The 57,671-nt window shown below is 58.3% G+C and carries 50 protein-coding genes (1 of these 50 running past the window's edge); 28 read left to right on the forward strand and 22 right to left on the reverse strand.

The genetic code is table 11. The annotated features are described in order from the left end of the window. Window positions 1-302: 302 nt before the first annotated feature. From J3361_RS22445 to J3361_RS22455, 3 genes are read left to right on the forward strand one after another with little or no spacing between them, the layout of a single operon-like run. Window positions 303-533 carry an AlpA family phage regulatory protein gene (locus tag J3361_RS22445; RefSeq protein WP_169896450.1) on the forward strand — a complete coding sequence of 77 codons (231 nt, stop codon included), beginning with the start codon at window positions 303-305 and terminating at the stop codon, window positions 531-533. Between the two features lie 3 nt (window positions 534-536). Then, a complete protein-coding gene (locus J3361_RS22450) occupies window positions 537-1,415 on the forward strand; it encodes a helicase RepA family protein (RefSeq protein WP_207966368.1) in 879 nt (292 codons plus the stop codon). After that, on the forward strand, window positions 1,402-2,241 hold the full coding sequence (locus J3361_RS22455) for an ABC transporter ATPase (protein ID WP_243458982.1): 840 nt from the start codon (window positions 1,402-1,404) through the stop codon (window positions 2,239-2,241). The genes J3361_RS22450 and J3361_RS22455 overlap by 14 nt, the downstream gene beginning before the upstream one ends. 438 nt (window positions 2,242-2,679) lie before the next feature. Here the strand turns inward: J3361_RS22455 and J3361_RS22460 are convergent, their stop codons facing one another. The 6 genes from J3361_RS22460 to J3361_RS22485 form a co-directional block, all read right to left on the reverse strand. Beyond that, on the reverse strand, window positions 2,680-3,000 hold the full coding sequence (locus tag J3361_RS22460) for a hypothetical protein (protein ID WP_207966369.1): 321 nt from the start codon (window positions 2,998-3,000) through the stop codon (window positions 2,680-2,682). Window positions 3,001-3,002: 2 nt separating this feature from the next. Beyond that, a complete protein-coding gene (gene trbL / locus J3361_RS22465; protein ID WP_207966370.1) occupies window positions 3,003-4,607 on the reverse strand; it encodes a P-type conjugative transfer protein TrbL in 1,605 nt (534 codons plus the stop codon). Window positions 4,608-4,609: 2 nt separating this feature from the next. Continuing rightward, on the reverse strand, window positions 4,610-4,795 hold the full coding sequence (locus J3361_RS22470) for a hypothetical protein (protein WP_207966371.1): 186 nt from the start codon (window positions 4,793-4,795) through the stop codon (window positions 4,610-4,612). Between the two features lie 2 nt (window positions 4,796-4,797). Beyond that, the gene (gene trbJ / locus J3361_RS22475; protein ID WP_207966372.1) at window positions 4,798-5,592 is read right to left on the reverse strand and encodes a P-type conjugative transfer protein TrbJ; all 795 of its coding nucleotides are present in this window, start codon (window positions 5,590-5,592) and stop codon (window positions 4,798-4,800) included. A gap of 268 nt (window positions 5,593-5,860) precedes the next feature. Continuing rightward, on the reverse strand, window positions 5,861-6,085 hold the full coding sequence (locus tag J3361_RS29580) for a hypothetical protein (RefSeq protein WP_068967681.1): 225 nt from the start codon (window positions 6,083-6,085) through the stop codon (window positions 5,861-5,863). Window positions 6,086-6,087: 2 nt separating this feature from the next. Next, window positions 6,088-6,297, reverse strand: a complete 210-nt coding sequence (locus J3361_RS22485; RefSeq protein ID WP_124401818.1) for a TraC family protein — start codon at window positions 6,295-6,297, stop codon at window positions 6,088-6,090. Window positions 6,298-6,789: 492 nt separating this feature from the next. On the opposite strand from J3361_RS22485, the gene J3361_RS22490 reads away from it, so the two are divergent. After that, the gene (locus tag J3361_RS22490) at window positions 6,790-7,161 is read left to right on the forward strand and encodes a CopG family transcriptional regulator (protein ID WP_207966373.1); all 372 of its coding nucleotides are present in this window, start codon (window positions 6,790-6,792) and stop codon (window positions 7,159-7,161) included. Between the two features lie 471 nt (window positions 7,162-7,632). Beyond that, entirely contained in the window at window positions 7,633-9,918 is a 2,286-nt protein-coding gene (locus J3361_RS22495; protein ID WP_207966374.1) for a restriction endonuclease, read from the forward strand. Window positions 9,919-10,194: 276 nt separating this feature from the next. Here the strand turns inward: J3361_RS22495 and J3361_RS22500 are convergent, their stop codons facing one another. From J3361_RS22500 to J3361_RS22520, 5 genes are all read right to left on the reverse strand, one after another. After that, window positions 10,195-11,604: a hypothetical protein gene (locus tag J3361_RS22500; protein WP_207966375.1), complete on the reverse strand. Its 1,410-nt coding sequence runs from the start codon at window positions 11,602-11,604 to the stop codon at window positions 10,195-10,197. Next, the gene (locus J3361_RS22505) at window positions 11,601-12,485 is read right to left on the reverse strand and encodes a HAMP domain-containing sensor histidine kinase (RefSeq protein WP_207966376.1); all 885 of its coding nucleotides are present in this window, start codon (window positions 12,483-12,485) and stop codon (window positions 11,601-11,603) included. Before J3361_RS22505 ends, J3361_RS22500 begins: the two co-directional genes overlap by 4 nt. Next, window positions 12,485-14,323: a hypothetical protein gene (locus J3361_RS22510; protein WP_207966377.1), complete on the reverse strand. Its 1,839-nt coding sequence runs from the start codon at window positions 14,321-14,323 to the stop codon at window positions 12,485-12,487. The genes J3361_RS22505 and J3361_RS22510 overlap by 1 nt, the downstream gene beginning before the upstream one ends. Window positions 14,324-15,289: 966 nt before the next feature. Next, a complete protein-coding gene (locus J3361_RS22515; protein WP_207966378.1) occupies window positions 15,290-17,593 on the reverse strand; it encodes an autotransporter domain-containing protein in 2,304 nt (767 codons plus the stop codon). 319 nt (window positions 17,594-17,912) lie between these two features. After that, entirely contained in the window at window positions 17,913-18,701 is a 789-nt protein-coding gene (locus J3361_RS22520; protein WP_207966408.1) for an alpha/beta hydrolase, read from the reverse strand. A 692-nt stretch (window positions 18,702-19,393) separates the two neighbouring features. Between J3361_RS22520 and J3361_RS22525 the strand changes: the two genes are divergently transcribed. From J3361_RS22525 to J3361_RS22530, 3 genes are read left to right on the forward strand one after another with little or no spacing between them, the layout of a single operon-like run. Continuing rightward, on the forward strand, window positions 19,394-20,254 hold the full coding sequence (locus J3361_RS22525) for a Fic family protein (protein WP_243458983.1): 861 nt from the start codon (window positions 19,394-19,396) through the stop codon (window positions 20,252-20,254). Between the two features lie 36 nt (window positions 20,255-20,290). Further along, a complete protein-coding gene (locus tag J3361_RS29585; RefSeq protein WP_243458984.1) occupies window positions 20,291-20,566 on the forward strand; it encodes a hypothetical protein in 276 nt (91 codons plus the stop codon). A gap of 4 nt (window positions 20,567-20,570) precedes the next feature. Then, on the forward strand, window positions 20,571-21,095 hold the full coding sequence (locus J3361_RS22530; protein ID WP_207966379.1) for a DNA-binding protein: 525 nt from the start codon (window positions 20,571-20,573) through the stop codon (window positions 21,093-21,095). Window positions 21,096-21,211: 116 nt separating this feature from the next. On the opposite strand, the gene treR is transcribed toward J3361_RS22530, so the two are convergent. Continuing rightward, a complete protein-coding gene (treR, locus tag J3361_RS22535) occupies window positions 21,212-21,916 on the reverse strand; it encodes a trehalose operon repressor (RefSeq protein WP_186705424.1) in 705 nt (234 codons plus the stop codon). A gap of 244 nt (window positions 21,917-22,160) precedes the next feature. On the opposite strand from treR, the gene treP reads away from it, so the two are divergent. The 7 genes from treP to tadA all read left to right on the forward strand — a co-directional run bounded on the left by treP (window position 22,161) and on the right by tadA (window position 31,778). After that, on the forward strand, window positions 22,161-23,603 hold the full coding sequence (gene treP / locus J3361_RS22540) for a PTS system trehalose-specific EIIBC component (protein ID WP_207966380.1): 1,443 nt from the start codon (window positions 22,161-22,163) through the stop codon (window positions 23,601-23,603). Window positions 23,604-23,675: 72 nt separating this feature from the next. Continuing rightward, the gene (gene treC / locus J3361_RS22545) at window positions 23,676-25,322 is read left to right on the forward strand and encodes an alpha,alpha-phosphotrehalase (RefSeq protein WP_207966381.1); all 1,647 of its coding nucleotides are present in this window, start codon (window positions 23,676-23,678) and stop codon (window positions 25,320-25,322) included. A gap of 142 nt (window positions 25,323-25,464) precedes the next feature. Further along, entirely contained in the window at window positions 25,465-26,688 is a 1,224-nt protein-coding gene (locus J3361_RS22550) for a carbohydrate porin (RefSeq protein ID WP_207966382.1), read from the forward strand. Between the two features lie 75 nt (window positions 26,689-26,763). Continuing rightward, on the forward strand, window positions 26,764-29,295 hold the full coding sequence (ptsP, locus tag J3361_RS22555; protein ID WP_207966383.1) for a phosphoenolpyruvate--protein phosphotransferase: 2,532 nt from the start codon (window positions 26,764-26,766) through the stop codon (window positions 29,293-29,295). A gap of 2 nt (window positions 29,296-29,297) precedes the next feature. Continuing rightward, window positions 29,298-29,588: a PTS transporter subunit EIIB gene (locus J3361_RS22560; protein WP_207966384.1), complete on the forward strand. Its 291-nt coding sequence runs from the start codon at window positions 29,298-29,300 to the stop codon at window positions 29,586-29,588. 316 nt (window positions 29,589-29,904) lie between these two features. Further along, window positions 29,905-31,281, forward strand: a complete 1,377-nt coding sequence (locus tag J3361_RS22565; RefSeq protein WP_207966385.1) for a multicopper oxidase family protein — start codon at window positions 29,905-29,907, stop codon at window positions 31,279-31,281. Continuing rightward, window positions 31,281-31,778: a tRNA adenosine(34) deaminase TadA gene (tadA, locus tag J3361_RS22570; RefSeq protein ID WP_207966386.1), complete on the forward strand. Its 498-nt coding sequence runs from the start codon at window positions 31,281-31,283 to the stop codon at window positions 31,776-31,778. Before J3361_RS22565 ends, tadA begins: the two co-directional genes overlap by 1 nt. Window positions 31,779-31,970: 192 nt before the next feature. Here tadA and cmoB read toward each other — a convergent pair whose 3' ends face one another. From cmoB to ccsA, 9 genes are all read right to left on the reverse strand, one after another. Then, a complete protein-coding gene (gene cmoB / locus J3361_RS22575) occupies window positions 31,971-32,927 on the reverse strand; it encodes a tRNA 5-methoxyuridine(34)/uridine 5-oxyacetic acid(34) synthase CmoB (protein WP_186705432.1) in 957 nt (318 codons plus the stop codon). Beyond that, window positions 32,924-33,667 carry a carboxy-S-adenosyl-L-methionine synthase CmoA gene (gene cmoA / locus J3361_RS22580; RefSeq protein ID WP_207966387.1) on the reverse strand — a complete coding sequence of 248 codons (744 nt, stop codon included), beginning with the start codon at window positions 33,665-33,667 and terminating at the stop codon, window positions 32,924-32,926. Before cmoA ends, cmoB begins: the two co-directional genes overlap by 4 nt. A 230-nt stretch (window positions 33,668-33,897) precedes the next feature. Further along, window positions 33,898-34,533, reverse strand: coding sequence for a lysoplasmalogenase (locus tag J3361_RS22585; RefSeq protein WP_207966388.1), 636 nt, complete (start codon window positions 34,531-34,533; stop codon window positions 33,898-33,900). Between the two features lie 2 nt (window positions 34,534-34,535). Continuing rightward, window positions 34,536-34,928: a protease inhibitor I42 family protein gene (locus J3361_RS22590; RefSeq protein WP_186705434.1), complete on the reverse strand. Its 393-nt coding sequence runs from the start codon at window positions 34,926-34,928 to the stop codon at window positions 34,536-34,538. A 214-nt stretch (window positions 34,929-35,142) separates the two neighbouring features. Beyond that, window positions 35,143-37,557 (reverse strand): endopeptidase La, encoded by a 2,415-nt coding sequence (gene lon, locus J3361_RS22595; RefSeq protein WP_243458985.1) that lies wholly within the window; start codon window positions 37,555-37,557, stop codon window positions 35,143-35,145. A gap of 259 nt (window positions 37,558-37,816) precedes the next feature. Beyond that, a complete protein-coding gene (locus J3361_RS22600; protein ID WP_207966389.1) occupies window positions 37,817-38,782 on the reverse strand; it encodes an RHS repeat-associated core domain-containing protein in 966 nt (321 codons plus the stop codon). A gap of 251 nt (window positions 38,783-39,033) precedes the next feature. After that, window positions 39,034-40,347 (reverse strand): MFS transporter, encoded by a 1,314-nt coding sequence (locus tag J3361_RS22605; RefSeq protein WP_207966390.1) that lies wholly within the window; start codon window positions 40,345-40,347, stop codon window positions 39,034-39,036. A 423-nt stretch (window positions 40,348-40,770) separates the two neighbouring features. Further along, the gene (locus tag J3361_RS22610) at window positions 40,771-42,012 is read right to left on the reverse strand and encodes a transporter associated domain-containing protein (protein ID WP_207966391.1); all 1,242 of its coding nucleotides are present in this window, start codon (window positions 42,010-42,012) and stop codon (window positions 40,771-40,773) included. 12 nt (window positions 42,013-42,024) lie between these two features. Further along, window positions 42,025-42,837, reverse strand: a complete 813-nt coding sequence (gene ccsA, locus J3361_RS22615) for a cytochrome c biogenesis protein CcsA (protein WP_207966392.1) — start codon at window positions 42,835-42,837, stop codon at window positions 42,025-42,027. A gap of 196 nt (window positions 42,838-43,033) precedes the next feature. Here ccsA and ffh point away from each other — a divergent pair, with 196 nt between their 5' ends. The 11 genes from ffh (at window position 43,034) to J3361_RS22670 (ending at window position 53,561) form a co-directional block, all read left to right on the forward strand. Continuing rightward, entirely contained in the window at window positions 43,034-44,410 is a 1,377-nt protein-coding gene (ffh, locus tag J3361_RS22620) for a signal recognition particle protein (RefSeq protein WP_003198085.1), read from the forward strand. Between the two features lie 251 nt (window positions 44,411-44,661). Further along, complete coding sequence (gene rpsP / locus J3361_RS22625; protein ID WP_003198088.1) at window positions 44,662-44,913, forward strand: 30S ribosomal protein S16; 252 nt, start codon at window positions 44,662-44,664, stop codon at window positions 44,911-44,913. A gap of 5 nt (window positions 44,914-44,918) precedes the next feature. Then, window positions 44,919-45,455, forward strand: a complete 537-nt coding sequence (rimM, locus tag J3361_RS22630; RefSeq protein WP_207966393.1) for a ribosome maturation factor RimM — start codon at window positions 44,919-44,921, stop codon at window positions 45,453-45,455. After that, window positions 45,437-46,210, forward strand: coding sequence for a tRNA (guanosine(37)-N1)-methyltransferase TrmD (gene trmD / locus J3361_RS22635; RefSeq protein ID WP_170845966.1), 774 nt, complete (start codon window positions 45,437-45,439; stop codon window positions 46,208-46,210). Before rimM ends, trmD begins: the two co-directional genes overlap by 19 nt. 45 nt (window positions 46,211-46,255) lie before the next feature. Further along, a complete protein-coding gene (gene rplS / locus J3361_RS22640) occupies window positions 46,256-46,606 on the forward strand; it encodes a 50S ribosomal protein L19 (RefSeq protein ID WP_003175895.1) in 351 nt (116 codons plus the stop codon). A 132-nt stretch (window positions 46,607-46,738) separates the two neighbouring features. Then, window positions 46,739-47,635: a site-specific tyrosine recombinase XerD gene (xerD, locus tag J3361_RS22645; protein ID WP_207966394.1), complete on the forward strand. Its 897-nt coding sequence runs from the start codon at window positions 46,739-46,741 to the stop codon at window positions 47,633-47,635. A 285-nt stretch (window positions 47,636-47,920) separates the two neighbouring features. Then, window positions 47,921-48,652: a DsbC family protein gene (locus tag J3361_RS22650; protein WP_186705439.1), complete on the forward strand. Its 732-nt coding sequence runs from the start codon at window positions 47,921-47,923 to the stop codon at window positions 48,650-48,652. A gap of 132 nt (window positions 48,653-48,784) precedes the next feature. Further along, window positions 48,785-50,089: a homoserine dehydrogenase gene (locus J3361_RS22655; protein ID WP_207966395.1), complete on the forward strand. Its 1,305-nt coding sequence runs from the start codon at window positions 48,785-48,787 to the stop codon at window positions 50,087-50,089. 103 nt (window positions 50,090-50,192) lie between these two features. Beyond that, entirely contained in the window at window positions 50,193-51,602 is a 1,410-nt protein-coding gene (gene thrC / locus J3361_RS22660; RefSeq protein WP_207966396.1) for a threonine synthase, read from the forward strand. Window positions 51,603-51,722: 120 nt separating this feature from the next. Further along, window positions 51,723-53,111 carry a transporter substrate-binding domain-containing protein gene (locus J3361_RS22665; protein WP_207966397.1) on the forward strand — a complete coding sequence of 463 codons (1,389 nt, stop codon included), beginning with the start codon at window positions 51,723-51,725 and terminating at the stop codon, window positions 53,109-53,111. Window positions 53,112-53,273: 162 nt separating this feature from the next. After that, window positions 53,274-53,561, forward strand: coding sequence for a DUF3509 domain-containing protein (locus J3361_RS22670; RefSeq protein WP_207966398.1), 288 nt, complete (start codon window positions 53,274-53,276; stop codon window positions 53,559-53,561). 471 nt (window positions 53,562-54,032) lie between these two features. Here the strand turns inward: J3361_RS22670 and J3361_RS22675 are convergent, their stop codons facing one another. Beyond that, window positions 54,033-55,232, reverse strand: a complete 1,200-nt coding sequence (locus tag J3361_RS22675) for a CaiB/BaiF CoA-transferase family protein (RefSeq protein ID WP_207966399.1) — start codon at window positions 55,230-55,232, stop codon at window positions 54,033-54,035. Between the two features lie 146 nt (window positions 55,233-55,378). Between J3361_RS22675 and J3361_RS22680 the strand changes: the two genes are divergently transcribed. Both J3361_RS22680 and recJ read left to right on the forward strand, forming a co-directional pair. Continuing rightward, entirely contained in the window at window positions 55,379-55,921 is a 543-nt protein-coding gene (locus J3361_RS22680) for a YaeQ family protein (RefSeq protein WP_122568769.1), read from the forward strand. Between the two features lie 160 nt (window positions 55,922-56,081). Next, window positions 56,082-57,671 carry the 5' portion of a single-stranded-DNA-specific exonuclease RecJ gene (gene recJ / locus J3361_RS22685; protein ID WP_207966400.1) on the forward strand. The gene runs 120 nt beyond the window's last position, so 1,590 of the gene's 1,710 nt are visible here — the first part of the coding sequence; its start codon is at window positions 56,082-56,084; its stop codon lies beyond the right edge, outside the window.

A 57,671-nucleotide genomic window follows, 5' to 3' on the forward strand; every position in this document is an offset into this window, starting at 1 on the left:
AGTAAGAACGGCGTTGTGGCTGCATGAAAGACCCGCTTAAAAGGCTAGAAATGGTGTCCACTTAAATCAGGTGGACACCATCGCCTTTGGCGTCGGGGTCAGGAAGGTGTGTTGGCCGGACGCATACAATAAAACTGCCGATAAAACAAGACATTGCGTGGCTGCGTCTGTCCCGAAACTAGACGTTAGTCGGACAGTTAACTTATTGATTTTGATGGGAAAATTCAGGAAATTTGCTGGAAAATACAGGAAATGTGGGGCAATAATCGAACCTCGAGTGATGACGGAATGGGGTATTCGGTGTGGAAAAAGAATCGAGAAAAGAGAGCAAAATACTGATCAGCAAGAAACAGTTGCTGGCAATGATTCCGCTATGCGAGCGCACGATCTACAACTTTGAAAAGCAGGGAAAATTCCCTCGCCGGATTGCGCTCAGTAGCCGCAAGGTCGTGTGGGATCTGTGCGAGGTCGAAGAATGGATTGATGCATGCAAGGGCAGTGGCCCGGCTCCCCGACCAGGAATGGGGGCCTGAATTGTGGCGATTGACTTGCGGGCTGCGTTCGAGAACGAGCCTCCCATTCTAGACTTCATTTGGCCGGGTTTTCTTGCTGGAACAGTAGGAGCGTTGGTAGCCCCAGGAGCCACAGGCAAGAGCTTTTGGGCATTGGAAGCTGCAATGGCCATCGCATGCAGCGTTGCGGGCGGGGATCTTGTAGGGCTTGCCCCAGCATGTGCTGGCCGCGTCGTCTACTTTGCAGGAGAAGACCCAGAAGCCGCACTGGTGCGCCGGATTCATGCCATCGGTCGGCACCTGAATCAGCAGGCACGTGAATCCATCGCAATAAACCTTACCCTCGAGCCAATAATGGGTAAGCGGCTGAACGTAATGGATGATCGGCATCTTGCCCGGATCACCGATTTTTGCGCCGGTGCCCGGTTGATCGTACTGGACACACTCAGCAGGATTCACGACCGTGACGAGAATAGCAACGGTGACATGGCGCGGCTTGTCGCTACGCTTGAGCACGTTGCTGCCAACACGGGAGCATCGGTGTTGTACCTTCATCATGTCAGCAAGGGTAGCGCCCGCGATGGGCAAACCGATCAGCAGCAGGCAGCGCGTGGTGCATCAGCTCTTATCGATAACGCCCGTTGGTGCGGCTTCGTGGCCAAGATGACCGAGGACGAAGCAAATCGACTAAGTGACCGCACCTATGAGCGACAGGCTATTGGCAATGACAGGCGCAGTTTTTTTGTCCGTTTTGGTGTTAGCAAACAGAACTACGATGCCACCCCGCTCGATCAGTGGTACCAGCGTCAGGAAGGCGGCGTTCTTGTGCCGGTTGAACTGGCGGAAGTGAGGAAAGGGAGCCCTCTGCAAGTCGCAAACGGAGGTGACGATGAGCGGTGGTAACTCCGTGGTCCCCACCAGTACTATCGCACAGGCCAGAGTGATGCTTTATCAGCCTAGCCAGCGCCCGCGGCTGCGCGAAGGTGATTGGGCAGAGACATCATTTGGGCGCTGCCGCGTGGCAGGTCGGTTAGGGCAGAGACACGCGGATGTATTGGAAGCGGTCCTGTACTGCGCAGAACGTCGACGGCCTGTCTCCGATGGTGGCGTAGAACTTCTGGTAGATCCTGCGCGAGTGAGAAAGACACTTTCCGATAGCCGCTACAGCTTCTCACAGCTCGAAAAGCTGCTAGCCGAACTTCGGGCTGCAACGATCACAATTGAAACGCCGCAATTTGATTTTCCCATCATCGGCGGGTTGATTGACCACGTTATCCCTTCACCTATGACACGTCCCGATCCTCTGTCAGGAGGAGAGCGCAACCTATGGCGGGTGCGGCTCGGAATTGCACTGATGATGCTCCTTGAACATGATCTGAGCCTTTACTACGACCCGGCCCCCATAGCCCGGCTCCAGCACGGCATCAGCCAAGCAGTAGCTCGGCACGTTTTGAGCCACAAAGTAGTGCCAGTAGGCGGTTGGTATATGGACACCGTTATTGGGGCGGTTGCTGGACAAGTCTCAAGTCAAAACATGCGCAATGCGCGGAAGAGGATCAAGGATGATGCTGAAGACCTACGGCGGATTGGGCTTATGCTTGACGGTGATCGCATTAAGAAGGCGGTGCTCTCAACCCCTGGAGCGTTTCACACCCGCCCGATGGCGTGCCACACACGCCCGGAAACGTTTCACACACGCCCGGTGCGTGCCACACCCGCCCGGAACTAGCAGGATATTCAGGATATTCAGTCCCTGCGCGGCGCGGCCCGCGCTTTAGGCGCGGTCCGGCCTCGCCGGTCGGCCTACGGCCGCTGGACACCAAAAAGGAAGAACTAGGAGCCTCCAGACCCTTTTTGGCTTGCCAGAAGGCCGCAGAAGCCGTCAAAAATGCTTTTTAAGGGCGCGGTGATTTCTGTGGGTGCACATAGCCAAAAAATCGTTCAGAGCGCAGCGCATCGCCTTACAGGGGCACGGACGGAGTTGAGACAAGTGCGTGCGTATTACTAATAGCGAAGCCCGTTTGGTTGTCCGGCATAGTCGGGATTAGCCCTGTAATGAAATATCGCGAGTAGCCCGCAAAGCCTGTACGTCAACGTGACCAGGAGAGGCTGCGTTTGGAAAGCAAAACCCCGCACAGAGGCGGGGTTTTGCGGGTCAGATCAGCAATCACCGCTTGCCGGGCGTCTCTTGCTTCTGTGCCTCCTGTACAGCCTGGATGGCCATCAACGCCTGCTGATTCAGGGCTGCGTTATTCTTGCTGCCCAGCAAAGGTAGACGATTCATAGCCTGTGCCCCGACAAACATGCGATAGGAAGCCGACAAGGCGAGCGGGCTTACTCGAAGCTGCAAGGCCGTGTACTGGCGATCTAGCCTATCGAGTTGCGGCCCGTAGCCCTTGCTACGTAGCCATCGGCCGAGCGCCCACATGCCGATGGCAAACGTCGATGCGAATACTACGAATCCAGCGAACATCAGTATGTCCATCATGGTTATTTCTCCGAGGTGTCGTTGTTTGAGACCGTGCCGGGCACATTGAGCGAGGCTAGGCGACTTGTAGCGGGGCTTGCGTCCGAGGCTGGACGGATGACGTTAGATTCCGTTTGTGCAGCTTCCGCGGTTGTTTCCGCGCCATTGGCTGGAACGGTCGAGTTGGCACCGTCGGGAACAGGTGGCGGAGATCCTGCACCAAGAGACAGCGAGTGCGAATTCTCCATGCCCGGCACCGCCATCGAGGCCATCACGCCGAGCATCTTTGCGCCACCACTGGTCGATTGTGAAAGCGCGTTACCGGCGCTGACAGATCCCCCTTTTGGTGTCGCCTGCGGGTCTTTGTCGTCGTTGCCCTGCGCAGCCTTTCCAGCCTGTCTGGCGGCCTGCTGCACGCCGCTGCTGGGCTGCGGAGGTGAAGTCGATTGTGTCGAATTAGCAGTGCTGCCGCCTACACGCGAACCGGTCGAACCCGCACCCTTAGCGGCGGCCCCACCGCCGGTACTGGTGCCAACGCCTGCAGATGACGCCATGCCACCGGCAGAGGTCGCCGCCCCACCGGCGGAGGTAGCACCGGCGGCCATGCTGGAGTTGAGCGAACCAGCAAGGCCGCCAGCCATACCGGCCGCGCCTGCACTTGTCCCGCCCGCGCCAATCGCTGCCGCCGCAGGAGCTGCGGCACCTGCTGTTGCGATGGTTGCGATGGCCGCCGCTGCACCAGCCGCACCAGCCGCCGCCATACCACCGATTGCCGATCCGCCCCCCATAGACGTGCCACTAATCATCCCGCCGATCAATTCGGGAATAGTTTTAGTCAGATAAGCGCATACCAGAGCCAAGCCCGCCAATGTCATCAAAGACGCTTCGTCGTTCGTATACGCCGCTAACCACGACTTCGCTGACGTGACGATAATGCCTACGATCAACGTTAGGACGAACAGCTTAGCGCCAACTGCAATAACGAAGCGGAGCGGAGCAATAGCAAAATCGCGTGTCCACTGCGAACCACCAAAACCATAGAACAGCACCGAGGCGTTGATGATGACATACGACTCTACTAGCGTCACAAACATGAATGCCGCGATGAATGCGAAACACAATAAAACTAAACAGCCAACAATCGCGATGAGGATCGCTTTACCCGGAGAGAATACAGAGATTCCCTCTACGATAGAGCGTGAGAAATCGACAGCCACTGCGAACATATCACCCGGCTGAAGTGCTCGGCCCAAACCGCTGGCCGTGCCCGCCGCCTCCCGGAAGCTATTAACTACTGCTGTCGCCCAAGGAACGGAATGCTCAATAATGGCGTAGAAAAAGCCGACTGCCATGAAAAAGCGGATTAACTCACCGACAATCTCGCCTAAGTCAGCTTGTTTCATGACTAGAGGCATGAACGTCCACACCAGCTGAATTATTGCAAGGGAACCCAGTAATGTTAGTGCATAGCCCTGGAGCCGTGGTGACCATTCACTTGCGGCGTCATACAGCATCCGCAAAAGGCCATTCATTTCATTGCCCTGAGTTATGTCTCCTGCTGCCGCAGCAGTGCCGACCGAAAACAATAGCGCCGCACCGATGAATGCGAGAAGTGCTGAACGTTGCATAGTTAGAAATCCTCAGATGGACCCCAGTCGTTCTTCCGGGCTTCGAATTTTTTATCGGCATCTGTCGGCGTATGCCGTTCAGCAGTCACGCATTCAGCACTGACGGACACAACGACACCGGACACAAAAGCACCACTAAGAGCAGAAACGATGCACAACACAGCAATAAAAATCTTAGAAATAAACATGGTTAGAAATCCTCCGACGCTCCCCAGTTATTTTTCCTAGCCTCGAATTGTTGTTCCGCAGCTTCGCTAGCGGCCTTCCGATCTCCTTGCTGGGCCATGTAGTTGCCCTGCATATTGATTTGGGTGGCCATCAGATCGCGCAGTTTTTGCAGTTGCTGCACGTTCTGGGAAGCAATTTCGTTGCCCGCCTGAATAGCTTGCATGCGGCCTACGGCTGACTGCGAACGGAACACCATGCGATTAAGCTGAGTGTCTTCAGACTCGAACGTGCTGGTATTGAGATTTGCCGCCTCAAGTGCTGTCTTTACGTTGTCGCTGCCTTGTTTAGACCACTTCTGATAACGATTCCGTGCCGGGAATTGTGCCGAGTTTGCTGCTTGATTCAGGTAGGACTCGAAACCAGGAAAAGCCGTGTTGAACTGCGAATCCATATTCTGGATTTGGCGGCCCAAGACCTGCGAGCGGTTGTAGATGTTGACCACGCTTTTCAAGTCAGCCGCGATGCTGCCGAACATCGAATCGGGCAACCCCGTGCCCTGCGTGACCATGTTTTGGTACTGCTGAATTTGCGTTTGCAGTTGCTCGGCGGTGTTCAGCGCCGTGTTGACCTGCTCGGCGTACTCGAACATCTGTTGATAGAACGTCGAGCAGTTAGAGCAGTAGATGGCGTAAGCCGGGGCAGGTGTCATATAGAGAACTACACCAAGGCTTGTGGTTGCCATTGCCACAGCTAGCGCCGCGCCTCGGCCGAATATCCGAGCGACATAAACTGACGTTTTTTGCGATTCTATTTCCATACCGAATACCTAATTTTGTAGTAGCTTGAGTTTTGATTATTCTCCGATATGTCGTTGTTTTGAATATGCGGATAATAGTCTATCCGCATAGATTGCAATAAGTTGCGTCCGGAAACTGTCCGTTAATCAACCCTTTTAATGATGGCAACTCTCTGGCTTTTCTAGGTTTTTTCTTTTGTAAGGAAGAAGAGTTGGCTGTCCGGTTTGATGCGTTTTGCGGACGAAAAAAGCCCACTGAAGTGAGCTTTTTATAAGTTGGTGCGCGGCGTCAGTGGGCTGCGTAATAAGGATTATGAGTGCGATAGAGGCAACGCTCAGTTTCAGGGATGTGCAGCGTCTCAAGGTGCCACTCTTCGAGTGAAGAAGCTAGCTCGGCCGCGATGCGCTGGGCCTCCGCAATGCGCTTACTAGATTGCCCACTGGCTCGGCCGAGGCAGGCTTGCAGTTCATTGAGTTGAGTGGCCAAAGCGCTGATGCGGTGAGCTGTCTTCATAATCAATTCCTCTTGCTTATCCTTTCCACGATTCTGTCGAATTCTTCCCGGATGTGATCGTCCGCGAGATCAAGATTAACTAATCCTGATTTTATTGCAATTCTTGCAATTCTTTCTGCTGCCTCATTGTCTAGTTTTGCAAGCCTTGCCTTAGCCATCTCTAGTTCAGAACAGGCGTCAGCTCGACGCTCAGAAAGGGTTTTTCTAGCCATTTTTCATGCTCCTTTTGGTGCCATTTCGACCTTGATCTATTGTGGGTAGCGGAGATTCTAGCGACCGCTGGAGTTGTTAGCCATATCAGGATCGGCGTCGCTACGAGCTAAGCGTGGCCGCGGTAAGTTGGCCGGCGCTCATACTTTTTCCGCTCTGTTTGATTCATTCATTTAAATTTAGTCGATTAAGTTAACTCAAAGCAATTTTAGGCAATTCCTTACCTGAATTAATGCAGCTCTAGGCAACTTAGAGAGAATTAACGCAACTCAAGGAAATTTAAGGCAACTGACTTTGCCGAAACGACTATTAGCAATAAATTTCTTTTAATTGCACCCAGGCAGACGGCAAGATGTGTGTTGTACGGGTGCGGGCAAGCCCACACCCTCCCAACACTTACCCTTATTCGCCTTCGGCTCAACGTATCTTGCTCTGCGAGGCGTGCAGCCGCTGCCGCGTCTAAGAGCAAAAACACAGCGACGGCAGGAGCACCCATGACAGGTGGCACCGAAGAAAAAACAACGGCTCGCCGACGCGGCAAGCCAATCGAGGTTTGGGTCACTGACGAGGAAAAGGCGGTGATCACGAATAGGGCCAAAGAAGCTGGCATGTCCCGATCAGGCTACCTTCGCGCCATAGGCATGAACACGCCCATTCGGTCGGTCGTTGACCTGACCGCCGTGGGTGACTTGGCCAAGGTGAGTGGCGACCTCGGGCGGGTTGCTGGTCTGTTAAAACTCTGGCTTGCAGAGAAGCGTGGAGAAGGCGCGAACGCAATTGATGTGGAAAGTGTGATGATGGAGTTTCGGAGGTTGCAGGTGGCTGTAGGAGTGAAGATGGGAGCGATTGTCAAAGCTCACAGGTAATTCCTAGTTCTGAACAGCTATTGGATTGTGCAATCCACAAAGACTGATAGGCGTTTGGCTGCCCCTCGGAATATTTTGAGAACGATGCCGTCGCTCAATTACTCAACGTATGCTATTGGTTGGCTTGAGCGCGCAGGTCACTATGCGTTAGGGGGAGGACCAGATGAAAGATCGACCGCACAGTGAAGCAATGTCCGAGCAGCTCCGTGCTGACCCAGCATACGCGGCTGAACTACTTGCCGACGTGCTCCGCGAAGGCAGCCCAGCAGAACTGGCTATTTTGTTACACCAGCTATCCCTTGCGTTTGGAGCGCGCGAGTAGTACCAGAACGCCTAATTTCGGCGAATCGTTGCATCCAGTTTTCCCCAGATCTGATTCTGTGCTTGAGGATCTGCTCGCTTAGCCGCCGCACTGCGTGTGTGCTGACAGCAGTTGATAGGAGCGAAATTTTTAATGGACGATACTGCCGCATGAACTATGACTTTAGAAATCTCTCATCGGCGGACTTTGAGGACCTGGTCCGGGATCTCATCGGAAAAGAAGAGGAACTTCGCTTCGAGGCATTCAGTGCAGGGCCAGATGGCGGCATTGACGGTCGGCACGCGCAGGCCAGTGGTAACGTCATCCTCCAGGCGAAGCATTACGAAGGTTCGCCGTTCAGCCAACTGATGGGCGCGATGAAACGTGAGCGCTTGTCCATCGATAAGCTGGCTCCCACCCGATATATTCTTGCGACCTCCTGTAAGTTCACTCCGCTTGGCAAGGGCAAGCTCGCCTCGCTCATAGGGACAAGCCTGAAGTCTGAAGCGGATATTTTTGGTCCAGGGGACATCAACGGCCTTCTCCGGAAGTATCCAGACATCCTCAAGTCGCACATCAAACTGTGGCTCTCGGGAGCGGGTGTTTTGGAGCGGGTCGTACATGCGGCGGCCCACACCTTTGCAGCGTTCACGAAGGAAGACATCGAACAAAAGGTTCGCGTCTATGCATCAAACCCCAGTTTCGACGAATCACTAGCTTCACTAGAGAAACATCGGCTTCTCATCATCTCTGGTCCACCGGGCGTTGGCAAAACGACCCTGGCCGAGATGCTTTGCTACACCTTCCTGAGCGAGCAGTGGGAGCTCGTTCCCATCCGCAGTCTGGAGGACGGCTTCGCTGCCATTACCGACAGCAAAAAGCAGGTATTCCTCTTCGACGACTTCTTAGGAAAAGTCTCTCTTGACCGACAAGCTCTAGCGCACAAGGATTCTGATCTAGCGCGGTTTATGAGCCGCGTACGACGCTCACCGAACGCCCGTTTTATACTGACGACGAGGGGTTACATATTTGAGGAAGCCCGGAGAGTCTCCGAACATCTTGGTGACCAGCGCCTCGATGTGACGAAGTACGTGCTTGATGTTGGCATCTATACCCGCCGGATCAAGGCGCGGATTCTCTACAATCATCTTCTAGTACTAGAGACACCGCAGTCCCATATCCTGGCGCTATTGGAAAGCAATAAGCTCGCGGAAATTGTTGATCACAAGAACTATAACCCACGTGTCATTGAGGCCATGACCGATGCATTTCGCATCGGTGATATTGAACCCGCAAACTATTCCGCAGCTTTTATCGGCGCCCTGAACAATCCTAGCCAGATTTGGGATACCGCTTTCCGGATGCACATTGATCATCGATGCAGGCACCTCCTGATGGCGATGTTTTTCCTCGCGGAATACGGGGTTTACCTCGCCACTCTTCGCTCCTCTTTCGAGACCCTGCATACCGCGATAAGCACTGCCTACGGTCTGGCACATGGACCTAAGGATTTCGAAGAAGCCCTTCGCATTCTGGAAGGTAGCTTTGTCAGCATAGTCAACATCAGCGGCCCAATCGTCTCTTTTCTCAACCCTTCACTTAAGGACTATCTCTCAACATACTTGCTGGACACTGACCTTCTTATTCGCCTTGTTCCCACTGCGGCTTCCATCGACTGGTTGTCGCGCCTGTGGGACTTCGTGCATCCGGACGGGCTCAGCGAAGTCGATCAAACGAAGATCGCCAGAGCCTGCGTTGGCATGCTGGGGATGATCGAAACGCGTCCACACTGGCGTCCGCGAGCTGGGGACGTCCGCTCGCTCGAATACAATGATGCCGCAAACTCCAAGCGGCTCCGAATGCTGATGGATTGGTGGCAGCTCACGAACGATCAGCTATTTGCCGAAAGCATCATGGTGATTGTCCGCAATCCACAGCAAGGCTTCGGTGCATGGTCAGATGGGGAGGCTCTGATCGACTTATTTTGCCGGCTAAGTGACAGGGGCTATGGTCGCCAGTTCATTTACGAGGCGGAGTTCCTTGAGCTCCTAGAAAAGGCGCTCACGGATACTATACGCTGGAGCTCATGTGACATGCTCTCCACACTTATCGATGCGGTGGACGCAACGGAGGGGCTGCCCGCCAACATTACCAGTGCCTTGCGGGCGGCAGTGCTCGAAGATTTCGATGAGAATACTAGCCGCATTCGCGAGGATGATAGCGAGTCCTCTCTGTCGGATCGGATTGATGCCCTGAAAAAGTTCGCGCCGCGTTTCGGTGTGTCGAACGCTGTTTTGAATAGCGCCGTTTCAGCCATCGAGGATCGCATATACGAGATTGAAGACCGTAGCAGTCGCGCCTCCTCTCCAAGTTTTCCGTCGTCTAAGAAGAGTGGTGAGGAGAGCTTTGACGACAAAGCTCTTCGAGACCTTTTCACCTCTCTCCTTGAACGCTAGGCTGACCCACATTTAGTGCGTTGCCTTTCGTTTAGGGAAACAAGCCTGCTATATGGAGACGTGCCTCGACACCATATTAGGATTTTGATATTGAATCGTGAGTGATCAATCGATGATATCTTTCTGAATATGGAAGGCTTTTTATCAGTAGGCAATGTATTAAAGATGTTGATCTGGCTTTTAGGTAAAACTGATATTTATTTGAAGCTTTCCGACGCTAGAGTGATTAGAGTCCCTAGTGCGTCGGAAGTTTTTGCCACATTCCTGTATCGCATATTATGCGGTATCGAATAATTTTTTTACCCCAGATAATAGCGCGTTCACTCTCGTAATATTACAGTTTTCGTATTTTAGCTGCCTGACTAAATAACCGTACGCGACGGCCGCCCGTTCGCGTTTACCCACGGATACCGTTTCTGCCCATTTACGGCACTCACTGAAAAACTCGGGAGCTGGGCATTGATCGTCTATAAACTCTGGCTGCCCCCAAGATAGTGCTGTGCTTTCACTTGGCCATTCGATATTTTTATACGGACCTTCAGGATGAAAAAATACGCTGAGTTCAAAGGTAATCGCATCAGTACTAAGCGCCCCCTCTCCAACATCGCCGTAGTCAATCAATACCGGAATTGAGCCTGGAGATACGAGAATATTTAGGCCATGTAGGTCGCCATGTACACACCCCCACATCACATAGATGGGATTGGTCTCAAATTTTTCCGTCCAGTCATTGGCGATGAGATGCGATACAGCCTTAAAAGCATCGTCATCGATAAAGGCTCTTCGAATATCCTTGACTGTAGTTCTACGTTGAGTGGCAGATACTGTCCAAGGATGAACGCAATCTTTCAATCTTTCAATTAGAGCAAGTGAATCATTTTCTATAAACGAAAAACCGTTTAATTCGGATGCTGATGCTAAGCTATAAAATACGCCGGAAGTCTTCTTAGCGCCATGGGCTAATACTGCCACCTTACGCGGAGTAGCATTCGGTTCTAATCTTGATATGAATCTATCGTGTCGCTCAACTTCATCCTGGATTTCAGAGGGTGGGCCAATTTTTGCAATTGAGTTGTGAATCCTGCTCCCACTTCCATCATTAACCTCAAGTTTATAAACGGATGCGACAGACAATCCGCTGTTTATTCTCGCAACCTTGCAGAATACTCCACCGACAGATGCAGTGAAGATCCTTATCAGTCTGTTTGTCGGAGTGGATATCTCACACGACAGGTCTAGCTCCACCTCGCAAACACTATCAAATGCATCTATATATGGTTTGATTTTATCATCCAACATATCGAGTCGATGCTTGGGCTGAAATCCTATAAGCGGTAGGAGTTTACCTTGGCCCCATATGTCTACCTGGTGGCTTAGAGCCATCATGTCGGAAAGGAACTGTTCAGCGGATGACCCCGTAAGCATAAATACTGGCGTGCCCGGCGCATTCGCGATAGCAATGTCTAGTAGATTTCGCCCATGCTGGGGATCACTATCCATCCCGCCCGGTACCGTAGGTATTTTCAAGTCCAGAAATATCAGATCAAAAAAATCAGACTCAATTGCGCTGGTTGCTTCTTGGAAGCTTCCCGCTATCGTATATGAAGGCTCTCGGCATATTGCGGTTACTCGAGACTGTATTTCCCCAACAAATTCCACGTCATCTTCTACAATTAATATTTTCATGCGTTCAAGCTCCATCTCAATTCAAAAACAGCTCCATCTGATCCAGAGTTACGGAGCTCGACAGTACCATGTAGCGTTTCAATTGCCTGATTCGCTATACCCAGTCCGAAGCCTAAATGCCCAGGCTTGCTTGTTTCGCCCAGAGTGAATGAGTGTGTGACATTGCTTGGTAGGCCGGGGCCGTTATCAATGACACTAATCCAGTTATCAATATCTGTCTGCCCCCAGCTCACCACTACAGAAGCTTTTCTCTCTGCACTGGCAATAGATAGAGATGCTTCAATTGCGTTTTTAATACCATTGCATAATGCCAGCTTCAAAAGACCCCTGTCGCAGAAAATAATCAACGGAGTTCGACCTACAAGTGAAATTTCAATTTCTTTGTCTGTAGCTTCGAGCTCTACTAAGTCACTAACTAACGTCGGAAGATCCATTTCGACCGGTTTAGGTACAGAAGTGGCTTTTTTAAGTTCTTCAATTCCATCAAATGTGTCTTGTAAATGTTCGATGCGTCTTTTTGTGTCTGAATCAGCATAGTTGGCTAATTCTTTAGAAACGGTACTAGCTAAAAGACCCAGTTTAGAGCCTATCTCATGAAGCAGAAGTCCCGCCACCCACTCAATAGCTTCTGCACGGAGTTTTTTTCTAACTTCAGGAGGGGTAGGGTCGATTTCGAAAGTTTCGATAGATCTACTGGTTCCGAGGTTAGTGATCAAGCGTTCAATTCGTCTAATTAGGATTAAGTCTGTTTCTGCTGCTTTTATTTTTAATAATGTTTGGATGTCTGTGTCAAGTGCCAAACGCTCTAAAGCTCGCATTGCTGTAAATCTAGCATGCGAATTGCCATTCGATAGAGTGATTAGCGCTTCCTCTCGGGTCATTATTTTATATGCTCCCCGTAGAACTTAGCTCGCTGACTAAAAGCTTTGGCGCCACCCTCCATTACTGTGCTGATTGCATTTACAATACTTATATTTTCTAACGGTCCTGATGAAAGTCTAAACCCTCGACGACCATCTGACCCTAGGTGTAGGACTAGGTCCGCATCACCTAACACGGGAATATTAGGGTTGTGAGTAGAAAAAATGATTTGTCCCTGATCACCCCTTGATAAGATAACTTTAATCAGGGTTTCTGCAATGAATGCATTGTCGATATGGTCCTCAGGCTGGTCCACAATCAACATTCGGTTCATGTGCGATAGGATTAATGGAAGTACTACCGTGCAGCGCTGGCCGGTCGATAGCTCTGATATGTCCTTGTAATCGGTTCCGTCCAGTAGCTGTAGAGAAGTTTCGTCTTCAATATTTATAGTGCATAAGTCACCTAGCTCGCAACTTTTTAAGTGCAAAAGTATGCGAGATGCTCTATCCGAAGTGATGCTAGCAGCGTCTTCGATTAGCCCCACATCAAAGTTATCGACAGCCTCAAGCAAAGCGCGGGGGCTCAAGTTCGCTGCTATGCCGTCTGCCGCATCAGCATATCTAAGGCCACTTCCTCTAAGCGCTTCTGAAATGGCCGCAGAAAATCCCTTGGACTGCCCATTTCTATAGACGGATACCTTAATATTCGGCGCAACAATTTTATTCAGCCAATCTGCTGCTGCAGAGCGAGCGGCAAAACGTTCCTCGCGTATTTTGTCAAGTTTATCGAGTGCTTCAGATCTTTTTCCTATGAGTTGGGCGAGTATTGTCTTTCTCGAAGTCAAATAGGATGTTATTGATTCAAGTTTCGCTATTTTTTCCCGAATTTCTTGTCCTTTTCTGAGGACGCTTCCAGAGCCTGCTTGTAGACTTTCTACTTCCTGTCTTAGCTGGCGGGCTTGGTCCTCTAAGATTACCTTGTTGCCTGTGAAGTTGGTTATTACGCCGTCCAGCTCATGATATATGCTTACTGCCTCGTTTAGTTCTGCTCCGAGTCTGCCTTTCACACCCTCGATTCTTTCCAGAAGTGGTTTTAATAACACTAGCGCTGCGTGCTCAAATTCTGCTGAGTTTACAGGTGCATTATCGATGCCTCTTTTTATTTCATGGCTCCAGCTAGCTACATTATTTTTAATGCGCGTTACTTGCTCTAGCATTACACTTACGCTGGATATCGTAGTAGCCTGTACGGATAGCAAGTTTGTTTTTTGTTGGAGGGTCTCAGAGCTTTTTGAAACGTTTTCCTCTGCTGGGATTATTAGTTTCAGTTCTTCTCTTAATGCGGGTAGTGCTTTTTGAGTTTGTTCAAAGTCGTCGATTTCTTTTCTACACAGCTCGACCTGCTGTGTCAAAGTACGGCACTCTGTGATCAACTCTCTCTCTTGAGTGTCAGTGTCCGGTCGCGCTTTCACAAATCCATCGAGTAATCTGAGTCGACCTGCTGCCTCAAGTCCCACAGTTTCAATTTCGGTTTGCGAGAAGATTACGGGTTTTCTATATTGAGCCGTTGCTCTAGGTGCCGCATCGCTGGCTGTACGGCTAACTAAAATAGTATTTTCGCCGTCTACGAGTGTTACAGTCACCTGGCCAGAGCCGAGAACTGATAGAGCGTGGTCTTTACTTCGTCTAGTGGTCTCCGACGTGGTGCTGTTTACATCGAGGCAAAACCTAATTATTTCTATTAGTGACGTTTTACCTGTTCCTCTTGCACCAATTACTGCATTTAATCCTGAGGTGAACTCTACATCTAAGCCGTCTAAAAAGCCTTCTTCAATCTGCACTCTTTGTATATACATGCTTAAACCAGTCCTTTGCTTAAAGTGATTCTTTTCGTTTTCCTACTCTCTGTCCTTGGCTGCGCACTCAGGCAGTTAAGTTTGCAACAGAGGTGGGAGCCCTACGCACATCTTCAGCATCATGCTCTCGGGAGGTTTGGGTAGCAACGTTTAGCCTTGAGAGGTGGACGATGGCACCTTAATATTCCTCGGTCCACTCGATTTTCGGGCTGCGGAATGACGTAGATCGGGATTTTTCGATGGTTTTCCGACGGCGTGTGGGAAAGGCGCTGCAGATTGAGCCCTAGTCGAACACCACCACTTTGACAGGTATAGGATGACCCTCGTACACGGGGGATTTCTTCATTGCGGTACACGCTGTGCCCGTCTGCGTTGCGAGATTCGATGCAGGGCGGTTCAGCTGGGTCCAATTGTCGCGCTGGTGTCCCGGCATTAGATGACGCATTTAAGTGGCTCCATCCAAGCTCGTGGTCACCTTGAGTCCAGCATAGGACAGTGTATTCCTTCACGTCTGGCCGAAGGGATCAGCACTGCTCAGCACGCAAATGTGGCGAAGGTGTCATAAGTCCAACCACGCCTTGATAGCATTTCTTGAGGCCGGACGGGGAGCTGTATTTCTTGGGCATGCTAGCTAGGATGCTAGGTAGACGCTGCTTTAATCAATATGGCGGCGTATGCAATGGTACTTTTCATGGTACTTTAAATAATAGTTTCATTAGCATTCAGTATTAAAGGCAGGTCTGGACGTTATTGATAATAGAGTGGGAGTGAGGTTTCTCCGCAACGCTCTGTTCCCTGTTCGGTAGAGTAATGCCGACAGGGTATCGATAGCGCTTTTCTGCGCAGAGGCTGTTGCGGCCTGGGACGGTTCTGATTCATCGACGCCAGGCGCTACGAGCTTTACCCTCAGCCTGAAACAACAAAACCCGCATTGGCGGGTTTTGTTGTTTCAGACGCAGACGTTGATCAGAAGTCGTAACGCACGTTCGCCGTGAAGGTGTCGGCGTCGAAACCACTGCTGGTCAGGTAGTTGTACGTCCCTCCCACGCTCCACGCGCCTACGCGGTAGTTCGCGCCCAGCCCCAGCTCATAGCTGTCGCGCGCGGGCGTTGCGCCTGTGGTGGTGAATGGCGTACCGCCGAGCACGAAGGTGGAGGTGGTGCCGGCCTTGTCGCCGATGAAGTCGTGCCAGGCCATCAGCTTGGCTTCCGGTTCCAGGCTGCCCACACCTACGTCAAAAGCGGCCGCCAGACGAGCACCCAGGCCCATTTCGCCGATTTCATAGCGCTGGCTGCCGACGTTGAGGGCGGCTGAGCTGCCTTTTTCACGGTACGAATCCATCGATACGTTGGCATAGCGCGCACCGATCTGTGGCTCCAGCAGCCACTGCTTGTCGAGCTGGAACGTGTAGCCTGCCAGTGCGTTGACGCCGAAGATCTCACTGTCGTAGTCGGCCTTGGCGCGGGTACCGGCGATGTAGCGCTTGGACTCGTTGTCGTTCCAGCCATACATCAGCGAGGTGTCGACAAAGAAGTTGTCACGGGTCCAGTTGCCGTACAGGGTCAGTGCGTGGCCGCTGACGTCGGTTTTGTTGCCCAGGTCGGATTTGACGTCGCTGGTCAGGTAGCTGTAAGCCAGGCCCAAGGTGGTATCGGCGTTGAGCTTGCCGTCGGCACCCACGGCGATGCCGTTGGTGTTGGCGTCGTAGCCGTCGACACCGTGGCGGCTGTCCTGGTTGGCATCGCTGGACAGCGCTTGCAGCCATACGCCTTGTTCTGCCAGGACGTCACCGGAGGACAGACCGCTACGCCCTTTGCTGGCGCGGCGGTTGATGGCACCAGCGACCAGGTTCTGGCTGTTGGTGGCGGCGTTGATCGCCCCCCGGCTGACGTCCGGGGCCAGGGTTTCGGCAAGTTTGGCCAGCTCTTCACTGGTGGCGGCGTTGGCGAAGCTCTGGAATACCGGGTCGCTTTCGTCCATCTGGCCCATGACCGTGTTCTTGAACGGATTGATGGCGTTCACCGCGTTGCTCGAACCACGGGCATCCAGCAGGTCTTGCGTGATCACCTCATCACTGCGGGTAGCGACCAGTGCTTTCACGTCCTGGCCTTCAATGCCGAAGTTCCTCACCTCAAGCAGCGCCGAGGAGGAAACCACGGACAGGTTCTGCGGCTCTTCCCAAGTGCCAGAGTTGAGGAGGGTATAGCGGGTGCCCTGGGCCGACGTGCGGAAGTCGTCGGAGCGAGCCTGCAGTTCGATCTGGCTGCCTTGAGAGAAGTAGGTATTGCCGGTGACTTTCAGAATCGGCGTGTTGGGCAGTGTGTTGTTGTCCAGCAGCAGGCGCAAGCGCGCGGTGTCGCTGTCCAGGTCGAGGTCGCCCACAATCGTGGTCTGCGGGCGAAGCAGCGTCAGGCGGCCGTCACCAATATCGACGTAGCCGGTGCGGATAGTCGAGCCATCGAACATCGCGTCCCCTCGCACCAGCACACCGCTGAGGCCCAACAGATCACCCTTTACTTGCCCCCCGTGCCAGTAGAAATACGTAGGAGACGCATCGTCCTCCACGAGGATCGCTGCGGTGCCGCCTTCGATCAAGCCACCTGTTTGGCTGATGGAGAGGTTGTCGAAACCGCCGGAGGTGTCGAGACTGAGAAAGTGGATACCGACGCCGTCGGCGGAGATAGTCCCGCTGTTATTGATATCACTCTCGAGGGGAGCGCCTGCCATCTGACCGGTAAAGCGACCGTTTTCGATCTCGATACCTGCGGAGTCGATGCCGCGAGCGGTGATAGTGCCCGAGTTATTGATGCGCGCCTGGGTCGAGGTGATCATCATGCCATTGGCATTCTCGCCGGTCACAGTGATGTTGCCGTTGTTGTTCACTTCACCCGCGATATTCGCCAGATACAGGTCCAGCCCCATGGCGCCGTTGCCGCTCACCGTCATGTCACCCTCATTTACCAGGTCGCCAGCGACGGTGGAATTGAGGGTCATGGAGATACCGGCCGGGATGTCGCTGGGGTTTGCCGCCGTCAGGTTGATTTTGCCCTGGTTGACCAGGTTGCCCGCCAGGGTCACGTTGGTCAGCTCTACCCCTGCATTTTTCGACGTACCGGTGAAGGTGGCGTTATTGAAAACATCACCGGAGCTGCTGTATGCCCCTGTGCTCAGGTCGTGGTTGAGATCGAGTGCGGGTGCGGCATGGGCAGTGGCAGTGGCAGCCGCGACGGACAGCGCCAACAACGAGCGGCGCAGGTGGGAAATGTTCAAAGCAGTATCCTTACAGGGCAGAAAACTGGCAAGGAACAACCAGCGCATCAGCGTCTGTTTTGGGCATCCTTGCCAGCTTGTCAGTGAATGGCTGATTCAAGCGCGTGCAAATTTACACGATGCTTGTAGGAAAATTCACCATAAAAAGACTGAATGAAGAAGAAGCCGCTAAAAAATGCGACGCGACAGTTGTTTTTTTAAGCTTTACAACATTATCCAGCAATAAGTTGAACTTTAGGTTTTCGTTGCGGTCGGCCAGGGTCGGGCACTAAGGGGGGATGGACTTCGGATGTTTTAAACCGACCTGCCCACTCTTCATCTAAGGATTTTCATGTGCCAACGGAGTTTTAACCCATCGGCTCCATGTCGCTTCCCACCCCCTATCATGGCTTGCTCCTGGCACACGGACGCATTGGGAGAGGGGCGAGCCAAGCGCCTGCTGGTACCTATCCGCTAAGCTGCCTGGAATAATGGGGTCTGCTTCTGCGATGAGATGCCGCTGGGGCAATAAGGCGAGTCGCTTTCGATAGTCCAGCGGATCCAGTGAACCGTCGAGTGGCGACAGTCCTTTCATCGTAGCCCACAGACGGGGACTGAGATTGCCAGCAAGGGTTTGAACCTGGGTCACATCGTTGCGCTGCGCCGCTAACAATAATGCAAGGGCGGCTCCGCCTGAGTATCCCACTAGTTCGAACTCCCTATTGCCATATCGCTGTTTTAATTGGTCAAGCGCCTGGCTGAGGCGGGTGACCACTTCTTGAGAAAATCGTCGATGGGTCCAGAGTGCCGATTGGCAGGCTGCGGCCATGACGAACTGGCAGGGACGTGCCAGGTACGCATTCGGTGTGGGGTCATCGACCGCCAGCCGTGGCACTAACAGATTGTGCGGGCTCGGATCCAGGCTGGGTCGAGTGGCTGTCGCCCAGGAATGGCCATCGCCTTCCAGATAGATCCGCAGGCGCGTCATCTTTTCTGTAGTTTGCGGCGCGATTATGAAGAGCGGGAAGGCGTGTCCCGGCAGGATCTCCAATTGTCGGCCGTGCTCTTGAGCCAGTTGTTGCAGTGCCTCGCGCGGCGATTGGCAGGCGATGAGAAGCGCGCAGATCATCGCCATCCAGGCTTTATAGAAGCAGGTCAATGTCCGGCGATAGGGAACGCATCTACTCGTCATGAATGTTCAGCCTCTTCCTCAGACAAGCTGACTGTCAGGGGTAATCGTTTTTGTGCGCAGCTTTTTTGATCTAATCATTTTTATCCAATCTTAACCGTTAGCTGACAAGATCAGGCGCACGCCATCATTTCTAAACCCGTGAAACCCGTCTTGCCCGCGGAGGCCCCTTGATGACCGATTTGCCCGCAGACCCGATAGGCGCCGCCTGGCTGATACAAGCCTATGGCGTGCATCCTCTGGGACGGCTGTCGGGGTGAGCCAAGTGGGCGGACGACGCGCAACTCAAGTCAACGACGGCTTCCGCCTGGAAACCTACCCGGAAGCGATGCGACCGGATGAGAAGCCTGCCGCGCATCTGCAGTTCCATCTGCACCATGAAGTCCCCATCTGGAGTTCCTTGCCCGTCTGTTCGAGAATACAGGGCCTGGTTTCGTCCAGGACTGGATAGCGGCCGAACCTACTGGACAATACGCGCGTCGTGCTGCGTTTCTGTATGAATGGCTGACGGGAAATACTCTGGTCGTGCCCGAGCGCTTGGGCGGCAATTACGTCGATGCCATTGACGAAGCCAAGCTGGTGTCGGCATCCCGCGACCAAGTGGTGAAAGTGCGGCCGATGAGATCGGCGCGATGCTGGAAGGGCTAAGGGTGTTCCTCAAAAGGACCCAAGGCCAGTCGTCGGTGATGCGCAGCGCAGTTGCAGCCTTTGGTTTCGTCTATATCCGCCCACTCGCTGATGGTAACGGCCGTGTACACCGGTTTTTGGTCAACGACGTACTGCGACGCGACGGCGTGATCCCGGATCCTGTGATTCTGCCGATCTCAGCGGTGATTACAGATGATGCGGGCGAGCGTCGGGGCTACGATCGAGTGCTGGACCAGGTGTCCAAGCCGCTTATGCAGGCTGTACGCGAACAAGTAGTCTTCGAGCCCCGGCAGACGACCTATCCAGACGGTGTCGTGTCGAACTTCTCTTTTCAAGGTGCTGACCAGGCCCGACCGCTGTGGCGTTATCCGGATCTCGGACCTCATACCGTGTTTCTGGCCAATATCATTGGCCGGACGTTGACCGAGCAGATGCGCGAAGAGTCTCGTTATCTGCGCAGTCACGCCCGGGCGCGGGCGATGCTGAAGGAGGTGGTCGAGATGTTTGATCAACAGGCAGATCGGGTGCTGCGCTCAATTGAGCAGAATCGCGGCGAATTGAGCAATGTGCTTGCCAAGGAAATGCCCGTCCTGCAACAGGTTGGGGTGTGGGCCGAGATTGTTGATGCCGTCTCGCGGGCGTTTGCGCAGGACGGTGGGGCGGGTGCTGCTGTGATTGATCGCTATCGTCCGGGAAAGCCCGTCGACCGTTTAAGCCCTTCATGCGGCTTCCCCGTCACCTTTCGCTACGATTGTCGCCTCAGCGGGCGCCGACACACGCTTATCATCGAGCGGTATGGCGTGCGGGTAGCGCAGCCATTCGAAATTAGCAAGGTTGTCATTTGACAACCTTGCTGGTCATGCGAATACTGGAGATCACGGATGATTCGTCCAACGCACCCGAAGAAAGAAATCGAAGAAACGCTTAGGTATGCCGAAGGGCAAGGGTGGCGCGTAGACGTTGGCGGCAGTCACGCCTGGGGGCGGGTTTATTGCCCGTACAAAGAGGTGGAGTGCCGCTGCGGCGAGTTCTGTATGACGTCGATATGGAGCACGCCGAAGAACCCTGGCAACCATGCACGAGCATTGCGACGCGTCGTGGACAATTGCACTGCGCATCGCAATCGGCGCGAGGCTGATGACGATGCTGAGGAATAGAGCAATGGAATATATTTTTACCTTGAAATATCAGCTTGCTGACGATGGCTGTGCCATGGATGAACTGGTCGAGCAGCTGGGAGAGGCGGGCTGCGACGATGCTCTGGTCGGTATCGGGCAGCCGGGCCGGCTGGCGCTTGAGTTCACTCGCGAGGCTCCTGATGCGGTCAAGGCAGTGCTTAGCGCTCTGGCCGACGTCCATCGCGCGGTGCCGTCGGCCAAACTGATCGAGGTGGCGCCTGATTTGGTCGGGCTGACCGACGTTGCTGAGATCGTAGGTGTGTCTCGGCAGAATATGCGCAAGCTGATGTTGGCTCATCCAGGCAGCTTCCCGACGCCGGTGCACGAGGGAAGTGCTTCTATTTGGCATTTGGCGGACGTGCTGACGTGGCTGCAGGCCAGGGGCAACTATTCGCTTACCAAGGACGTGTTGGATGTGGCCCAGGTGGCATTGCGGGTCAACGTTGCGAAAGAAGGCCGACGGTTGTCTGGTATGGCTTGCGAAGAGTTGGACGCTTTGGTTGGATGACCGCCTTGGGGAGTCGCTGAGCCGGGATTCCGACAACGTGGACGTGTCCAGGCTTGGCTGGATTTGCTTCAACAGTTTTCGATCGCGGCCTATAAAGGCCGCCATCTAGACCGACCTCACCGCCGCGCCACATCCGAAAAATAAAACTTATCCAACGTATGCCGCGATTCGGTGTACTCGAACTGCCGGCCGTCCTGGAGAAAGGTCTGGTTACTCACCACGATGACATGGCTCTGGCCTTCGAGGTCGAGGTGCTGCTGGTCGTCCTTGCCGCAGCGGACCGCTTCGATGGTGCGCTGGGCGTAGGCGATTTGCAGTTGCAGGGTCTGTTCGATGAAGGCGTAGATCGACTGCACGGCGATGTCGCGGGTCAGGCCGGGAATCACGTCGCTGACGAAGTGGTTGATGTCCAGGATCACGCGCTTGCCATCGATTCGCCGGACCCGCTTGATGCGGGTGACTTGGCTGCCGGCGGGGGCCTTGATGTGCTCGAGCAGCGCGCCTTCCAATGGCAACTGGCTGAACTCGACCACTTCGGTGCTGACATCATTGCCCAGGCGCGGGTAGGTCTCCTGGAAACTGACGATGCCGCCGAGCTGGAATTCGATGGGCTGGGTGGACAGTACGAAGGTGCCCTTGCCATGGATCTTCTGGGCGAAGCCGCGCTCCTGGAGTTGTTCGATGGCCTTGCGCACCGTGCCACGACTGGCCTGATAGCTATCCATCAATTCGGTTTCGGAGGGCAGGCGGGCGCCTCGCTCCAGGCGTTCGGTGGTAATGCTGGTCAGCAGATCGTTGTAGATCTGGTTGTATTTGCTCATGGGGGGGCTCTGTACCGCGCTGTTCACCGGGGCGGAACCTTACGGGCCAAGTGGGGGATTTGTCCATTCAGCTGTCACCGTTTGACCGCAGGAGCGTAGGACGTTTCCGGGACATTCGGGGGCTCATCATAAACAAAAACATAACTCGTCTGTACGAGTTGTTGATTTAACTCGTACAGACGAGTACTTTCTCTTCCACGTGCTGTCGACTCTCAATAACAAGAATGACGCGGAAGAAAAAAGCATGAGCCACGATTACTCCAGAATCGCCAGCGAGCTGCTGCATAGCTTGGGTGGCATCGACAATATCGAGCAGGCCGCCCACTGCGTGACGCGCCTGCGCCTGTCCCTCAAGGACGCGGCCCGGGTGGACAGTGCCACGCTGAACCAGATCGACCTGGTCAAGGGCTCGTTTTTCACCGGTGGTCTGTTCCAGGTGGTCATTGGCCCCGGCGAGGTGGAAAAGGTCTACGCCGCCCTGCGCGAGCTGACCGGCCTGGCCGCCGCGACCATCGCCGACGTCAAGCGCCAGGGCGCGCAGAAGGGCAACGGTATGCAGCGCCTGGTGCGGGTGCTCTCCGATGTGTTCATGCCCATCCTGCCCGCCCTGGTGATTGCCGGCCTGCTGATGGGCGTCAACAACCTGCTGGGCGCCAAGGGCATGTTCATTGCCGGGCAGACGTTGCTCGATGCCTATCCGAACCTGGACGGCGTCTGGAGCCTGATCAACCTCATGGCCAACACCTCCTTCGTCTTTCTCCCGGCCTTGGTGGGCTGGTCGGCGGCCAAGCGTTTCGGCGGCAGTGAGATCCTTGGCATCGTGCTGGGCCTGATGCTCGTCCACCCGGACCTGCTCAACGCCTGGAACTACGGCAAGGCGGTGGCGGGACTGGAAGGCCAGAGCCTGCCGTATTTCGATATCTTCGGCTGGTTCCGGATCGAGAAAGTCGGCTACCAAGGGCAGATCCTGCCGATCCTGCTGGCGGCCTATGTCATGAGCGTGATCGAGCGCTGGTTGCGGGCCAGGGTGCCCAACGCGATCCAACTGCTGGTAATCCCCATCACCACCATCGTAATCACCGGTGTGCTGGCCCTCGCCATCATCGGTCCGGTCACCCGCCACCTGGGCATCCTGATCACCGAAGGCATGGTGGCGCTGTTCGACCTGGCGCCGGTGATTGGCGGGGCGATCTTCGGCCTGCTCTATGCGCCGCTGGTGGTGACCGGCATGCACCACATGTTCCTGGCGGTGGACCTGCAATTGATCTCGACCCAGGGCGGTACCTTCATCTGGCCGATGATCGTCATGTCCAACCTGGCCCAGGGCAGCGCGGCGCTGGCGGTGTTCTACATGACCCGCAATGCGCGGGACAAGAGCATGGCGTCCACCTCGGCGATTTCCGCTTATTTCGGCATCACCGAACCGGCGATGTTCGGGGTCAACCTGCGCTACAAATTCCCCTTCTATTGCGCCCTGGCCGGCTCGGCCCTGGGCTGCATTTTCCTGTCGCTGAACAAGATCAAGGCCTCGGCGATTGGCGTGGGAGGCCTGCCTGGGTTCATTTCCATCGTGCCGGACTACATACCGATGTTCGTGGTCGGCATGGTCATCGCCATGAGCGTGCCCTTTGCCCTGACCTGCGCGTTGAGCATGAAGATCGTCCGGCCGGGCTATCGGGTGGCCTAAGCCCTGTGGGAACCGGGCTCGCCCGCGATGAGGCCTGTGGGGCCGGTACAAAACAGACTGAAGGAAACGCACATGCAAGACTGGCAACGCTCGGTGATCTACCAGATCTATCCCAAGAGTTTCTACAGCCATGGCGGCCAGGCCACCGGTGATTTGCTGGGGGTGGTGGACAAGCTCGACTACTTGCACTGGCTGGGTGTGGATTACCTGTGGCTGACGCCGTTCCTGCGTTCGCCGCAACGGGACAATGGCTACGACATCAGCGACTACTACGCCATCGACCCCAGCTACGGCACCATGGCCGATTGCGAATTGTTGATCGCTGAAGCACGCAAGCGCGGTATCAAGTTGATGCTCGACATAGTGGTCAATCACACCTCCATCGAACACCCCTGGTTCCAGGCCGCCCGCAGCAGCCTCGACAACCCGTACCGCGATTTTTATATCTGGCGGGACCAGCCGAACACCTGGGAGTCCAAGTTCGGCGGCTCGGCCTGGGAGTACGAAGCCCAGACTGGCCAATATTACCTGCACCTGTTCGACCATACCCAGGCCGACCTGAACTGGGACAACCCCCAGGTCCGTGCCGAAGTGTTCAAGATGATGCGTTTCTGGCGGGACAAGGGCGTGGGCGGCTTTCGTCTCGATGTGATCAATCTGATCTCCAAGCCGGCCGACTTCCCTGACGACCACACCGACGGTCGGCGTTTCTATACCGACGGTCCCAACGTGCACCGCTACCTGCAGGAAATGCACCGGGAAGTCTTCGAGGGTTTCGACCTGATCAACGTTGGCGAGATGTCGTCTACCAGCCTCGAGCACTGTGTTCGTTATTCGTGCCCGGCTTCCCGCGAACTGTCGATGACCTTCAATTTCCATCACCTGAAGGTGGACTACCCGAACCTGCAAAAGTGGGTGCGGGCCGACTTCGATTTTCTCGAGCTCAAACGCATCCTATCCGACTGGCAGAGCGGTATGCAGGCCGGTGACGGCTGGAATGCGCTGTTCTGGTGTAACCATGACCAGCCGCGGGTGGTGTCGCGGTTCGGCGATGACGGCGAGTACCGCGTACCGTCGGCGAAGATGCTCGCCACGGCGTTGCACTTTCTCCAGGGCACGCCGTTCGTGTACCAGGGCGAAGAACTGGGCATGACCAATCCGGGGTTCGATCACATTGAGCAATACCGCGACGTGGAAACCCTGAACATCTATCGCCTCAAGCGCAACGCCGGAGTCCCCGAAGCCGAGGCCATGGCGCCAATCATGCAGAAGTCCCGTGACAACGGGCGCACGCCAATGCAATGGAGTGCCGGGCCGAACGCGGGTTTCAGTCGGGTCGAACCCTGGATTGGCGTGCCTGCCAACGCCGCGTTCATCAACGTCGAGCAACAACAAAAAGACGCGACCTCGGTGCTGCATTACTACCGCGAGTTGATCGCCCTGCGTCGCAGCGAAGCCTTGATCCAGGACGGCGTCTATCGCCTGCTGTTGCCTGAACACCCCCGCGTGTGGGCGTACCTGCGCGAAGGGCAGGGTGAGTGCCTGCTGGTGGTCAGCCATTTTTATGGCGGCGACTGCGAGGTGGAGCTGCCCGAAGGGATCCTCACCCAAGAGACGAAACAACGCTGGGTGATTGGCAACTACGAAGCGGGCGAACACCGATACCGACGGCTGCGCCTGCGGCCCTACGAGTCGTTCGTGCTGCACCTGAGCGACTGAATAAAAAACTTCCCCTGACCCAGGCAATGCCTGACAGCGAACACGTTGCGCCAGACGCATCGTGAGTCCTCTGTCGTCGGCCAAACGGCAAACAAGGGGGGAGTCATGGAGCAAACAACAATAAGAAACAATGGAGAGGCGTATGAAAACAATAATAAACCGTGGCCTGGCCGCGTCCTGTATCTGCCTGGCGCTGCCGTTTCCGGTTCAGGCGCTGGAGTTTTCCGGTTATCTGCGCAGTGGTGTCGGCAGCGCGACCAATGGCCGTTCCCAGTCCTGTTTCCAGTTGCCTGGGGCGCAGACTAAATATCGGTTGGGCAACGAGTGCGAGCAGTACGGGGAGTTGGAGCTGCGCCAGGATCTGTTCACCCTCGACGATGGCTCGGTGTTGAGCGTGGACGGCATGGCGTCGCTGTACAACCGCTACGACCGCACGCCGACCTTTCAGGGTGAAAACGGCGCGGCGCGCATGCCGCAGATGTATGCCCAATGGTCGAACATGCCCAGCCTGAACGGCGGGTCGTTGTGGGCCGGCCGGCGGTATTACAAACGCAACGACATCCATATTTCGGATTTCTACTACTGGAACCAGAGCGCCACGGGTGGGGGGATCGAGGACGTGCTGATCGGTGGGCTGAAATACAGCTACGCCTTCTCGCGCAAGGACAACCTCTACCAGAAAGACCCGGTCAACCGGCATGACTTCAACGTCGCCGGTTTCAGGACCAACCCTGGCGGCGAGTTGGAGTTTGGCCTGAGCTTCATCGATCGGGCGAACCGTCGTGACGCCCATCGCGGTTGGGCCCTGACCGCCCAGCATGTGCAGCGAGACTTCCTGGGTGGCAAGAATAAACTGGCCTTGCAATACGGCGAGGGCCCCGGCACTGGGCTGGGTTATACCGGCGACACCGGGCTGGACGACAGCAACAAGAGCTATCGTCTGGTGGAGTTTTTCGATTGGCAGGTCACGCCGCGTTTCGGCGGGCAGGTGCAGGCGGTGTACCAGAAGGACATCCGCCCCGATGGCACCGATCAGGACTGGCTGTCGTTGGGGGTTCGCCCGGCGTACGCCATCACCGATCAGTTCAAGTTGGTGGCCGAACTGGGCCACGACCAGGTGCAGGCCAACGATGGAACACGCAAGCTGAGCAAATTCACCTTTGCCCCCACCTGGTCGCCCAAGGGCCCGGAATTCTGGGCGCGCCCGGAAATACGGCTCTATTACACCTACGCCAGTTGGAACGCGGCGGCCCAGCGTGCCGCCAATGAGCTGGCAGCCGGCTCGGCGCTGTCCGACACCGGTGCGTTTGGTGGGGCGCGGCATGGTTCCAACGTGGGCCTGCAGGTTGAATATTGGTGGAAATGACCCGTGCAGGCGCGGGTCGCTGATCTCTGCGTGCCCGCGATGCCAAAAAGAATAGACAGCAGCAGGTGAAGTCTCATGAACACAACGCAACCTTTGCAATTGCTCGCACCGCTGTCCGGGGTCTTGATGCCTTTGGACAGCGTGCCGGATCCGGTTTTCTCCAGCCGTGTGGTGGGGGATGGCATTTGTATCGATCCGACCTCGCAAACCCTTTGCGCGCCGCTGTCCGGTGTCATCGGCACGCTCCAGGACAGCGCCCATGCGGTGAGTATCACCGCTAACAATGGTGTCCAGGTGCTGATGCATATCGGCCTGGACACGGTCAACCTGGCGGGCAAGGGGTTCACCTCGCGGGTGATCATGGGGCAACGGGTCGAGGCCGGCCAGCCGCTGATCGATTTCGATGCCGACTACATCGCCTTGCACGCGCGCAGTCTGCTGACGCTGATGCTGGTGGTCAGTGGCGAACCCTTCAGCCTGCTCGTGGACAAGGCCACTTGCATCGAGAGCGGTGTGCCGTTGTTGCAGGTGCGCTCAGGTGGGGGAGCGGTCGATGAGGCGCAACAGGGCTCTGTGCTGTTTTCCAGACTGCTGATCGTGCCCAATGAAAGTGGCCTGCATGCCCGTCCTGCCGCGGTGTTTGCCCAGGCCGCCAAGGGCTTCGATGCCCATATCCAACTGCATAAGCAGCAAGCCAGCGCCAACGCCAAATCCCTGGTGGCGATCATGGCGTTGCAGACGGCCAAGGGCGACAGTCTGCAGATCAGCGCCGCCGGTGCCCAGGCTGGGCAGGCCATCGAAGCGCTGGAACAATTGCTGCTGTCAGGGTGCGGCGAAACAGTACGGGCGCCGCTAACTCTGGAGCCGATCACCGCCATCGAACCGTCGACGCCCGGCCGGTTGCGGGGTGTCTGCGCATCGCCCGGCTCGGCGTCTGGCGAAGTGGTCCAGATCGCTTCCCAGGTCTTGGAGATCGAGGCGGCGGGCGTCGGCATCGAGGCCGAGCAGGCGGCACTGGATCAAGCGCTGGAGCAGGCGACGCGAGCCTTGAAAGCGTTACAGGGCGAGGCGGCAGGTGGTGTTCAGGCGCAGATTTTTCGTGCCCATCAAGAGTTGCTGGAAGACCCCACCTTGCTGGAGCAGGCCCAAGCCTTGATCGCCGCGGGCAAGAGCGCGGCGTTCGCCTGGAAAACCGCCACCGAGGCGAGCGCTGCGCTGTTCCAGCAATTGGGCAGCGCTTTGCTGGCCGAGCGCGCAACGGACCTGGCCGATGTCGGGCAGCGGGTGCTCAAGTTGATCCTGGGCGTGCAGGACAACGCGTGGAACCTGCCCGAACAGGCGATTCTGGTGGCCGAGCAACTGACGCCCTCCCAGACCGCCAGCCTCGACACCTCACGCATCGCCGGTTTTGTTACCGTGGGCGGCGGCGCCACCAGCCATGTCGCGATCCTGGCCCGTGCGCTGGGCCTGCCCTCGTTGTGTGGCGTGGCACAAGCGGTGCTGGCCTTGGAGAACGGCACTCGGGTGTTGCTGGACGCCGACAGCGGTGAACTGCACGTCAACCCGGATCCGGCCCAGATCGAGCAACGCCGGGTCGCTGCCGAGCAACAGCGCCAGCGACACCAGCGTGACCTCGAACAGTCGGCCCTGGCGGCTCGTACCCTTGACGGCCATCGAATCGAAGTCAGTGCCAATGTCGGGTCGCTGCGGGACGTGGAGCAAGCCATGACCCAGGGGGGGGAAGGTGTGGGACTGTTGCGCTCCGAACTGCTTTACCTGGATCGCGCGCACCCACCGGCTCACGACGAGCAAGCGGCCCTGTACAGCGCCGTTGCCCGGGTTCTCGGACCGGAGCGCAACCTGGTAGTTCGCACCCTGGATGTGGGCGGGGACAAGCCGCTGGCCTATGTGCCAATGGCGCATGAGGCCAATCCATTCCTGGGCATGCGCGGCATTCGCTTGTGCTTGGAGCGTCCGCAGTTGTTGCGCGAACAGTTCCGGGCGATTCTTGCCTGTTCGGGGCTGGCGCGGCTGCACATCATGCTGCCCATGGTCACGCAACTGGCGGAGCTGCGCCTGGCGCGGCAGATGCTGGACGAAGAGGTCCGCCATCTGGGACTCAAGCAGGCGCCAAAGCTGGGCGTCATGATCGAAGTGCCCGCGGCGGCGCTGATGGCCGATCTGTTTGCCCCTGAGGTGGATTTCTTTTCCATCGGCACCAACGACCTGACCCAATACACCCTGGCCATGGACCGTGACCACCCGCGCCTGGCCAGCCAGGCCGACAGCCTGCATCCCTCGGTGTTGCGCCTGATCGCCCGTACAGCCGAGGCCGCTCGCGCCCATGGCAAATGGGTCGGAGTGTGTGGCGCGCTGGCCTCGGAACCCCTGGCGGTGCCGCTGTTGTTGGGGTTGGGCGTGGATGAGTTATCGGTCAGTGTGCCGCTGATTCCGGCGATCAAGGCCTGCGTGCGTGAATGGGATCTGAAGGAGTGCCGCACGCTCGCTCAACAGGCCTTGGGCCAGGACAGCGCGGAGCAGGTGCGTGACCTCCTGCGAACTCACTCATCCACCGCCAACCCGGCCACCCTGGCCATGGAGCATTGAACATGTTCGACAAACTACAACAGGCATTCTGGAAAGCCTTGACCCCTGACCTGGTTCCGGAAGAGGAGCCCAAGCGGCCGGCAGCGTTCGATGAGTTGGCCCCGGCCATCGTTGTCGCGTTGGGTGGCGCGGAGAACCTCAAGTCCCATCAGCCCGTGGCCTTGACGCGGCTGCGGGTGGAATTGCGGGATGTGGCACGGATCGATCGGGCAGCGTTGAGCGGCGCCGGGGTGACGGGAGTGATGACGCTGGACAACGGCGTGGTGCATCTGATTACAGGCCTGCCGGGCTAATTGTCGGGGGGCTGCTGCGCAGCCCAGCGGGAGCAAGCTCCCTCGCCACAAAAGCGGTTCGCCGTGGGGGGCGTTCGGTGTTTGGCGGTAATGAAGTTTGAAGGTTCGCCTCACCGCTCCCCGCCAACCGCAAAACCGTGGAGAGGGAGCCCTGCTGGGGTCGAAGCACTGAGCGCTCGATTCATTCTTCTGTCGGGAAATAACCACCACACTTTTTTTTCATCTTGGTTTCCTTACCGTTTCTCATCTGCGGGTGTATCGTATTCGCCTTTTGCGGGCCCACCGGTCCGTCGCAGATCCAGAGGTAGTCGCGTTCATGTCCTTTACCCGTCGCCAAATACTCGGTGGCCTGGCCGGTCTTGTTGTCGTTGGTGTGGGTGCAGGCGGCGCGTCGCGGTATTGGCTGGGGAAGAGGGCCGATGCCGAGGCCGGTCACGACTATGAATTGATCGCCGCGCCCCTGGATGTGGAGCTGGTGGCCGGGCACAAGACCCCGGCCTGGGCGTTTGGCCCCTCGGCACCGGGCACCGAGCTGCGGGTGCGCCAGGGGGAGTGGTTGCGGGTTCGTTTCATCAACCATCTGCCGGTCGCCACCACCATTCATTGGCATGGCATCCGCTTGCCGCTGGAAATGGACGGCGTGCCATACGTCTCGCAATTGCCGGTATTGCCGGGCGAGTATTTCGATTACAAATTCCGCGTGCCGGACGCCGGCAGCTATTGGTATCACCCCCACGTCAACAGCAGCGAAGAGCTCGGGCGTGGGCTGGTGGGACCGTTGATTATCGAAGAGCGTGAGCCCACCGGTTTCAAATACGAGCAGACCCTGAGCCTCAAGAGCTGGCATGTGGATGAGCAGGGCGAGTTTGTCGCGTTCAGCATTCCCCGCGAGGCGGCGCGCGGCGGCACGGCCGGGCGGCTTTCGACCATCAACGGTGTGCCGCAAGCGGTGATTGACCTACCGGCCGGGCAGATTACCCGGGTGCGTTTGCTCAACCTGGATAACACCCTGACCTACCGCATCAACATCCCCGGTGTCGAAGCGCAGATCTATGCGCTGGACGGCAACCCCATCGAACCGCGCCCGCTGGGCAAGGAATACTGGCTTGGCCCGGGCATGCGCATCTGCCTGGCGATCAAGGCGCCACCGGCCGGTGAAGAATTGTCGTTGCGCAACGGTCCGGTACGCCTTGGCACGTTGCGTTCGGTGCCCAACAATGACGCGCCGACCCCATGGCCGCCAGCATTGCCGCCCAACCCGGTGGCCGAGCCGGACCTGGCCAATGCCGAGAAACTCAACTTCAATTTCGAATGGGTCGGCTCGGTGTCGGTGAATGTCGACAACGGCAAACCGCCAAGCCTGTGGCAAATCAACGGCAAGGCTTGGGACATCACCGACAAGACCTGCGCCGACCGGCCGATCGCCACGCTGAAGAAAGGCCAGAGCTACATTTTCGAATTGAAGAACATGACCCAATACCAGCACCCGATCCATTTGCACGGCATGAGCTTCAAGGTGATTGCGTCGAACCGGCACAAGGTCGTGCCGTATTTCACTGACACCTACTTGCTGGGCAAGAACGAACGGGCGCAGGTGGCGCTGGTGGCGGATAATCCAGGCGTGTGGATGTTCCACTGTCATGTGATCGACCACATGGAAACCGGCCTGATGGCCGCCATCGAGGTGGCTTGATGCGCCAGATTCGCCCCGCCAAGATCATCGACCGCAGCCGTGACCAGGACTTCATGCGCGAGGCCTTGGCCCTTGCCGCCCAAGGCGCCGCCCTCGGTGAAGTGCCCGTGGGCGCGGTGCTGGTGCAGGACGGCGAGATCATTGGGCGCGGCTTCAACTGCCCGATCAGTGGCCACGACCCCAGCGCCCACGCCGAAATGGTCGCGATCCGCGCCGCCGCCCAGGCCGTGAGCAACTATCGCCTGCCCGGCAGCACGCTGTACGTGACGCTGGAACCGTGCAGCATGTGCGCCGGCCTGATCGTCCATTCACGCATCGCCCGGGTCGTCTATGGCGCCTTGGAGCCCAAGGCCGGCATCGTGCAGAGCCAGGGGCAGTTCTTCAGCCAGGGTTTCCTGAACCATCGGGTGATGTTCGAGGGTGGGGTGCTGGCTGAGGAGTGCAGTACGGTGCTGAGTGAGTTCTTCAAGGCCCGGAGAGCCAAGCCTTCAGACTGAACATTGATCCCCTGTGGGAGTGAACCTCTGTGGGAGTGAACCTTTGTGGGAGCAAACCTCTGTGGGAGCAAGGCTTGCCCGCGATGAACGATAACGCGGTCTTGCCATAGACCGCGGTGCCGCCATCGCGGGCAAGCCTTGCTCCCACAGGTTCATACCCACAGAAGCCCGCACACAGGCGGCTCGGGCGATTTATTTACGCGCCACAATCACCGCCCGCATCGGCGCCGGCAGCCCTTCGATGGTCTTGCTGTGGTCGGCGGGGTCGAGGAAGTCGCTCAGGGACTGATATTTCATCCACTCGGTGCTGCGCTGTTCTTCCACGGTCGTCAGGCTCACGTCCACGCAACGCACATCGCTGAACCCGGCGCGGCGCAGCCAGCGTTCCAGGGCCGGTACCGACGGCAGGAACCACACATTGCGCATCTGCGCGTAGCGGTCCTCGGGCACCAGCACTTGGTGTTCGTCGCCTTCGATCACCAGGGTTTCCAGCACCAGTTCGCCGCCCTTGACCAGGCAATCCTTCAAGGCCAGCAAGTGTTCGATCGGCGAGCGGCGGTGGTAGAACACGCCCATGGAAAACACCGTGTCGAAGCCTTCCAGTTCCGCTGGCAGGGCCTCGAAGGGGAACGGCAGGTGCCAGGCGTTGGGCTGCGACAGGTAGCGCTGCACCGCCTGGAACTGGCAGAAGAACAGCCAGTTGGGGTCGACGCCGATCACCGTGTCAGCCCCGGCGCCGAGCATGCGCCACATGTAGTAGCCGTTGCCGCAGCCCACATCGAGGATGCGCTTGCCCTTGAGATCCAAGTGCGGCGCCACCCGCGACCACTTCCAGTCCGAGCGCCATTCGGTGTCCACGTGCACGCCGAACAGGTCGAACGGCCCTTTGCGCCAGGGTGACAGGCCCATCAGCGCGGTACGCATTTGCCCTCGGGTTTCGTCGGAGCAATCAGCGTCGAGCGTCAGGCCGTTCAGCAGGTCGACGGTGGTGGGTTGCAAGACCGGCAGCGCATCGAGCGCGCTTTGCCAGCGCTCCAGGTCGCCGTGGCCCTTTTCCATCTTGCTGTCGAGTTGCGTCTGCAGCGTCGCGGCCCAATCGGCCAGGGGCGTGCCGGCCAGATGGCGGGCGAGGGGGGACAGATCAATCATGGCAGGGCAATCAACGAGGCGAAGTTAAGACACTGGAACCACGGCACGACTTTCGAGAACCCGGCCGCCAACAGGCGCTCGCGGTGTTCTTCGAGGCTGTCGGGCTTCATGACGTTTTCGATGGCGCTGCGTTTCTGGGCAATTTCCAGCTCGCTGTAGCCGTTGGCGCGCTTGAACGCCACGTGCAGGTCGGTGAGCAGGGCGTGTTCCTCGGCATCGTTGAAGCGCAACTTTTCCGAGAGGATCAGGGCGCCGCCCGGCAGCAGGGACTGGCGAATACGGCTCAACAGTGCGGTGCGTTGGTCCGGCGCGATGAATTGCAGGGTGAAATTCAGCGCCACCACCGAGGCCGGCTGGAACGCCAGGGCGAGGATGTCGCCTTCGATCACCTCCACCGGCAGCAGCTCTTGGAACATCGAGTCCTGGCCGTTGAGGTATTCACGGCAGCGCTCGACCATCGCCGCCGAGTTATCCACCGCGATCACTCGGCAACCGTCGGTGCGCACATGACGGCGCAGGGCTTGGGTCACGGCGCCCAGGGACGCGCCAAGGTCGTAGAGCACGCTATTGGGCTGGGCGAATTGCGCGGCGAGCACGCCGAGGTTTTCGACAATGGTCGGGTAACCCGGCACCGAACGCTTGATCATGTCCGGAAACACCCGCACCACGTCCTCGTTGAAGGCGAAGTCCGGCACTTGGGCCAGGGGTTGGGCGAATAGGCGATCGGGATCTTTGCTCACGGCGGTTCCAGCGGGATGGGTGGTGAAAAGGCCGGCATTTTAACCAAAAAACCTGTGAGAGCGAGCTTTGTGGGGGCAAGGCCTGGGGGAGCAAGGCTGTGTGGGAGCAAGGCCTGTGGGAGCAAGGCTTGCCCGCGATGAACGATAATGCGGTCTTGCTATAGACCGCGGTGCCTTCATCGCGGGCAAGCCTTGCTCCCACAGAGCCTCGCTTCCACATTGATCGTTGTTCAGTGCTGCTTTTGCGGGAACGCCGACGCGGTAATGCCCCATTGGCCCAGCCAGTAACTGATGATGATCAGGTAAGGCGCGGCATGGAAGGGCTGCACGAACCGGTTGATGCCGATCAGGCTGTCGGAGAACACAAAGGCCAGCGCCCCGGCGGCGGCCAGCCAGGCCGAGCGCTTGGGGACATCGGTGCCCAGCCGCGCCAACGCTCGCCAAAGCATGGCGCTGATGGCCAAGCCGTAGACAATCACCGGCACCAGTAACGGCCCGAGACCGCTCGACACCAGGATCCCCAATAGCACCGCGCCGATGCCCAAGGCCAGGGCCAATGGCAGCAATGCCGGGCGGCGACAGTCGCTGAGGTAGGCTTTCAGGTAGGCCAGGTGCGCCAGCAGAAACGCGCCAAGGCCGAACACGAACAGGTCCCCAGGCCAGGCCAGCAACACATCGCCCACCAGTGAGAAAATCAGCCCGAGGCTGATCCAGCGCCGATAGTCGCCGGGCGGTGCATCGTGCAGCCAGCCGAGCAGGGCCAGCACTGGCATGGGCTTGACCAGCAGGCACAGCAGCGTGGCATGCATGGCCAGGCCGTACAGGTAGGTGGCCGCACCCATCAGTGCGAGGATCAGCCAACCCACGGTCAGTTCACCGCAATGGCGCAGTCAAAGGTTTCCACCGGCGGCACTTCCGGCGCCCAAGGCTGTTGATAAGTCAGGCGCAAGCGCCCGGTACCGGCGTTGAACGCCTGGAAGCGCCAGGTCGAGACACCGGCGGCGCCAACGATGCCGGCATCTTCCGGGTTGCGATAGACCTCCGGCCCCAAACCTTTCAACACGCCTCCCGCTGAATCCTGGATCGCCCAGCGATAACCGGTGCTGGGGTTGCTGGGCAGGCTCAGGATCAGGTTCTGTCCGTTGTTGAGCCTGACCGGGCACTGGCTCAGTTTTTCCACGGTCACGTTGTGGCTGGTTTGCGTGGCGCAGGCGCTCAGCAGCGCGAGGCTGAGGGGGACGAGCAGGCGAGTGAGGGACATAAGGGCAACGGCTCCGGCGTTTACGACGAACGGCGAGCATAACCGAAGATGCTACTGGGTGTGTCAGGTGGGGATGTGTTGTTTGTGAGGGCCTCATCGCGAGCAGGCTCGCTCCCACAGGGTGTGGTGTGGATCACAAATGTTGTGAACAACACAAATCCTCTGTGGGAGCGAGCCTGCTCGCGATGGCGGCAGCACAGGCGCTAGAGGAACATCAGAACAATACCTTCGCCACATCCGCAAACCGCTTGGCAAAGTGCACCGTCACCCCTTCCTTGAGGTAGTCCGGCAGTTCTTCGAAGTTGCCCCGGTTGGCTTCCGGCAGGATCAGTTCGTTGATCTTCTGCCGGCGCGCCGCGATGACCTTCTCACGCACGCCGCCAATGGGCAGGACGTGCCCGGTGAGGGTCAGTTCGCCGGTCATGGCCACGCCTTTTTTCGGCGGCTGGTTGCGGGCCAGGGACAGCAAGGCGCTGGCCATGGTCACGCCGGCGCTCGGGCCGTCCTTGGGCGTGGCGCCTTCCGGTACGTGCAGGTGAACGAACGCTTCGTCGAAGAACTTCGGATCGCCGCCAAATTGCTTCAGGTGCGAACTGACGTAGCTGTGGGCGATTTCCGCCGACTCCTTCATCACCTCGCCCAGTTGCCCGGTCAGCTTGAAGCCGCGATTGAGGGTGTGGATGCGCGTCGCTTCGATCGGCAAGGTCGCGCCGCCCATGCTGGTCCAGGCCAGGCCGGTGATCACCCCGACGCCGGACAGTACCTGTTCGTTGCGGAACACCGGTTTGCCCAGGGATGCCTCGAGATCCTTCGGCCCGAGCTTGATCACCGCTTTCGGCTCTTCGATCAGCTTCATCACCGCCTTGCGCACCAGTTTGCCCAGCTGTTTCTCCAGCTGTCGCACCCCGGCTTCACGAGCGTACCCGTCGATCAGGGCCTTAAGGGCGCTGTCGTTGATGCTCAGGCTGCCCTTGGACACCCCGGCCTTGGCCAGTTGCTTGGGCCACAGGTGGCGCTTGGCGATGGCGACTTTTTCTTCGGTGATGTAGCCCGACAGGCGGATCACTTCCATCCGGTCCAGCAGCGGCCCGGGAATCGAGTCGAGGGTGTTGGCGGTGCACACGAAGAGTACTTTCGACAGGTCCAGGCGCATGTCCAGGTAGTGGTCGAGGAATTCGACGTTCTGCTCCGGGTCGAGGGTCTCGAGCAAGGCTGAGGCCGGGTCGCCCTGGTAGCTCTGGCCCATCTTGTCGATCTCGTCGAGCATGATCACTGGGTTCATCACTTCGACATCCTTGAGCGCCTGCACCAGCTTGCCCGGCTGGGCACCGATGTAGGTGCGCCGATGGCCCTTGATCTCGGCTTCATCACGCATGCCGCCGACACTGAAGCGGTAGAACGGCCGGCCCAGGGATTCGGCGATGGACTTGCCGACACTGGTCTTGCCCACGCCCGGCGGGCCCACCAGCAGCACGATGGAACCGCTGATCTCGCCTTTATAGGCACCGACGGCGAGGAATTCGAGGATGCGGTCCTTGATGTCGTCCAGGCCGGCGTGGTGCTGGTCGAGCACCTTGCGCGCATGCTTGAGGTCGAGTTTGTCCTGGCCATACACGCCCCACGGCACCGAAGTCGCCCAATCCAGGTAGTTGCGGGTGACGGCGTATTCCGGCGAGCCGGTTTCCAGGATCGAGAGTTTGTTCATCTCCTCTTCGATACGCTTTTGCGCCTGGGCCGACAACACTTTGCCTTCCAGCCGCTGCTCGAACTGCTCAAGGTCGGCGCTGCGGTCGTCCTTGGTCAGCCCCAATTCCTGCTGGATGACCTTGAGCTGTTCCTTGAGGAAGAACTGGCGCTGATGTTCGCCAATCTTGTTGTTCACCTCGGCGGAAATCTCTTTCTGCAACCGCGCCACTTCGACTTCCTTGCGCAGCATTGGCAGCACTTTCTCCATGCGCTTGAGCATGGGCACGCAGTCGAGCACTTCCTGCAGCTCACTGCCGGTGGCAGAGGTGAGTGCGGCGGCAAAATCGGTGAGGGGCGAAGGATCGTTGGGACTGAAGCGGTTGAGGTAGTTCTTCAGCTCTTCGCTGTACAGCGGATTGAGCGGCAGCAGTTCCTTGATCGCATTGATCAGCGCCATGCCATAGGCCTTGACCTCATCGGTCGGCTCGCTCGGCTGGTGCGGGTATTCGACCTCCACCAGATACGGTGGGCGATGGTGCTTGAGCCAGGTGCGGATGCGCACGCGGGTCAGGCCCTGGGCGACAAACTGCAATTTGCCGGCTTCCCGGCTGGCGTGGTGCACCTTCACCAACGTGCCGTACAGCGGCAGCTTCGAGGTGTCGAAATGACGCGGGTCTTCCTGGGGCGAGTCCATGAAGAACAGCGCCAGGGAATGATGTTCGGACTTGGCCACCAGCTCCAGGGTCTCGGCCCACGGTTCTTCGTTGACGATGACCGGCAGCACCTGGGCCGGGAAGAAGGGGCGATTGTGGATGGGGATGATATAGACCTTGTCCGGCAGGTTCTGGCCGGGCAGCGCCAGGCCGGTGCCGGAGGAGGTGTGTTCGACGTGTTCGGAGTCAGCGTATTCGTGAGTGGCTTCAGTAGAGTGCTGGTCGCTCATGGGGCACCTGCGCAATGGGGTATGGGTCTTAGATGGGGCAGGTGGGGGGTGGTTTCAATGGTGCGATTGTTAAGAGGTATTTATGTGTGGCATTAGGGGGGGCGACAGGTTACAGGCTTGCCGGTTCAGCTGGCTGCCTGAGAATATGCCTTCGCGGGTAAGCCTCGGAATTGGCGATCCGATTTACGTCTGCTTCGAGCGAGCGCGATCCTGGCGTCGTAATAAATACCCTATTTCTTCGAGATGTTAGATTTGATCGTTAGGGCTTGGTTTGACGCACTTCAATGGCCGATTGGGTGAGGTGTGAAGGGGCTGGTGCGGTTGAAGAATGTGACCTAGGAACTACAGTTACTTCGATTAGGGGGGGGGCTGAAGTTCGGCTGCCTCCCACCAGGTCGATTATTTTTCTTTTAGCGGTCCCCGCTAGCTCAGAACTTCTAACAATTTTGAAAAGCTTTTGCGTCGTTTTGATAGTGCTACCCAAGCCCAATAGAACCGTCCCAGTATTGGATGCATAGACTCCGGCCGGATAGCCTGTAGCTTGCGCAATTTCTCCCATAGCCAAGAGTGTATAACCAGCCTTGTTGGTGTTTTTGGCAAGGGTTTGAAGGCCAGCTGGGCGTGGACGTAAAAAAGTTGCATACAACTTCCATGTACGCTTCGCTACGGTCTTATAAATCCTGAAGGCGTTGATCAATGCCCCAGCAAACTGCCCCGTCGGATCCCTAAAATTAACCGGATCTCCATGGCAGTAGGCATATGAGTTGAATCCACCCTTACCAAACGGACTCAAACTGTCGGGGCTGTTGAACCGCATCAATACTGGACTGAACGCTCGATGTCCGTTGCCCAACAAGTAATGTCCCGTCACCGAATCCGAGCGCTCGCCATTGAAACCCAGCACACTCATCAGTCCATTGCTAAAGGGCCGATGACCGTAAGGCAGATAAGCAATGCCATGAGGCTGAGCCCTCAAAGCAAGTAATACTGAACGTTGCTGATCAGTCGCCAATAGAGCCGTCTCGAGACCTTGACATTGTTGTGCCAGGAGCTGGTCACCTTGCTGAAATATCGAGTGCTCCACTTGGTTTTGAATTTCTGTAGTCAGCCGGTTTTTGCAGTAGAAGCGCTGAAGTGTGATCTGTTTCTGGAAGGCAGTACTGACCAAACGGTCCAGTGGATCGTAGTAGTAATGGCAAAGCTCAGTATTTCTACGGGGAGCCATGAGGTGCATACCGAGGCTGCGATTTAGGGCGTTAGGTTCGAATTTTATGCGGAAGGTGTCAACTAACAGAACTGCTAGGTAGAGGTCGTTTGAGCGAGGCTGAGGGGCGGCTGTGTTGGTGTCTGTAAAATATGAATAACCGAGTCGCGGTCACCACTGGCAGGCTTGCTTCCACAATGAATCTTCGTCATAGACAAATCTGTGTCTGCCGACGATTTAATAGGATAGCGAGCCTGCGCGCGACGTGATTATCAGGCGACCCGATTCAAGTCGTTATGGCGCGTTTCCTTCAAGCACAACACCGCGATGACGCTGAGCAGCGCCGCCGCTGAAACATAGCCTCCGACATAACTCAAGCCGCCCATCGCCACCAGTTTCTGGGCGAAGAATGGCGCGGCCGAGGCGCCGACGATGCCGCCCAGGTTGTAGGCCGCCGAGGCGCCGGTGTAGCGCACGTGGGTCGGAAACAGCTCCGGCAGCAAGGCACCCATCGGGGCGAAGGTCACCCCCATCAGGAACAGCTCGATGCACAGGAACAGCGCCACGCCGCCCGTGGAACCGTGGGTCAGCAAGGGTTCCATGAGGAATCCCGAGGCAATCGCCAGCAGGCCGCCAATGATCAGGATCGGTTTGCGTCCGTAGCGGTCGCTGGCCCAGGCGGACAACGGGGTCGCAGCGGCCATGAACAGCACGGCAAAGCACAACAGGCCCAGGAATGTTTCGCGACTGTAGCCGAGGGTGGACACGCCGTAGCTCAGCGAGAATACCGTCGAGATGTAGAACAGCGCGTAGCACACCACCATCGCCGCTGCGCCCAGCAACGTTGGCGCCCAGTATTGGCTGAACAGCTCGACCAGCGGCACCTTGACTCGCTCCTGGCGGGCCACGGCATTGGCGAACACCGGGGTTTCGTGGAGCTTGAGGCGCACGTAGAGGCCGACGATCACCAGCACGGCGCTGAGCAGGAATGGAATTCGCCAGCCCCAGGAGCGGAATTGCTCGTCGTCCAGGCTCATGGCCAAGGTCAGGAACAAGCCGTTGGCCGCCAGGAAACCGATGGAGGGCCCCAGTTGGGGGAACATGCCGTACCAGGCACGCTTGCCTTTAGGGGCGTTCTCGGTGGCAAGCAGCGCCGCTCCGCCCCATTCGCCGCCCAACCCCAGGCCTTGGCCGAAACGCAGCAGGCACAGCAATATCGGCGCCCAGGCGCCAATGCTGGCATAGCCGGGCAGCACGCCGATGAGCGTGGTACACACGCCCATCAGCAGCAAGGACGCCACCAGCGTCGACTTGCGACCGATCCGGTCGCCGAAATGGCCGAACAGCGCCGACCCCAACGGACGGGCGAGGAAGGCGATGCCGAACGTCAGGAAAGACGACAACATCTGTGCCGTGCCTGAGGTTTGCGGAAAGAAAACTGGCCCGATCACCAGGGCCGCCGCCGTGGCGTAGACGTAGAAATCGTAGAACTCGATGGCGGTGCCGATGAAGCTCGCGGTCGCCACGCGGGTGGCCGAGTTGGTCGGTTGGGCAGTCACTGCCTCGTTGCAGGTAGCGGTCGTCATGCGATTATCCCTGACAGTCATGTGCTCCGTTGGAGCGAATTATTATGGTTGAACCCCCAGGGATGTGGGCGGGTATCCCGTCGCTGTTTCGGGTAGGAACAGTCCCAGGGTTGCTGCGGATCTTGCCGATGGTCTGCCGGAACCGGCCGGGTGCGGGGTAGGCACGGGGTTCGGGCGGGGCTGGGTAAGCGGGTTGAGTATAGGAAGGGGGCTAACGAATCAACAAGTGAGCCCGCACACAATATTGAGACGTGCGCCGAGCTTTTTGTGGCGAGGGAGCTTGCTCCCGCTGGGGCGCGAAGCGGCCCTGAAACCTGATCACTCGGTGTGTCAGGCGGGTTGGGGGGGCTGCTTTGGGGCCGCTGCGCAGCCCAGCGGGAGCAAGCTCCCTCGCCACAAGGGCTATCAGGTCCAAACAGGGATTCAGGAAACCGCGGGCACCGAACTGTTATGCCACGCCAGCACCTGGCTGACGCGGTTGTCCACGGTCTCGATGATTTCCAGCCGATAACGGCCGATTTTCAGGCAAACCGGGCTTTCAGGAATGGTTTCCAAGGCTTCGGTCACCAACCCATTGAGGGTCTTGGGGCCGTCGCAAGGTAGGTGCCAGCCCAGGGTCCGGTTCAATTCGCGGATCGACGCCGCGCCATCGATCATCAAGCGGCCATCGGGCTGGGGATGAACGTGGGGATTGTCGAGGCTGTGCTCGCTCTCGAATTCGCCGACGATTTCTTCGAGGATATCTTCCAGGGTGACAATACCCAGCACTTCGCCGTATTCGTCCACCACCATGCCCAAGCGCCGCTGCTGCTTGTGGAAATTCAACAGTTGCAGCTGCAGTGGCGTGCTTTCGGGTACGAAGTAAGGCTCGTGGGAGGCCGTCAGCAGCGCTTCCTTGGTCAGGCTCGCGTCCGCCAGCAAATGACGGATCTGGCGGGTGTTGAGCACCGCTTCGACCTGGTTGATGTCACTGTGGAACACCGGCAGGCGGGTACGCCGGTTCAGGCGCAGCTGTTCGATGATGTCGCCGATGGGGTCGTCGAGGTTGATCCCATCGACCTCGCTACGGGGTACGAGGATATCGTTGACGGTGATGTTGTCCAGGGCGTGGATGCCGGAAATCGGATGCAGCCGGCCGCTGCCCTGCTCGGATTCCTGCTCGCTGCGCGGTGGCGCGGGCATTTCGTCGTCGCTCTGCTGCACCATGCCGGGCTTGCGCGCGAAGGGGCGCAGCAACACCTGGCTGGCGCCATTCAACAGCCAGGCAAATGGGTAGAGAATCTTCAACGGCACGCCCAGCAGGGTGTTGCCCAGTGCCAGCACCGCGTCGGGCTGACGGCTGGCCAAGGTACGCGGCAGGTAGTCGGCGAACACCAGCAGGGCGGCGCTGGTGCCGAGCCAGGCAACCCACGGGCCGTTTTCCAGCCAGGTAAATATTGCCAGTGACGTGCCGATGACCACGGCCAGGGCGCGACAGAGGGTATTGCACAGGATCAGGCTGGCCAGCGGGAACGTCAGCGCCGCCAGCGGTTTGTCATTGGCGCGCGAGGCTGTGCGCTGGGCCAGCAGGTGTTGCTGGGCGGCTTCGACGGCCGTGAACAGGGCCGACCAGAGAATCAGCACCACCAGCACGGCGAACAACGGCGCTACGGGCAACGTATCCATCAGGGCCGTCCGTCAGATATGCAGGATGTATTCACGGACCAGCTTGCTGCCGAAGTAGGCCAGCATCAGCAGGCAGAAACCGGCCAGGGTCCAGCGAATCGCTTTGTGTCCACGCCAGCCGAGGCGGTTGCGGCCCCACAGCAGCACGCTGAACACGACCCACGCCAGGCACGCCAGCAAGGTCTTGTGCACCAGGTGCTGGGCGAACAGGTTCTCGACGAACAACCAGCCGGAGATCAGCGACAGCGACAGCAGGGTCCAGCCGGCCCAGAGGAAGCCGAACAACAGGCTTTCCATGGTTTGCAGCGGCGGGAAATTGCGGATCAGCCCGGACGGGTGCTTGTGCTTGAGCTGGTGATCCTGCACCAGCAGCAACAAGGCCTGGAACACAGCGATGGTGAACAGGCCGTAGGCGAGGATCGACAGCAGGATGTGGGCGAGGATGCCTGGCTCTTCGTCGATGATCTGCACGGTGCCCGACGGCGCGAACTGTGCCAGCAACACCGTGGCCAGCCCCAGCGGGAACAGCAGCACCAGTAGGTTCTCCACCGGGATGCGCGAGCAGGCCAGCAGCGTCAGGCCGATCACGGCGACGGCGATCAGGCTGGCGGCGTTGAAAAAATCCAGGCCCAGGCCGATCGGCGTCATCAGGTGGGTATAAAGGCTGGCCGCGTGGCCGAGCACCGCCAGCACGCCAAGCGTGACCAGCAGGCGTTTGTTCGCCTTGGCGCCGGTGGCCAGGCGGGTGCCTTGATAGAGGGTCGCAGCGGCATAAAGGCAGGCGGCGGCGAGGGTGGCAAGCAAGCTGGGTGACAAGGGGAGCATAAATCCTGTTAGGCAAGCCCGAAAGGCGCTGAGTTTGGCATAGAACCCCCTCCACACGAAAGACCACTGCAAGGTGTACGCCGCACGCTTCTTCGCTATAATCCGCGACCTGCCCACGCCGCAGGCTCGCCGAGCACATTTTTCACGGTCTGGGCCGCCATTATCCCGGTCTCATCTGGGCCTGAAAGGATCGCGCATGTTTGAAAACCTAACCGACCGTCTCTCGCAGACGCTGCGCCATGTCACCGGCAAGGCGAAACTGACCGAGGACAACATCAAAGACACCCTGCGCGAAGTGCGCATGGCGTTGCTCGAAGCCGACGTCGCCCTGCCGGTGGTCAAGGACTTCGTCAATTCGGTCAAGGAACGCGCCGTCGGCACCGAAGTGTCGCGCAGCCTGACGCCGGGCCAGGCTTTCGTGAAGATCGTCCAGGCCGAGCTCGAAAGCCTGATGGGCGCCGCCAACGAAGACCTCAACCTCAGCGCCGTACCGCCAGCGGTCGTGCTGATGGCCGGCCTGCAGGGCGCGGGCAAGACCACGACAGCCGGCAAGCTGGCGCGCTTCCTTAAAGAGCGCAAGAAGAAGTCGGTGATGGTGGTGTCGGCGGACATCTATCGTCCGGCAGCCATCAAGCAGCTGGAAACCCTGGCCAACGACATCGGCGTGACGTTCTTCCCGTCCGACCTGAGCCAGAAGCCGGTAGACATCGCCCAAGCGGCTATTAAAGAAGCAAAACTGAAATTCATCGACGTGGTCATCGTCGATACCGCCGGTCGCCTGCACATCGATGAAGAGATGATGGGTGAGATCAAGGCGCTGCATGCCGCGATCAACCCGGTGGAAACCCTGTTCGTGGTCGATGCCATGACCGGCCAGGACGCGGCCAACACCGCCAAGGCGTTCGGTGATGCATTGCCGCTGACCGGCGTGATCCTGACCAAGGTCGACGGCGACGCCCGTGGCGGTGCTGCGCTGTCGGTACGCGCCATCACCGGCAAGCCGATCAAGTTCATCGGTATGGGCGAGAAGAGCGAAGCGCTCGAGCCGTTCCACCCCGAGCGTATCGCCTCGCGTATCCTCGGCATGGGCGACGTGCTCAGCCTGATCGAGCAGGCCGAGCAGACCCTCGACAAGGACAAGGCCGACAAACTGGCCAAGAAGCTGAAGAAGGGCAAGGGCTTCGATCTCGAAGACTTCCGCGACCAGCTGCAACAAATGAAGAACATGGGCGGCCTTGGCGGCCTCATGGACAAACTGCCGAACATCGGTGGTGTGAACCTGGCGCAGATGGGCAATGCCCAGGGCGCGGCAGAAAAGCAGTTCAAGCAGATGGAAGCCATCATTAACTCCATGACCCCGGCCGAGCGCCGCGACCCTGAGCTGATCAGCGGTTCGCGCAAGCGCCGTATCGCCATGGGTTCCGGCACCCAGGTGCAGGACATCGGCCGCTTGATCAAGCAACACAAGCAGATGCAGAAAATGATGAAGAAATTCTCCGCCAAGGGCGGGATGGCCAAGATGATGCGCGGCATGGGCGGTATGTTGCCCGGCGGCGGCATGCCGAAAATGTAAAGAATCTGCGCCGGCTGTCATGTCGGCGTTGCCCCGCACGGATGCGGGGATCTCCAGCAAACCCGCGCTACGTGGGAGCTGACCTGCCGTTTTTCATGACGGCTCTATGGCAAATCTTGATCGCATGGCGCCAGGCGCCGGAAAAAGACATTTGCAAAAGTCCGGATATTCCTTAGAATATGCGGCCTTTCGGGCACCTATGCCCGCTGTGCATTTAGATTTGCAGCACCGACTACAGGAACGATGTTCACATGCTAACAATCCGTCTTGCCCTTGGCGGCTCCAAAAAGCGCCCGTTTTACCACCTGACCGTAACCGACAGCCGCAACCCGCGTGACGGTTCCCACAAGGAGCAGGTTGGTTTCTTCAACCCTGTTGCCCGTGGTCAGGAAGTTCGTCTGTCCGTGAACCAAGAGCGCGTAGCCTACTGGCTGAGCGTTGGTGCACAACCTTCTGAGCGCGTTGCTCAGTTGTTGAAGGAATCGGCTAAGGCTGCGGCCTGAGCAATATGAACGCGACGCCAAAAGATGCCGGTGATTTGATCGTTGTCGGCAAGATCTATTCTGTACATGGCGTTCGCGGCGAAGTGAAGGTGTATTCCTTTACTGATCCGATCAAGAACCTGTTGGAGTACAAAACCTGGACGCTCAAGCGCGAAGGTAGCGTGAAACAGGTGGAGCTGGTCAGCGGACGCGGGAACGACAAGTTCCTGGTCGCAAAGCTCAAGGGTCTCGATGATCGTGAAGAAGCACGTCTTCTGGCCGGTTATGAGATCTGCGTGCCGCGCAACCTGTTCCCTGAACTGACCGACGGCGAGTACTACTGGTACCAGCTGGTGGGTCTGAAGGTCATCGACCACCTCGGGCAATTGCTCGGGAAAATCGATCACCTGCTCGAGACCGGTTCGAACGATGTCATGGTGGTCAAGCCTTGCGTCGGCAGCCTGGATGATTGCGAACGCCTGTTGCCCTATACCGAGCAATGCGTGTTGGCCGTCGACCTTGCCGCAGGCGAGATGAAGGTGGAATGGGATGCGGATTTCTAAACGTGGCTAATTTGCGCGTTGAAGTCATCACATTGTTTCCCGAGATGTTTTCCGCCATCAGCGAGTACGGCATAACCAGCCGCGCGGTGAAACAGGAGCTGTTGCAGCTCACCTGTTGGAATCCGCGGGACTACACCACGGATCGACATCACACTGTGGACGATCGCCCGTTTGGCGGTGGTCCGGGCATGGTGATGAAGATCAAGCCCCTGGAAGATGCGCTGGTTCAGGCCAGGACGGCAGCCGGGGAGGGTGCGAAGGTGATCTACCTGTCGCCCCAAGGCCGCCAGCTGACTCAGTCGGCGGTACGCGAGCTGGCGAATTCGGATGCATTGATCCTGATTGCCGGCCGTTATGAAGGCATTGACGAGCGTTTCATTGAAGCTCATGTCGATGAAGAGTGGTCGATTGGCGACTATGTACTGTCTGGCGGCGAGCTGCCGGCGATGGTCCTGATCGATGCGGTTACACGACTGCTGCCTGGAGCTTTAGGGCATGCAGATTCCGCCGAGGAAGATTCCTTTACGGATGGTCTGCTGGATTGCCCGCACTACACCCGACCGGAGGTGTATGCGGATCAGCGTGTTCCCGACGTGTTGCTAAGTGGCAACCACGCGCACATCCGGCGTTGGCGTTTACAGCAGTCCCTTGGTCGGACCTATGAACGACGCGCCGATCTTCTGGAAAGCCGCTCGCTTTCTGGAGAAGAGAAGAAGCTGCTCGAGGAATACATCCGCGAGCGGGACGATAGTTAACAACGTATCGATGGTGAGTCCGACGACTTGCCTTAGGAGCACAGCATGACTAACAAAATCATCCTTGCACTCGAAGCAGAGCAGATGACCAAAGAAATCCCTACCTTTGCCCCGGGCGACACCATTGTCGTTCAGGTGAAAGTGAAGGAAGGCGACCGTTCCCGTCTGCAAGCGTTCGAAGGCGTCGTTATCGCCAAGCGTAACCGTGGCGTGAACAGTGCATTCACCGTTCGTAAAATCTCCAACGGTGTCGGCGTAGAGCGTACTTTCCAGACCTACAGCCCGCAAATCGACAGCATGGCTGTCAAGCGTCGCGGTGACGTACGTAAAGCCAAGCTGTACTACCTGCGTGACCTGTCGGGTAAAGCAGCTCGCATCAAGGAAAAACTGGCTTAAGTCCAGCTTCCGATGCAAAAAAAGCAGCCTGCGGGCTGCTTTTTTATTGCCTGCGATTTGTGCTTTGAGCACCCTGCATAGCTTCATTTCCATTTTCGATGCCGTGTGTGCCCGCATCTTTCAAGAGTCTTTATGCCAGCCATCGATCATCCACTGATAGACCAGTTTCTCGATGCCCTGTGGCTGGAGAAGGGGCTGTCCGATAACACCCGCGGTGCCTACCGCAGCGATTTGGCACTGTTTAACGGTTGGTTGCAGGAAAATAACCTGGAACTGATCAATGCCGGCCGGGAGTTGATCCTCGATCACTTGGCGTGGCGCCTGGAGCAGAACTACAAACCGCGCTCGACGGCACGGTTTCTCTCCGGTCTGCGTGGGTTCTATCGCTATTTATTGCGGGAAAAGCTCATCGCGGTGGATCCGACCTTGCGCGTGGAAATGCCGCAGCTGGGCCGTCCGCTGCCCAAGTCCCTGTCGGAAGCCGATGTGGAGGCGTTGCTGGCGGCGCCCGACCTCAGTGAGGCCATCGGCCAGCGCGACCGGGCCATGCTGGAAGTCTTGTACGCCTGTGGCCTGCGTGTCACCGAGCTGATCAGCTTGACGCTGGAGCAAGTCAACCTGCGCCAGGGTGTGCTGCGGGTGATGGGCAAGGGCAGCAAGGAGCGCCTGGTGCCGATGGGTGAGGAAGCGATCGTCTGGGTCGAGCGTTACATGCGCGATGCCCGTCATGAACTGCTGGGTGGGCGTCCCAGCGATGTGCTGTTCCCCAGCCTGCGCGGCGAGCAGATGACCCGCCAGACCTTCTGGCACCGCATCAAGCACCAGGCCAAGGTGGCCGGGATCAACAAATCCCTCTCGCCCCACACCTTGCGTCATGCCTTCGCCACACACCTGCTCAACCATGGCGCCGACCTGCGGGTGGTGCAGATGCTGCTTGGCCATAGCGACCTGTCCACCACTCAGATCTACACCCATGTGGCTCGGGCACGGTTGCAGGACTTGCATGCCAAGCATCATCCTCGCGGCTGAATGAAATCTCCTGTGGGAGCCTTTGGGAGCAAGCTTGTGGGAGCAAGGCTTGCCCGCGATCAACGATAACGCGGTTCAGTTGTTACACCGCAGCGTGGCCATCGCGGGCAAGCCTTGCTCCCACAGGACAGTTCCACAGGGCAGCCTCCAGCAATGTCGTGCGTCAGCGGCATTCGGTCACGCCAGCCTTCTGTGGTAGGCTTTGTCGGTTTGCACAGTGGGCGGTTGGAACCCGAATCTGCGGGTCGGTGTTTCCCGTCTCATTTGTTCGCCTCAGGAGTCCCCATGCGTTTGATCCAGATGTTCACCGCCGCCGCCATTGCGTTGGCCAGTACCTTTGCCATCGCCGACGACGCGGCTGACAAGGCTATCCGCAAAAGCCTGGAAAACCTTCAGCTCGACGTGCCGATCGATACCATTTCGGCCAGTCCCATGGCCGGCCTGTATGAGGTCAAGCTCAAGGGCAGCCGCGTGCTTTATGCCAGCGCCGACGGCCAATACATCGTCCAGGGCAACCTGTTCGAGCTCAAGGACGGCAAGCCGGTCAACCTCACCGAGCTGACCGAGCGCCAAGGCATTTCCAAGTTGATCAACGGCATTCCGGTCGCTGAAACCGTGGTTTATCCGGCCATCGGCGAAACCAAGTCCCACATCACCGTGTTTACCGACACCACCTGCCCGTATTGCCACAAGCTGCACGCCGAAGTGCCGGAACTGAACAAGCGCGGCATCGAAGTGCGTTATGTGGCATTCCCGCGCCAGGGCCTGGGCTCGCCGGGTGATGAGCAGTTGCAGGCGGTCTGGTGCTCCAAGGACAAGAAAGCGGCCATGGACAAGATGGTCGACGGCAAGGAAATCAAGGCCGCCCAGTGCGAGAATCCGGTTTCCAAGCAGTTTGCCCTCGGACAGTCAATAGGCGTGAACGGTACGCCGGCGATTGTTTTGGCCGATGGTCAGGTAATTCCGGGCTACCAGCCAGCGCCACAAGTGGCCAAACTGGCCCTCGGCGCGAAATGATCATGGGCGATCCGCTTTTGAAGATCACGGCTCGGCGAAAACGTTCGTCGGGCCGTTAAACACAGAGTCGCGTTGCTGCGCGGCTGTATTTCACGGCCGACCTTGCGTCGGCCGTTTCATGGGGAGTCAAGAGTGAATCCGGTCAAAGTAGGCATCTGTGGGTTAGGTACCGTCGGTGGCGGCACCTTCAACGTACTTCAGCGCAACGCCGAGGAAATTTCTCGTCGTGCCGGGCGTGGGATCGAAGTGGCACAAATTGCCATGCGCACGCCAAAGCCTCAGTTCCAGACGACCGGTATTGCGATTACCAACGATGTGTTCGAAGTGGCCACGAACCCTGAGATCGACATCGTCATAGAGCTGGTGGGCGGCTACACCGTTGCCCGCGAGTTGGTACTCAAGGCCATCGAGAATGGCAAGCATGTGGTCACCGCGAACAAGGCGCTTATCGCTGTTCACGGTAATGAGATTTTCGCCAAGGCCCGCGAGAAGGGTGTGATCGTGGCGTTCGAAGCCGCCGTGGCCGGTGGCATCCCGGTGATCAAGGCGATCCGCGAAGGCCTGTCGGCCAACCGTATCAACTGGGTCGCGGGGATCATCAACGGCACCGGCAACTTCATTCTCACCGAGATGCGCGAGAAGGGTCGCACCTTCGAAGACGTGCTCGCCGAAGCCCAGGCCCTGGGCTACGCAGAGGCTGATCCGACGTTCGACGTGGAAGGCATCGACGCCGCGCACAAGCTGACGATCCTGGCGTCCATTGCGTTCGGTATTCCGTTGCAGTTCGACAAGGCCTACACCGAGGGCATCACCAAGCTGACCACCGCGGACGTGAACTACGCCGAAGCCCTGGGCTATCGCATCAAACACCTGGGCGTGGCGCGCAGCACCGCCAGCGGCATCGAGCTGCGCGTGCACCCGACGCTGATCCCGGCCGACCGCCTGATCGCCAACGTCAACGGCGTGATGAACGCGGTGATGGTCAACGGCGATGCCTCTGGCTCGACGTTGTTCTACGGCGCTGGCGCGGGCATGGAGCCGACGGCTTCTTCAGTCATTGCCGACCTGGTGGACGTGGTTCGCGCCATGACCTCCGACCCGGAAAATCGCGTGCCGCACCTGGCCTTCCAGCCAGACTCGTTGTCGGCTCACCCGATTCTTCCGATCGAGGCGTGCGAAAGCTCCTACTACCTGCGCATCCAGGCCAAGGACCATCCGGGCGTGCTGGCCCAAGTGGCGAGTATCCTCTCGGAACGCGGCATCAACATCGAGTCGATCATGCAGAAGGAAGTCGAGGAACACGACGGCCTGGTGCCGATGATCCTGCTGACCCACCGTGTGGTCGAGCAGAACATCAACGACGCGATCGCGGCGCTGGAAGCGCTCCAGGGTGTCGTTGGGCCGGTGGTCCGTATCCGCGTTGAACATTTGAACTAAGCAGCTACAAGCTTCAAGCTGCAAGCTCCAAGTCAAAGCAGATCCGCTTTTACTTGCAGCTTGTAGCTTACAGCTCGCAGCTCAAACCGAAGGTTTGCCCCCTATGCGCTATATCAGCACCCGCGGCCAGGCACCGGCCCTGAATTTCGAAGATGTCCTCCTGGCCGGCCTGGCCACGGACGGCGGTCTTTATGTGCCGGAAAACCTGCCGCGTTTCACCCAGGAAGAAATCGCTTCCTGGGCCGGCCTGCCGTATCACGAGCTGGCGTTCCGGGTCATGCGCCCGTTTGTCACCGGCAGCATCCCGGACGCCGATTTCAAAAAGATCCTGGAAGAGACCTACGGCGTCTTTTCCCACAACGCCATCGCACCGCTGCGTCAGCTCAACGGTAACGAATGGGTCATGGAGTTGTTCCATGGCCCGACCCTGGCGTTCAAGGACTTCGCCCTGCAACTGCTCGGTCGCCTGCTGGACTACGTGCTGCAAAAGCGTGGCGAGCGCGTGGTGATCGTCGGTGCCACCTCCGGCGACACCGGTTCGGCGGCCATCGAAGGCTGCAAGCATTGCGAAAACGTCGACATTTTCATCCTGCACCCGCACAACCGGGTCTCGGAAGTGCAGCGTCGGCAGATGACGACGATTTTCGGCGACAACATCCACAACATCGCCATCGAAGGCAACTTCGATGACTGCCAGGAAATGGTCAAGGCCAGCTTCGCCGACCAGAGCTTCCTCAAGGGCACGCGGCTGGTGGCGGTGAACTCGATCAACTGGGCGCGGATCATGGCCCAGATCGTCTATTACTTCCACGCGGCCCTGCAGTTGGGCGGTCCGGCCCGTTCCGTATCGTTCTCGGTACCGACCGGCAACTTTGGCGATATCTTCGCCGGGTACCTGGCGCGCAACATGGGGCTGCCGATCAACCAGTTGATCGTGGCCACCAACCGCAACGACATCCTGCACCGCTTCATGAGCGGCAACCAGTACGTCAAGGAAACCCTGCACGCCACGCTGTCGCCTTCGATGGACATCATGGTGTCTTCGAACTTCGAGCGCTTGCTGTTCGACCTGCACGGGCGCAACGGCGGGGCGATTGCCGGGCTGATGGACAGCTTCCGTCAGGGTGGCGGTTTCAGCGTCGAGCCTGAGCGTTGGACCGAAGCCCGCAAGTTGTTCGACTCCCTGGCCGTGGATGATGAGCAGACCTGCGAAACCATCGCCGAAGTGTTTGGGCAGAGCGGTGAACTGCTCGACCCGCACACAGCCATCGGCGTCAGGGCGGCCCGTGAATGCCGTCGCAGCCTGGACATCCCGATGGTGATCCTGGGCACGGCGCACCCGGTCAAGTTCCCGGAAGCGGTGGAGAAAGCGGGTGTAGGAAAAGCGCTCGAACTACCCGCGCATCTTTCTGATTTGTTTGAGCGAGATGAGCGATGCACCGTGTTGCCCAACGACTTGAAAGCCGTGCAGGCCTTTGTCAGCCAGCATGGCAATCGCGGCAAGCCACTCTGACCGGCTAAACCTGTCACATTTTGAAGCCCGTCTCCTGACGGGCTTTCTTGTTTCTGCATGCCAAACTGGCCGGGTTGTCGCCCTTGGAGGGATGGGCGAGTCATCTCGAAGGAAATGCAGATGTCGTTTTTTATCAAAGGTAAACCAGCGCTGGGCTGGATGATGGGCGTGGCCCTGATGTACTGGGCGCAGTGGGGACACTCGGCGCAGTTGACGGCTTTCGAAACGCCAGCGTCCAACCCTGGCGAACGGCTGGAGCTGGACGCGCAGGAACTGAAGTGGGTCAGGGAGAACCCCCGGGTCATCGTGGCCACGATGCAGTTTCCGTTGTACCTGTTCAAGAATGAGCAGGGGCAGTGGGATGGGCTGAACCACGACGTGCTCCAGCGCATCGCGCACGTGACCGGCCTTGAGTTCGTGCACCGGGAGTCGTTCTCTCCCGGCGAGTTGCTGACAATGCTGGAGAACGGCGAGGCCGACATGACGACCCTGCTGGCGATGAATGAAGAGCGTCGGGACTTCCTCAGTTTCAGCCATGCATTCGGCGGTTCCGGTTGGGTATTCGTCGGTCGTGACGGGGAATCTTCCCCCCATTCGCTGGAGCAGCTCGAAGGGAAGGTTCTGGCACTGCCGGCTCGCCATGCCTTGGAGGCGGAAATCCGGCGCGATTACCCGGCGATTCAGTTGCGCACGACCAAGACCTATGGCGAGGCGCGGGCGCTGGTAGAGAGCCGGGAAGCTTTTGCGACTATCGAAAATGAAACCGGAGTGCATCTCTATCCGGCCGGGCAATTGCAGGTCGGCAGCGGCCTTGAGGGCAAGTGGGAACCGGACTACCTGGCGGTGCGCCAGGACTTGACCGTGCTGCTGGGTATCTTGAATAAAGCCCTGGAGGCCTTCCCGGCCGAGGACATGCGTGCGCTGCGTTCGAAGTGGTTTGCTGGCACGATCCCCGTCCAGGCACCCACGATCTGGGCACGTATGTCCAGTTGGGGTTACTGGTGTGTGACCGTGATCGTGGTGTTTGGCCTCTTGTCCCTGCTGTGGAACCGCCGCCTGCAGGTACAGATCGACCAACGCCTCAAGGCCGAAGCGGTCCTCAAGGACCAGTTGATGCTCCAGCGGGCCTTGATGGATGCCATTCCCGACCCGATTTTCATCCGTGATCTGGAGGGGCGCCTGATCATGTGCAACAAAAGCTATGAAGAGCAGTTCGCGACCCGCTTCGAAAAGCTGCGGGGCACACGGTTGATCGACTCGGCATCATTTCCGCGGGCCACTGGCGAGCTGCTGCATGGGGAAGTGATGGAGCAGTTACGCACCGGCCAGTCTCGGTTTGTCGACCGGCAATTGATGTTCAGCGGCGGATTGCGGGAGATCTATCATTGGTCGGTGCCGTTTTATGGGGCCGATGGGCACTTGCGCGGCATTCTGGGGGGCTGGACCGATGTCGGGCGCCGGTGGCGCCGTTGCGACAGGGGCCTGGCTGTGCCGGCCGTCAGCCCGTAACGGGGCCCGGAGAAGGCTGTTGTTTGCCTGTCATATTGGACGCGCATGCTCGGTTGAACAGGTTGAGGCGTGCCGGTTCGGTGCGCTGACGAACTTTCTGCTGCGGCCCACGGTCATTGACTGTGTACATGCAGTTGTTTCGGACTATTGAAGGGTGAGCGAATGGAAAGTATCAGCCTATTGCTGAATGAAGCCTTGAGCCCGTATCAGGTCTCGCTGACTCCCTCCGGTGCCAAGGGGGAATGCAGGGTAACGCTGAGTAATGCCAGCGGGGCCATCATGGTCGAGCGTGTGTTCAATCAGGCCCAATTGTCCGACAAGCGTCAGTTGACCGACGTGGTCGATGGCCTGCATCGCGATGTGCTGATTGCCGAGGGGCGCCTGGAGCCCTGCGTGATTGCGGCATTGCGCAATCTGGCGCGCGACAAGGTCATGGTCGCGGCGAATTGACTGGGTTTTGTGGGAACCTTCCTACGTCCTGATGAGTCAGAACTTTTACCAGCAAGAGCAAGCATTGTGCTCCGGTGCTTGTCGCTTGTTGTACTAACCATGATTGGTTACGTTTAACCCCGAGTCGTCTCCCCACTTCTCGGGGTTTCTTTTTGCCTAGCTTTTGTGTTTTTAGCGCGTTCTGTGAGGCGCTGGAGTCTTTTGTGGGAGCAAAGCTTGCTCGCGAGGCGGCCTTATAGCCGACCTGGCTCTCCCGGGCGTACCCCATCCGACCTGTGGGAGCAGAGCTTGCTCGCGAGGCGACCTAACAGCCGACCTGGCTCTCCCGGACGTACACCCGTCAGATCTGTGGGAGCAAAGCTTGCTCGCGATTACGGTGTGCCAGTCAACATCAAGTCGACTGAGCCGACGCCATCGCGAGCAGGCTCGCTCCCACAGTTTGATCTTCAGTGACTGCCCCCTTTTGGTCTGTCAAATGGCCCCGTCGACGCGCAGCTTGGCAATCTGCTGCGCGTCATAGCCCAGTTCGCCGAGCACCTGGGCGTTGTGTTCGCCCAGCGCCGGTCCGACCCATTCGGAGGTGCCCGGGGTGTCGGAGAGTTTCGGTACGATTCCTGGCATCTTGAACGCCTTGCCGTCCGGCAGCTTGGCCTGCAGGAACATTTCACGGGCCAGGAATTGCGGATCGCTGAACATGTCCTCGGCGCTGAAGATCCGGCTGGCCGGTACCCCGGCCTGGTTCAGCTGGTCGATAACGCTGTCGAGCGGCAGCCCGTTGACCCAGCGATCAATCACCCCGTAGAGCTCATCGCGCCGGCTGTCACGGCCATCATTGCTGGCCAGTTGCGGGTCATTGGCCAGGTCGTCGCGGCCGATGATCTGCATGAAGCGCTTGAAGATCGCATCGCCGTTGGCGCCGATCTGCACGTGCTTGCCGTCGGCGCTGGTGTGGATGGACGAGGGGGTGATGCCGGGCATGATGTTGCCGGTGCGCTCGCGGATGAAACCGAACACGTCGAACTCCGGCACCATGCTTTCCATCATGGCGAAAATCGCCTCGTACAACGCCACGTCCACCACTTGCCCGGTGCCGCCGTTGATCTCGCGGTGACGCAGGGCCATCAATGCGCCAATCACCCCCCAGAGGGCGGCGATGGAATCGCCGATGGAAATCCCGGTGCGCACCGGGGGACGGTCTTCGAAGCCGGTGATGTAGCGCAGGCCGCCCATGGATTCGCCCACCGCGCCAAACCCCGGCTGGTCTTTCATCGGCCCGGTCTGGCCGAAGCCTGAAAGCCGTACCATCACCAGCTTCGGGTTCAATGCATGCAGCACATCCCAGCCGAGGCCGAGCTTTTCCAGCACGCCGGGGCGAAAATTCTCGATCAGGATGTCGGCTTCTCCGATCAGTTTTTTCAGGATCGCCAGGCCTTCGGGGTGCTTGAGGTTCAAGGTCAGGGACTTCTTGTTGCGTGCCTGGACAAACCACCACAAGGATGTGCCTTCGTACAGCTTGCGCCATTTGCGCAGCGGATCACCGCCATCGGGGGACTCGACCTTGATGACGTCGGCACCGAATTCGCCGCAGATTCTCGAGGCGAAGGGCCCGGCGATCAAGGTGCCGAGTTCGATGACTTTGACGCCGGCAAGGGGTTTGGCAGTAAGCGACATGACGGATCCTGTAGGACAAAGCAGAACGGATAGAGCGTTTTATCATAGGCCACGCCCGGTCGCCGCAGGTTGATGGTCGGCAATTCGTGGATTGCCCGCGTCATCGGTTAGACTTGCCGCCTTTCCTCGTATCAAGAAGCCCGTTCATGGCCCAGCCGTCCACGACCTACAAGTTTGAACTGAACCTCACCGACCTCGACCGCAATGTGTACGAAAATGTGAAGCAGACCATCGCCCGCCATCCTTCGGAAACCGAAGAGCGCATGACCGTGCGCCTGCTGGCCTACGCGTTCTGGTACAACGAGCTGCTGGCGTTTGGTCGTGGTCTGTCAGACGTCGATGAGCCTGCGCTGTGGGAAAAAAGCCTGGATGACCGGGTGCTGCACTGGATCGAAGTCGGTCAGCCGGATGCCGATCGCCTGACCTGGTGCTCGCGCCGGACCGAGCGCACCAGCCTGCTGGCCTACGGCAGCCTGCGGGTGTGGGAAGGCAAGGTGATCCCGGCGGTGAAGAACCTGAAGAACGTCAACATTGCCGCCGTGCCCCAGGAAGTGCTCGAAACCCTGGCCAAGGACATGCCCCGGGTGATCAAGTGGGATGTGATGATCAGCGAAGGCACGATTTTCGTGACTGACGACCGTGGCCAGCATGAAGTCCAGCTCCAATGGTTGCTGGGCGAACGCGGTTGAGCCATTGACAGGTATTGAGTGAACTCATTGTGGCGAGGGAGCTTGCTCCCGCTTGGGTGCGCAGCGCCCACAATCAAGGGGGCCGCTACGCAGCCCAGCGGGAGCAAGCTCCCTCGCCACAGTCCAGGATTCCAAAAAATAGAGAAATGTCCGTCCCCCCATGCGCATAGAACCCCGCCAACTGCCCGACACCCTGCCATTCCTCGGTGACCTGCCGCCCCTGTTGACCCGCCTGTACGCAGCACGCGGCGTGCAGTCCGCGGCCGAACTGGACAAGAGCCTGGCGCGCTTGATTCCGTTCCAGCAGCTCAAGGGGATCGACGCCGCGGTGGATCTGCTGGTGACGGCGCTGGAGCAACGCCAACGCATCCTGATCGTCGGGGACTTCGATGCCGATGGCGCGACCGCCAGCACCGTGGGCATGCTGGGCTTGCGTTTGCTGGGTGCGGCCCATGTCGATTACCTGGTGCCCAATCGCTTCGAATACGGCTACGGGCTGACCCCGGAAATCGTCGAAGTCGCCCTGGCCCGCGAACCGCAATTGCTGATCACCGTGGATAACGGCATTTCCAGTGTGGAAGGCGTGGCGGCGGCGAAAGCGGCGGGGCTTCGGGTGCTGGTCACCGACCACCACTTGCCGGGCCTCGAACTGCCGGCGGCCGATGCAATCGTGAATCCGAACCAGCCGGGCTGCGAGTTCCCGAGCAAGGCCCTGGCCGGTGTCGGGGTGATTTTTTATGTGCTGATGGCCTTGCGGGCGCGACTGCGCAGCCTGGGCTGGTACGCCAGCACCCCCCAGCCGAACATCGGCGAATTGCTCGACCTGGTGGCCCTGGGCAGCGTGGCGGACGTGGTGCCCCTGGACGCGAATAACCGGATCCTCGTGCACCAGGGCCTGGAGCGGATTCGCGCCGGACGTGCCCGGCCCGGTATCAAGGCAATTCTGGAAGTGGCCAAGCGCGACGCTGCGCGGATTACTTCCACTGACCTCGGATTTATCCTCGGGCCGCGTCTGAATGCGGCCGGGCGCCTGGACGACATGAGCCTGGGCATCGAATGCCTGCTCACCGACGACCCGGCCCTGGCGCGGGAAATGGCGGCGCAGCTGGATGGCATGAACCAGGACCGTAAATCCATCGAGCAAGGCATGCAGCGTGAAGCCCTGGCCCAGCTCAAGGACCTGCCGGTGGAGTCGATGCCCTTCGGTTTGTGCCTGTTCGATCCGCAGTGGCACCAAGGGGTCATCGGCATCCTCGCCTCGCGGATGAAGGAGCGTTACTTCCGGCCGACCATTGCCTTTGCCGATGCCGGGGACGGCTTGCTCAAGGGCTCGGGGCGCTCGGTACCGGGCTTTCACATTCGCGATGCGCTGAGCGTGGTGGCGGCGCAGCATCCGACCCTGATCAGCAAGTACGGCGGTCACGCCATGGCGGCGGGGCTGACGCTGCCGGAGGCGAATTTTCCACTGTTCGCCGAAGCGTTCGACGCGGAAGTGCGCCGGCAATTGCGCGAAGAAGACCTGACCGGCCGGCTGTTGTCGGATGGCACGTTGGCGGTGGAGGAGTTCCACCTGGAACTGGCCCGGGCGCTGCGCCATGCCGGTCCCTGGGGCCAGCACTTCCCGGAGCCGATGTTCCATGGCGTGTTCCAGTTGGTCGAACAACGCGTGGTGGGCGAACGGCACCTGAAGGTCGTTCTCAAGAGCGAATGCGGCGCGGTGAAGCTCGACGGCATCGCCTTCGGCATCGAC

Source organism: Pseudomonas sp. OA65, from assembly GCF_017498305.1.
GTDB lineage: Bacteria > Pseudomonadota > Gammaproteobacteria > Pseudomonadales > Pseudomonadaceae > Aquipseudomonas > Aquipseudomonas zanjanensis.

Excerpts from the sequence above, each read along its gene's own strand:
- J3361_RS22455 (WP_243458982.1), top strand. The coding sequence starts at position 1,402 with ATGAGCGGTGGTAACTCCGTGGTCCCCACCAGTACTATCGCACAGGCC.
- J3361_RS22460 (WP_207966369.1), bottom strand. The coding sequence starts at position 3,000 with ATGATGGACATACTGATGTTCGCTGGATTCGTAGTATTCGCATCGACG.
- trbL (WP_207966370.1), bottom strand. The coding sequence starts at position 4,607 with ATGCAACGTTCAGCACTTCTCGCATTCATCGGTGCGGCGCTATTGTTT.
- J3361_RS22470 (WP_207966371.1), bottom strand. The coding sequence starts at position 4,795 with ATGTTTATTTCTAAGATTTTTATTGCTGTGTTGTGCATCGTTTCTGCT.
- trbJ (WP_207966372.1), bottom strand. The coding sequence starts at position 5,592 with ATGGAAATAGAATCGCAAAAAACGTCAGTTTATGTCGCTCGGATATTC.
- J3361_RS29580 (WP_068967681.1), bottom strand. The coding sequence starts at position 6,085 with ATGAAGACAGCTCACCGCATCAGCGCTTTGGCCACTCAACTCAATGAA.
- J3361_RS22485 (WP_124401818.1), bottom strand. The coding sequence starts at position 6,297 with ATGGCTAGAAAAACCCTTTCTGAGCGTCGAGCTGACGCCTGTTCTGAA.
- J3361_RS22490 (WP_207966373.1), top strand. The coding sequence starts at position 6,790 with ATGACAGGTGGCACCGAAGAAAAAACAACGGCTCGCCGACGCGGCAAG.
- J3361_RS22495 (WP_207966374.1), top strand. The coding sequence starts at position 7,633 with ATGAACTATGACTTTAGAAATCTCTCATCGGCGGACTTTGAGGACCTG.
- J3361_RS22500 (WP_207966375.1), bottom strand. The coding sequence starts at position 11,604 with ATGAAAATATTAATTGTAGAAGATGACGTGGAATTTGTTGGGGAAATA.
- J3361_RS22505 (WP_207966376.1), bottom strand. The coding sequence starts at position 12,485 with ATGACCCGAGAGGAAGCGCTAATCACTCTATCGAATGGCAATTCGCAT.
- J3361_RS22510 (WP_207966377.1), bottom strand. The coding sequence starts at position 14,323 with ATGTATATACAAAGAGTGCAGATTGAAGAAGGCTTTTTAGACGGCTTA.
- J3361_RS22520 (WP_207966408.1), bottom strand. The coding sequence starts at position 18,701 with ATGATCTGCGCGCTTCTCATCGCCTGCCAATCGCCGCGCGAGGCACTG.
- J3361_RS22525 (WP_243458983.1), top strand. The coding sequence starts at position 19,394 with ATGCTGGAAGGGCTAAGGGTGTTCCTCAAAAGGACCCAAGGCCAGTCG.
- J3361_RS29585 (WP_243458984.1), top strand. The coding sequence starts at position 20,291 with ATGATTCGTCCAACGCACCCGAAGAAAGAAATCGAAGAAACGCTTAGG.
- J3361_RS22530 (WP_207966379.1), top strand. The coding sequence starts at position 20,571 with ATGGAATATATTTTTACCTTGAAATATCAGCTTGCTGACGATGGCTGT.
- treR (WP_186705424.1), bottom strand. The coding sequence starts at position 21,916 with ATGAGCAAATACAACCAGATCTACAACGATCTGCTGACCAGCATTACC.
- treP (WP_207966380.1), top strand. The coding sequence starts at position 22,161 with ATGAGCCACGATTACTCCAGAATCGCCAGCGAGCTGCTGCATAGCTTG.
- treC (WP_207966381.1), top strand. The coding sequence starts at position 23,676 with ATGCAAGACTGGCAACGCTCGGTGATCTACCAGATCTATCCCAAGAGT.
- J3361_RS22550 (WP_207966382.1), top strand. The coding sequence starts at position 25,465 with ATGAAAACAATAATAAACCGTGGCCTGGCCGCGTCCTGTATCTGCCTG.
- ptsP (WP_207966383.1), top strand. The coding sequence starts at position 26,764 with ATGAACACAACGCAACCTTTGCAATTGCTCGCACCGCTGTCCGGGGTC.
- J3361_RS22560 (WP_207966384.1), top strand. The coding sequence starts at position 29,298 with ATGTTCGACAAACTACAACAGGCATTCTGGAAAGCCTTGACCCCTGAC.
- J3361_RS22565 (WP_207966385.1), top strand. The coding sequence starts at position 29,905 with ATGTCCTTTACCCGTCGCCAAATACTCGGTGGCCTGGCCGGTCTTGTT.
- tadA (WP_207966386.1), top strand. The coding sequence starts at position 31,281 with ATGCGCCAGATTCGCCCCGCCAAGATCATCGACCGCAGCCGTGACCAG.
- cmoB (WP_186705432.1), bottom strand. The coding sequence starts at position 32,927 with ATGATTGATCTGTCCCCCCTCGCCCGCCATCTGGCCGGCACGCCCCTG.
- J3361_RS22590 (WP_186705434.1), bottom strand. The coding sequence starts at position 34,928 with ATGTCCCTCACTCGCCTGCTCGTCCCCCTCAGCCTCGCGCTGCTGAGC.
- lon (WP_243458985.1), bottom strand. The coding sequence starts at position 37,557 with ATGAGCGACCAGCACTCTACTGAAGCCACTCACGAATACGCTGACTCC.
- J3361_RS22600 (WP_207966389.1), bottom strand. The coding sequence starts at position 38,782 with ATGGCTCCCCGTAGAAATACTGAGCTTTGCCATTACTACTACGATCCA.
- J3361_RS22605 (WP_207966390.1), bottom strand. The coding sequence starts at position 40,347 with ATGACGACCGCTACCTGCAACGAGGCAGTGACTGCCCAACCGACCAAC.
- J3361_RS22610 (WP_207966391.1), bottom strand. The coding sequence starts at position 42,012 with ATGGATACGTTGCCCGTAGCGCCGTTGTTCGCCGTGCTGGTGGTGCTG.
- ccsA (WP_207966392.1), bottom strand. The coding sequence starts at position 42,837 with ATGCTCCCCTTGTCACCCAGCTTGCTTGCCACCCTCGCCGCCGCCTGC.
- ffh (WP_003198085.1), top strand. The coding sequence starts at position 43,034 with ATGTTTGAAAACCTAACCGACCGTCTCTCGCAGACGCTGCGCCATGTC.
- rpsP (WP_003198088.1), top strand. The coding sequence starts at position 44,662 with ATGCTAACAATCCGTCTTGCCCTTGGCGGCTCCAAAAAGCGCCCGTTT.
- rimM (WP_207966393.1), top strand. The coding sequence starts at position 44,919 with ATGAACGCGACGCCAAAAGATGCCGGTGATTTGATCGTTGTCGGCAAG.
- trmD (WP_170845966.1), top strand. The coding sequence starts at position 45,437 with ATGGGATGCGGATTTCTAAACGTGGCTAATTTGCGCGTTGAAGTCATC.
- rplS (WP_003175895.1), top strand. The coding sequence starts at position 46,256 with ATGACTAACAAAATCATCCTTGCACTCGAAGCAGAGCAGATGACCAAA.
- xerD (WP_207966394.1), top strand. The coding sequence starts at position 46,739 with ATGCCAGCCATCGATCATCCACTGATAGACCAGTTTCTCGATGCCCTG.
- J3361_RS22650 (WP_186705439.1), top strand. The coding sequence starts at position 47,921 with ATGCGTTTGATCCAGATGTTCACCGCCGCCGCCATTGCGTTGGCCAGT.
- thrC (WP_207966396.1), top strand. The coding sequence starts at position 50,193 with ATGCGCTATATCAGCACCCGCGGCCAGGCACCGGCCCTGAATTTCGAA.
- J3361_RS22665 (WP_207966397.1), top strand. The coding sequence starts at position 51,723 with ATGTCGTTTTTTATCAAAGGTAAACCAGCGCTGGGCTGGATGATGGGC.
- J3361_RS22670 (WP_207966398.1), top strand. The coding sequence starts at position 53,274 with ATGGAAAGTATCAGCCTATTGCTGAATGAAGCCTTGAGCCCGTATCAG.
- J3361_RS22675 (WP_207966399.1), bottom strand. The coding sequence starts at position 55,232 with ATGTCGCTTACTGCCAAACCCCTTGCCGGCGTCAAAGTCATCGAACTC.
- J3361_RS22680 (WP_122568769.1), top strand. The coding sequence starts at position 55,379 with ATGGCCCAGCCGTCCACGACCTACAAGTTTGAACTGAACCTCACCGAC.